The sequence below is a fragment of the Streptomyces sp. NPDC032126 genome (genome assembly GCF_055580085.1).
The window spans coordinates 226,357-280,056 of record NZ_JBVIMA010000011.1; the positions used below are offsets into that span (position 1 = coordinate 226,357).

Here is a 53,700-nt window from a genome sequence, read left to right on the forward strand (position 1 = left end):
GCCATCTCGAAGAGAACGGCGAGGTCGTCGATGCGGCCGCGCAGGGCGTCCGCCTTCCTGACCTCGGCCTGGAGGTGGGACAGCTTGCTGGTGATCTTCTGCGCCTCGTCCGGGTTGTCCCACAGGGACGGCGCGGCCGCCTGCTCCTCGAGCACGGCGATGTCTGCCCTCAGCTTGTCGAGGTCCAGAACGGCCTCGATCGACTCCATGGTCGAGGAGAGGGACTTGAGCTCTTCGGATACATCGACGACTGCCACGCCCTCCAGCGTAACGGCTCCGCCGGGCGACCAGCGCCGCCCGGGCAGGGGGCCGCTCCAGCGGCTGCTCAGGCGGTCGTGCTCGCGGGTCAGGGAGTCGCCGGCGCCGATGAGGACGAGGGCTGCCGGGGCGCGGCCCCCGCGTCGTCCCCGGACGTCGCCAGCCAGGCGCCCACGCCCACCGCCGCCGCCACGCCCACCCCGACCGCGCCCAGCGTGATCCTGCGGCGGCGTGCCGTCGTGCGGTTGCGGGCCGAGCCGGGGCGGGGGGTGCCGGGGGTGCGGGGGACGCGGGCGGTGCCCATCGCGCCGCCCGCCAGTTCGTCGGGCGTCGGCACCCGCATGGACGTGTGGGTGTCCCGGTTGGAGTCGGGCTTCGCGCCCGGCACGAGGGGCACGGCTCCCCGCCGTACCCGCTGTCCGCCCGACGCGACCGGCGCCGCCCGCTCCTCCTCGGTGTCCTCGTCCTGCTCCGCCTCCGGCTCGTCCACGTCCAGCGGCGGCATCCCGGCCAGCGTGGGCAGCAGCTCCCGCAGCCGCGCGGCCAGCTCGGACGCCCGCAGCCGCGACGCCGGTCCCTTGGCGAGGCACTGCACGATCAGCTGCCAGAGTTCGTCCGGGATGCCGGGGAGGGGGGCCACCGTCTCCGTGACGTGGCGGCGCAGCACCGCGCCCGGGTGGCCCCCGCCGAACGGTGTGAAGCCCGCCAGCAGCTCGTACAGGACCGTCGCGAGGGCGTAGATGTCGACCGCCGCCCGGGGCGGCAGGCCCTCCACGATCTCCGGCGCCAGATAGTCGGGCGTGCCGATGATCTTCGTGGCGCGGGTCCGCTTCGGGGTGTCGATGAGTTTCGCCACGCCGAAGTCGGTGAGCAGGGCGCGGTGCGAGCCGCCGGGGCCGAGCGGGCCCTGCATGTCGAGCAGCACGTTCTCCGGCTTCACGTCGCGGTGGACGATCCCGGCCGCGTGCGCGGCGGCGAGGCCCTCCGCGACGTCGGCGACGATGGCGACCGCCGCCTCGGGCGCGAGCCGCCGGTCCCGGTCCAGACGGGTGCGCAGATCGGTGCCGCGGACGAGGTCCATGACGAGGGCCAGATCGTTTCCGTCGACCACGAGGTCCCGTACGGAGACGATGTTCGGGTGCTCCAGGCCGAGCAGCGCGGTGCGCTCCTGCACGAAGCGGCCCACGAGCTCCTCGTCGGAGGCGAGGTCCTCGCGCAGCAGCTTGACGGCGACGGGCCCCTCGGGTCCCTCGCCCAGCCACACCGTGCCGGCGCTGCCCCGCCCGAGGATCTGGTGGGCGGTGTACCGGCTGCCGATCTTCCGTGCCAAGGCTGCTCCTACAGACGCGTGTTGCCGTTAAAAGTACGCGTCCGAAGAGCCAACTTTTGCCGCGGAGACGGAAATCACCCGCCAGATGTCGACAAATCTGCAAACTCGCCGGGGAGTCGGGGCCCGTCAGCTCGTGGTGGACCCGCCCAGATCCTTGAGGAACTTGCCGATCTGGTCCATCCAGTCGCCGAGTTGCTCCCAGTAGCCCTTGCCGGTGCCGATCCAGTCCTGAAGCGGCGTGAACTCCCAGACCATCCACCCGGCCACGATCAGGATGACGACCGAGAACAGGCAGCCCTTCAGACAGCCCAGGCCGGGGATCTTCATCGGGTTGGCGCTGCGCTGCCGCGGCTCCCTCGGCTGCCGGGGCTCCGGCGCGGGCCGCTGCTGCGGCTGGGGCGTGGGCGGCGGGGCGTACCGCTGGGGCTGCTGGTGCTGCGGCGCGTACTGCTGGGGCTGGGGCTGCCGCTGCGGCGCCTGCTGCGGGTAGCCGTACCCCTGCTGCGGCTGCTGGGGGCGCGGCTGCTGCGGCCGGGCCACCTGCCGCTGGGGGCGGCGGCGCAGCGGGTCCTCGTTCGGGTCGAGGTACTGGATCTGCGTCTGCTCGTTGCGGTCGCGGGCGGCGCGCAGCTGGGTCTGCCACGGGTGCGGCTGCTCGGGCTGCTGTCCCTGCTGGCCCTGCTGCCCGTACCCGCCCTGGCCCTGCGGTCCGCCGGTCTGGTGCGGCGGCACCGGCGGGAGGACGGCGGTCGGGTCGGCGGCGCCCGCCGGGCCCGACGCGCCGGGGGTGTGCGGCAGCACGCTGGTCGCGGCGTTCGGGTCGTACGCCCCCGCGCCCGCCGCCGAGCCGTGCGGCAGCACCTGCGTCGGGTCGGCGGCGCCGTCGGCGCCCGGCACGGCCGTGGGCGCCGGGTCGGGCGCGAGGACATGGCCCACGCCCTCGGCGGCGGCGATCTGCATGGAGTTCGCGTGGACGCCGATGCCCTCGGCGACGATCCGCAGCCCGCGCGCGAGGCTCACGGCGCTGGGCCGCTCGTCGGGGTTCTTGCGCAGGCAGCGCTCGATGACCGTCCACAGCGGGTCGGGCACCGTGGAGGGGCGGCGCGGCTCGGCGCTGAGGTGCTGGTGCAGCACCTCCAGGGCGGATCCGCCGCCGAACGGGGGACGGCCGGTGACCAGCTCGTACAACATGATGCCGGCGCCGTAGATGTCGACGGCGGAGGTCTGCGGGCGGCCCTCGGCCGACTCGGGCGCGACATACGCGGGCGTGCCGACGAACTCGCTGGTGCGGGTCAGGCCCGGGGAGTCCGCGAGGCGGGCGATGCCGAAGTCGGTCAGCATCGGGTGCATCTGGCCGCCGTTCTGCGCGAGCAGCACGTTGGCGGGCTTGAGGTCGCGGTGCACCACGCCGTCGGTGTGGCTCGCGGCGAGCGCGTCGGCGACCTGGGCGGTCAGCAGCGCGGCGGCGACCGGCGTGAGGGGGCCGTTCTCGCGCAGGTAGCGGTGCAGGTCGGGGCCGTCGACGAGGTCCATGACCAGGGCGAGCAGATCGCCCTCGACGACCAGGTCGCGGGTGCGGACGATGTTGGGGTGGGTGAGGCGGAGCAGCACGGACCGCTCGCGCAGGAAGCGCATCACGACATCGGGGTCGCTCGCCAGCTCCTCCTTGAGGACCTTGATCGCGACGGTCTCGCCGGGCTGGCCGGGCACGGCCGCCTCGGCTCCCGCGGTCTCGCGCTGACGGGCACGCCACACAGTCCCTGTGGCGCCGCGCCCCAGCGGCTCCTCAAGGAGGTACTTGCTCCCTACCGGCCGCACGTCATGCGCTCCCTGCTGCTTGCCTACGTTCCGCACCACTGTAGGGCCTGTGCCCCGAACCCCGGCCTGTCGTTGTTCTGTGCGTCTTACGTACGGCTTCCCGTACATGTTCGAAGGAAAGACGCTCGGGTCGGTCCCGGGGTTGCCGGAAGCGGACGTGACCGATCTCAAGCGGTCAGCTGTGACGCACTGGTCAGGCACTTTTACGGGCAGAGCCGACCAATCAAGATCACTTGTTCCCGGGGAGCGGGCGCGTTGTCGGTGTCAGGTGCGAGGATGCTGGCAGTACTGGCCGATGTGCTCAGGTGGGGTGGGGGGACGTCCGCGCCGCCGCGCAGAAGGGACCGCTGACGGCGATGCAGATCCGGCTGACCGTCGTAGACCCGCTGGGTCCGCCCACGGCGCAGGGGCGGGGCCGCGCCGCGAGACGCGACGTGCTGGTCACCGCGCCCGCCGGCACGGCCCTGGCCGCGGTTGCGTCGGCCCTGGCCACGGCGGTCGCCGGCGAGAACACCCCGAGCGGCGGCGCCGTGGTGCTGTACGCGGCCGGGGAGCGGCTGGACGCCCAGCGCAGCACCCTGGGCGAGCCCCCGCTGATCGACGGCGCCGTGCTGTCCCTGGGCGCCCCGGCCGACCCCGAGCCGCATCCGGAGGTCGACGACGCCCCGGCCCGCCTCGACGTGATCGCCGGCCCCGACGCCGGCGGCGTCCATCTGCTGCACGGCGGCCAGGTCCGCGTGGGCCGCTCCGCCGACGCCGACGTCCCCCTGGACGACCCGGACGTCTCCCGCCTCCACTGCGCGGTGACGCTCACCCCCGAGGGCCGGGTCACCGTCGCGGACCTCGGCTCGACCAACGGCACCGCCCTGGACGGCGTCCCCGTCCGCGCCCAGCCGGTCCCCTTCCCGCCGGGCGCCCTCCTGCGCATCGGCGAGTCGTCCCTGCGTCTGGCTCCGCCGGGCGGCCCGGGAGCCCGGGTACCGACGACCCCGGACGGCGAGGGCCACGTGCGGGTGCCGTGCGGCGGCGCCGGTGAGGGCGACGGCGGGACACGGGCGAAGTCGGGCGTCGGTGGTACGAGGCCGACGGGCGTCAGTGGTACGGCGGACGCCGGCGGAGTGGCGGGGGCCGCCTACGCGCGCGTGCCCGGCGCACGGGACGGCGACGGCGGCAGGCGGATCGGGGGCGCCCCCGATCACCCCACCGGACCGACCGGCCACCCCACCGGACCAACCGGTCACGCCTACGGCCCGGTGGACTGGGACGCCGCGGAGGCATCCCGAGGCGACCGCCCGCCCCACGGCCTCACGGGAGGCACCCCCGGCGACCACCGCCTGGCCGAGGCACCTCACGTCCCCGGCCAGGCCAGGCCCCCGCACATCGAGAGCCGTTCCGCCGACCCGCGCCCACCGGCCTCCCGGCCCACCTCGACGGCCCCCGCCCCCTCCGACGCCACCCACGGCGGCCGCTCCCCCCTCCACGCGTACCCGGCGCCCGCCGACACCGACGGCTCGCACCCGCCGTACGACACCCCCGCGCACGAACCCGCGCAGCGCCACGACGCGCCCCTCGGCTCCCCCGGCACCCCCTCCCGCCGCAAGAACACCCCCCTGCACGGCACCGAGGCCCCCCGCAAGCGCGGCGGGCTGTCCGCGTGGGCGCGGCGGCTCGCCGGTGGGCGGGGCGGGGCACGGGACGAGGACGAGCAGCACGGCGCGTACGACAGCGACGCGCACCCCGCGTCCCCCGGCTTCGCCGCCTCCGCCCTGCCCGAGACCTGGCCCGACCCCGCCGCCCTGCTGCTCACCGCCCTCGGCCCGGGCCCCCGGCTGTGGGAGCGCGCCCCCGGGCACCCGGAGGCCCTCACCGTGCGGCTGGGGACCGCCGACCGGCCCGCGCCGGACGGGTCGGGGCTGCTGCCCGCCGTGCCGGTGACCGCCGATCTGCGGGAGGTCGGCTCGCTCGGCCTCGCCGGACCCCGGGAGCGGCTGGCCGGGGCGGCGCGGGCGGTGCTGGCGCAGCTCACCGCGCTGCACTCCCCGGACGACCTGGAGGTCGTCCTGCTCAGCACGGACCGCACCCGCTCCCCCGAGGAGCGCGCCGCGGAGTGGTCCTGGCTCGGCTGGCTGCCCCATGTGCGTCCCCACCACGGCCAGGACTGCCGTCTCCTCCTCGCCTACGACCGCGAGCAGGCGGCCGCCCGCCTCGACGAGCTGCTGCGCCGACTGGAGGACCTGCGGCCGCCGGCCGCCCCGCCCGCGCACCGCCCGTCCTGGGCGCTGCCCGACGACCCGTTCCCGGGACCCTTCTCCGTCCTCGTCGTCGACGGCGACCCCGGCGGCGCCGATCTGCGGGAGGCCGTCGCCCGGCTCGCCGACGAGGGCCCGCTCGCCGGCGTCCATGTCGTCGTGCTCGCCGAGACCCGCGCCGCCTCCCCGTCCTCGCCGGTGACCGACACCTACGAGGACGCCTGCGCCGCCGTGCCCGCCTTCCGGGCGTGCGGGACCGTCGGGCTGCTCAGCGGGGACGTGGCGACGGCCCTCAGGGTGCTGCGCGTCGCCCGCACCGGCTCGGGTTCGCGGTCCACGGGCCCGGTCGGCCCGGGCACGGTCGGCGCGGTGGACGCGGTCTCCCCGGCGTGGGCCGAGCGGTTCGCGCGGGCCCTCGCGCCCCTGCGCCCCGACGGCACCGGACCCGGCCCGCACGCGCGCGTGTCGGCCCCGCTGCCCCCGTCGGCCCGGCTGCTGGACGAGCTGGGCCTGGCCCGCGCCACCCCCGCGTCGCTGATGGCCCGCTGGGCCGACGCGGCCGACGACCCGAGGGCGCTCGGCGGCCGGGCCTCGGCCGTGCTGGGCGCGGGCCCGCGCGGCCCGGTCGCCGTCGACCTCGTCGCCGACGGACCGCATCTGCTGATCGAGGGCCCGGCCGGCAGCGGTCGTACGGAGCTGCTGCGGGCGATCGTCGCCTCGCTGGCCGCCGCCGAGCGGCCCGACCGGCTGGGCATCGTCCTGCTGGACGGCATGGACGGCGTGAGCGGCATGAGCGGTACCGACACCCACGGCGGCCGGGGCGGCGCCGGGCAGGGCGACGGACTGCGGGTGTGTACGGACGTACCGCATGTGACGACGCATCTGACCGCCAACGACCCCGTCCGGATGCGGGAGTTCGCGCAGTCGCTGAGCGCCGAGCTGAAGCGGCGGGCCGAGCTGGTGGGCGTGTCCGACTTCGCGGAGTGGCACCGGCACCGGGCCGTGTCGGACCGCATGGTCACCCAGCGCGGCGCACCCGGCGCCGGCGCTCGTCCGGATGCCGGTGCCGGTGCGGGGGCGGCTTCGGGGGCCGCCGATCTCGACACTCCGCCCAGCTCCACCCTGCGGCTGCGCCCCGGCGCGGCGGCCCGCCGTCGGACGGAGGCGGCGCCGCCGCTGCCCCGGCTCGTGGTCGTCGTCGACGATCTGGACGCGCTCCTGTCGCCCGCGCTCGGTTCGCCGGGGCGGCCCGCCGCCGGTTCGGTGACCCGTGCGCTGGAGGCGGTGGCCCGGGACGGCGAGCGCCTCGGCGTGCACCTGGTGGCGGCGGCCCGCCCGGACGGCCGTACGGCGGAGTCCGAACCGGCGCGCCGGGCGGGCCTGCGGATCGCGCTGGAACCGGCCGACACCGCCGGGGCCGACCGCCCGGCGCCCGGCAGAGGCAGGCTGACCTGCGCAGACGGCCGTACGACGGCGTTCCAGGGCGGCCGGGTCACGGGTCGGATCCCCCGCACGGCGACCCTGCGGCCCACGGTGGTCCCGTTGGAGTGGCAGCGCATGGGCGACCCGCCGACCCGCCGCCCGGTCCGCGAGCTGGGCAACGGCCCGACGGACCTGGCCCTGCTGGCCAGCGCCCTGCAACGGGCGGCCCGCGAGGTCGCCGCGGCGGAGGTGCCCTCGCTCATCTGAGAGAAGAACCCTCAGGCGGGGTACACGGTGTGGTGTTGTCGCCGGGCACACACGGAGTCACGACGCGGTCACGATCCGCCGCTTGACACCGTGCGAGCTCTTGCCGACCCCCCGGACCCGGCGTAGACCAGTGCCCACGGGACAGCGCTCGAACGTTCGACGAGATCGAAGAACGGGGCAGTGATGCGCAGCAGCAACCCCATCCGGACACGCGGGACCGCGAAGACAGCCGCCGTGATCGCCGCGGGAGCCCTGGCGCTCTCGCTGACCGCGTGCGGGGGCGACAACGACAAGGACAAGGGCGGCGGCAGCACCGGCGCCACCAGCAAGGAACCCGGCACCTCCCTCACCCTGCCCAAGCTGGACGGTACGACCCTGGAGGTCGCGGCCGTCTGGACGGGCACCGAACAGGCGAACTTCAAGAAGGTCCTCGCCGAGTTCGAGAAACGCACCGGCGCGAAGATCACCTTCGTGCCCGCGCAGGACCCGATCATCAACTTCCTCGGCTCGAAGGTCGCGGGCGGCGCGCCGCCGGACGTGGCGATGCTGCCGCAGCCCGGCGCCATCAAGCAGGCCGTCGACAAGGGCTGGGCCAAGCCGCTGGGCGCCGAGGCCCAGGCGGAGCTCGCCAAGAACTACGCCCAGGGCTGGCAGGACATCGGCAAGGTGGGCGGCAAGCAGTACGGCGTCTACTACAAGGCCGCCAACAAGTCGCTGATCTGGTACAACACCAAGGTCTTCGAGAACGCGGGCGCGAGTGAGCCGAAGACGTGGAAGGACCTGCTGAACACCGCGCAGACGGTCTACGACTCCGGCGTCACCCCGTTCTCGATCGGCGGGGCCGACGGCTGGACCCTGACCGACTGGTTCGAGAACGTCTATCTGTCCCAGGCGGGCCCGGAGAAGTACGACCAGCTCGCCCAGCACAAGATCAAGTGGACGGATCCTTCCGTGAAGGAGGCCCTGACCACGCTCGCGCAGATCTGGGGCAAGAAGGACTGGGTCGCGGGCGGCGCGAACGGCGCGCTGCAGACGGAGTTCCCGGCCTCGGTGACGCAGACCTTCACGGGCGGCGAGCAGCCGAAGGCCGCGATGGTCTACGAGGGCGACTTCGTGCAGGTCAACATCGCCGACACCAAGGCGAAGGTGGGCACGGACGCCAAGGTGTTCCCGTTCCCGACGGTCGGCTCGACCGCTCCGGTGGTCTCCGGCGGTGACGCGGCGGTGATCCTGAAGGACTCCAAGGGCGCGCAGGCACTGGCGACCTGGCTGGCCTCCCCGGAGGCGGCGACGATCCAGGCGAAGCTCGGCGGGTATCTCTCGCCGAACAAGAACGTGGACACCTCGTCGTACCCGAACGACGTGCAGCGCAGGATCGCCCAGGCGCTGATCGCGTCCGGTGACGACTTCCGCTTCGACATGTCCGACCAGGCCCCGCAGGCGTTCGGCGGCACCCCCGGCAAGGGCGAGTGGAAGGACCTCCAGGACTTCCTGAAGAACCCGGCGAACGTCGCGGGGACCCAGGCGAAGCTGGAGGCCGACGCGGCCGCGGCGTACGGGAGCTGATCCGGCGATGGCGTCGGCAGCGGCGGCGGGGGCCGGCCAGGCCCCCGCCCCTCGTTCCCGCAGGAGCGTGACCGGCACCCGCCGCACGGTGGCAGCGCTGTTCCTGCTGCCCGCCCTGGTGCTGCTGGGCGCGCTCGTGGTCTACCCGATCGGGTACTCGGTCATCAGGAGCTTCTACGACCAGTCCGGCGACGGTTTCACCGGCGTCGACAACTACAGGGCGCTGTTCACGGACGACGGCATCCGCGCCGCCCTGAAGAACAACATCATCTGGGTGGTGTTCGCGCCGACGGTCACCACCGCCCTCGGCCTGATCTTCGCGGTGCTGACCGAGCGGGTGCGCTGGGGCACGGCGTTCAAACTGGTCGTCTTCATGCCGATGGCGATCTCGATGCTCGCGGCCGGGATCATCTTCCGGCTGGTGTACGACCAGGACCCCGACAAGGGGGTCGCGAACGCGGTGTGGGTGGGGGTGCACGACACGTTCACCGAGTCCTCGGCGTTCCCGAAGGCCCACCCCGGGCGTCAGTCGCCGCTGGTCGCGCAGGGCGGCGGCTTCATCACCAAGGCGCCCGTGCACGCCGGGACGCCGGTCGCCCTGCCGCTGGTGGGGGTGGCCCCGGACCAGCTGCCCGACAGTGCCAAGAAGGCCGTGGCGGCGCAGGCCGACCCGGGCAAGGTCACCGGCACGACCTGGCAGGACTTCACGCGCGGCCACGGCGTCGGCACCCTCGGCAAGCCGGACCCGTCCGAGGTGGGCTATCCGGGGATGCGGATCGAGGCGGTCAAGGACGGCAAGGTGGTCGCGTCGACGAAGGCCGCCGACGACGGCACCTTCACACTGCCGCAAACCGCCGACGGGGCCCTGCTGCGGCTGCCGGCGAGCAACTTCAAGGAGGCGTACAACGGCCTGAACTGGCTCGGCCCGTCCCTGGTCACCCCGGCGATCATCGGCTCGTACATCTGGATGTGGGCGGGTTTCGCGATGGTGCTGATCGCGGCGGGGCTCGCGGGCGTGCCGAGGGAGCTGCTGGAGGCGGCGCGCGTCGACGGGGCCAATGAGTGGCAGGTGTTCCGGCGGGTCACCGTGCCCCTCCTGGCGCCGGTCCTCGCGGTCGTCGTCGTCACCCTGATGATCAATGTGCTGAAGATCTTCGACCTGGTCTTCATCATCGCCCCGGGCTCCTCGCAGGACGACGCGAACGTGCTCGCCCTGGAGCTGTACCGCAAGGGCTTCTCCGAGGACCAGCCGGGTATCGCCAGCGCGATCGCGGTGTTCCTGCTGCTGCTGGTGATCCCGGTGATGTGGTTCAACATCCGGCGGCTGCGGCGGGAGGTGCGGCGATGACGGCCAAGGCGCTCGGCGGGAAGATCGTCGAGAAGGTCAACGGCGGCCTGGTCCGGGTCTTCCTGATCGTCGTCGCCCTGTTCTGGCTGGTGCCGACGTTCGGCCTGCTGGTCTCCTCGCTGCGCGCGCCCGAGGACATGAGCGCGAGCGGCTGGTGGAAGGTGTTCAGCGAGCCCTCCCAACTCACCTTCGACAGCTATCAGAAGCTGCTGGAGAACAGCGACATCACCGACTCGCTGGTCAACACGGTCCTGATCACCGTGCCGGCCACGCTCCTCGTGGTCGCGATCGGTGCCCTCGCCGGCTACGCGTTCGCGTGGATGGACTTCCCGGGCCGCGACTGGTGGTTCCTGGCCGTGGTGGGGCTGCTGGTGGTGCCGGTGCAGGTGGCGCTGATCCCGATCGCCGAACTCTTCGGCCACATCGGGCTGTTCGGCTCGGTGCTGGGCGTGGTGCTGTTCCACACGGGCTTCGGGCTGCCCTTCGCCGTGTTCCTGCTGCGGAACTTCTTCGCGGAGATCCCCCGCGAACTGCTGGAGGCGGCGCGCCTCGACGGCGCCGGCGAACTGCGGCTGTTCCTGCGCGTGGTGCTGCCGCTGGCCGCTCCGGCGATCGCGAGCCTGGCCATCTTCCAGTTCCTGTGGGTGTGGAACGACATGCTGGTCGCCCTGGTGTTCACCAACGCCGACAGCCAGCCGATCACGGTCGCCCTGCAGACGCAGGTCCGGCAGTTCGGCAACAACATCGATGTGCTGGCGCCGGGCGCGTTCATCTCGATGGTCATCCCGCTGGCCGTGTTCTTCGCGTTCCAGCGGCAGTTCGTGTCCGGCGTGATGGCGGGCGCGGTCAAGTAGGTTCCCGGCGAGGGGTGTGGGGCGGCAACCGGCGCGCCCCTCGCCGTTCACTTCGGCTTCCCCCGTATGCCGTATTACGCGTAACCGCGTCACTCCATTGGCCGTTGCCGCGCACGGGCCGACAGGTCCGACCGCTCGCGCCGACCCATGGATGTCACCTTGCCCAGGTTCAGTGTCATCGTCCCCGCGTACAAGGTTCAGGCGTATCTGCACGAGTGCCTCGATTCGGTGCTGTCGCAGTCGTATCCCGATCTCGAACTGATCGCCGTCGACGACCGTTCCCCGGACGCCTGTGGCGCGATCATCGACGAGTTCGCGGCCCGTGACCCGCGCGTCCGGCCCGTGCACCTGCCGCGGAACGTGGGCCTCGGCCCCGCCCGCAACGCCGGTCTCGCCGAGGCGGGCGGCGACTACGTCCTGTTCCTCGACGGCGACGACACCCTCACCCCGGACACCCTGCTCGCCCTGAGCGAGCGGCTGACGCGGACGGGCGAACCGGACGTCCTGGTCTACGACTTCGCGTACACGTCCTGGTCGGGCGAGGCGGTGCGCAACGCGTTCTCCGCGCACCTCACCGAGCGGGGGCCGGCGCCCTTCCGGCTGGAGGACCGCCCGGGTCTGCTGCGGGTGCTGATGGTCGCCTGGAACAAGGCGTACCGGCGGGAGTTCGTCGAGGCGAACGGCTTCGCGTTCCCGCCGGGCTACTACGAGGACACGCCCTGGACGTACCCCGTGCTGATGGCGGCGGAGTCGATCGCGACCCTGGACCGGGTGTGCGTGCACTACCGGCAGCGCCGACGGGGCAACATCCTGTCCACGACCAGCCGGCGGCACTTCGACATCTTCGACCAGTACGACCGGGTCTTCGCGTTCGTCGAGGGGCGGCCCGAACTCGCCCGGTGGAAGCCGGTGTTGTTCCGCCGCATGGTCGACCACCTGTCCACCGTGTTCACCAAGCGGGACCGGCTGCCGAGGGACGCGCGCGCCGACTTCCTGCGCCGGGCCCGCGCCCACTACCGCCGCTACCGCGTCCCCGGCGCCGCCGTCCCGCTGCGCTCCCGGCTGCGGCACTCCCTGGTCCACTTCGGCCTGCACCGCACGTTCCGGGCCCTGCGGCTGGCCCTCGATGTGGGCGGGCGCGTCCGCAAGCTGGGCGCCCTGGCCGTCCGGGCGCTGCGGGCGGGCCTCCTCCAGCTGCACTACCGCGTCCAGCTGCGGCTGCCCGTGCGCGAGGACCGGGCCGTGTTCGCCGCCTACTGGGGCCGGGGCCACGGCTGCAACCCGGGCGCCCTGGAGGCCGCGTTCCGCGCGTACGCCCCGCAGGTGCGCACCGCGTGGATCGCCCGCAAGGAGCACCACCACACGATCCCGCCGGGAACGCGCCGGCTCACCCCGGGCACGGCCGCCTACTGGACGGCCCTGGCCCGCTCCAAGTACCTCGTCAACAACGTCAACTTCGACCGCCGGCTGGTCAAGCGCCCCGGCCAGGTCTTCGTGCAGACCCAGCACGGCACCCCGCTCAAGCGGATGGGCCTGGACCTCCAGGACCGCCCGGCGGCCGCCCGCGGCATGGACTTCCGCAGGCTCCTGAAGGGCGTCGACAAGTGGGACTACGTCCTGTCCGCGAACCGGCACACCACGCTCACCTGGGAGCGGGTCTACCCGGGCCGCTACGAGACCCTCGCCTACGGCTATCCCCGCAACGACGTGTTCCAGCGGGCCACCGCGCACGACGTGGCCCGCGTCCGGGCCGCGCTCGGCATCCCCCCGGACGCGGTCGCGATCCTCTACGCGCCCACCCACCGCGACTACCGCCGCACCCAGCGCGCCCCCCTCGACCTGGAGCGGATCCTCGGCCGCCTGGGCCCCCGCTTCGTGATCCTGGCCCGCGCCCACTACTGGCAGCGGGGCGGCCCGCGACCGGGCCCCCGGGTCATCGACGTCACCGACCACCCGAGCGTGGAGTCGCTGTGCCTCGCCTCCGACGCGCTGGTCACCGACTACTCGTCCCTCATGTTCGACTACGCCAACCTCGACCGCCCGATCGTCGTGCACACCGACGACTGGGAGGCCTATGAGGCGGCCCGCGGCACCTACTTCGACCTGCGGGACTTCCCGCCGGGCGCGGTCGCGCGCAGCGAGGACGAACTGGTCGACATCTTCACCAGCGGGCACTGGCGCGGCTCCCGCTCGGCCCAGCTGCGGGCCGCGTTCCGGGAGCGCTTCTGCCCCTACGACGACGGCCGGGCCGCCGAGCGGGTCGTGCGCCGGGTCGTGCTGGGCGAGCCGGAGAGCGCCCTGCCGCCCGTCGTCCCGCTGCCCGAGCGCCGCCCGGCGCCCGCCGCGACCTCCGGCATCGCCACCCCGTCCACCGGCCGGTCCCCCGGGCCCGCACCGCACGCCACGGTCCCGCACCCGTCCGCCCGGATCACCGTCACCGACCGCCGCTGAACGCCGTTGTCCCTCACGGGAGTGCGTCCTCCTTGTCAGCGCCCAGAGAAAGAGCAGCATGCCCCGCTTCAGCATCATCGTCCCGTCCCATGGGGTCGCCGGCCGGCTCTCCCTGGCGCTGGACTCCGTCCTCGCCCAGTCCTTCGGCGACTTCGAGCTGATCCCGGTCTGCGACGCGCCCGACACCCCGGCGGCGGCCCTGGCGGCCGGATACGCCGAGCGGGACTCCCGGGTGGCGCCGGTGCACTCGCCGCCGTCGGCCGGGCTGAGCGGGGCCCGCACCACCGGCCTGCGCGCCGCGACCGGCGCCTACCTGCTGTTCCTCGACGGCGACGACACCCTCGCCCCCGGCGCCCTCGCCGCCCTGGCCGCCCGGCTGGACGAGACGGGCGACGTCGACGTCCTGTACGCCGAGCACGAGCGCACCCCCTGGTGGGAGGGCGAGCCCACCAACCCGGCCGCCCCGCTGCTCGCCCAGGTGCCGCAGCGTCCCTTCGCCCCCGCCGAGGCGCCCTGGCTGACCGGGGTGCGGTTGCCCGTGTGGAGCGCGGTCCACCGGCGGGCCTTCCTCGCCGAGCACCGGATCACCTTCCCCGACGGCCACTTCACCGATCTCGGCTTCGGCGGCCTGGTGACGCTGCACGCCGAGCGGATCGCGGTGCTGCGCGCGGTCGTCGTACGGCATCTGCTGCGCCGGCAGGGCAGCCGGCTGAATCTGCCGGGCGCGCACCACGTCGAACTCCTCGACTGCGCCGAGCTGGTGCTGACCCGCGCCGCCGAGGCCGGGCTGCCCGTCGAGCGGTCGGGCCCGCTGTTCGAGCAGCTCTTCGCCGCCGTCCTGAAGACGGCCGCCCACCCCGACCGGCTCCCCGCCCGGCTGCGCCGCTCCTTCTTCCGGCGCGCTGCCGCGCTGTACCGGCGGCACCGGCCGGCCGGCTTCCGCCTGCCGGGCGGGAGCGTCGGGGTGCAGCACCGGCTGCTGGCGGCGGGGGCGTACAGCGCGTTCCGGGCGCTGCGGGGCGCCAACCGGCGGCTGTCCGCCGTCCCCGTACCGCGCCCCCGAGGGCTGCGGACCCGGCTGTACTACCGGCGCCAGTTGCGCCGCCGTATCGACCCGAACCTGGCGGTGTACTGCGCCTATTGGGGCCGGGGGTACGCGTGCAACCCGGCCGCGATCCACGCCAAGGCCGCCGAACTCGCCCCGCACATCAGGTCGGTGTTCCTCGTCGAGGCCGGTCAGGCGCACACCGTGCCGCAGGGCGTCGACCACGCCGTCCTCGGCAGCCGCCGCGCCTGGCAGCTGCTGGCCCGCGCCAAGTACCTGGTCAACAACGCCAACTTCGCGGAGGGCGTGGTCAAGCGGCCGGGCAGTGTGCACCTCCAGACGCAGCACGGGACGCCACTGAAGAAGATGGGCGTCGACCAGTCGACGTACCCGGTGGTGGCCGCCGGCACCGGCAGCTTCACCAAGCTGCTGGGCCGGGTGGGCCGCTGGGACTACAACCTGTCGTCCAACACCCACTCCACCCAGACGTGGGAGCGCGCCTTCCCCGGCTCCTACGAGCAGCTGGAGTACGGCTATCCGCGCAACGACGTGTTCTACACGGCGACCGCCGAGGACGTGGCCCGGATCCGGCGGGAACTGGGCGTCCCCGACGGGAAGACGGCCGTCCTGTACGCGCCCACCCACCGCGACCACCGCGACGGCTTCGAGACCGGCCTGGACCTGGAGGCCTTCTGCGAGGAGGCCGGCGAGGACATCGTCGTCCTGCTGCGCGCCCACTACTTCTACGACCGGGGCGCCCGCAGCGCCTGCGGCCGGATCATCGACGTCACCGCCCACCGCTCCACCGAGGACGTCTGCCTGGCCGCCGACGTGCTGGTCACCGACTACTCGTCGATCATGTTCGACTACGCCAACCTGGACCGCCCGATCGTGGTGTACGCCGACGACTGGGACGTCTACCAGGAGACACGGGGCGTCTACTTCGACCTGATGGCGGCCCCGCCCGGCCCCGTGGCCCGTACGCCCGAGGAGCTGGCGCGCGTCTTCCGCGACAGTGTCCACCGGGGCGGCGAGTCCCGGGCGCGGCGGGCGGCGTTCCGGGCCCGCTTCTGCCAGTTCGACGACGGCCGGGCCGCCGAGCGCGTGGTGCGCCGGGTGCTGCTCGGCGAGCCCCCGCGGGAGATCCCGGCCGTACGGCCGCTCGCGCAGCGCGTCCCGGCCCCGGCCGCCTCCCCCCTCGTAAGGAAGTGACCCGAGCAGTGCCCCGCTTCAGCATCATCGTTCCCTGCTTCAAGGTGCAGGGCTTTCTGCGCGAGTGTCTCGACTCGGTCCTGGGGCAGTCGTACCAGGACATCGAGGTGATCGCCGTCGACGACCGCTCGCCCGACGGCTGCGGCGCGATCCTCGACGAGTACGCGGCCCGCGATCCGCGCGTCAGGGCCCTGCATCTGCCGGAGAACGCCGGTCTCGGGCGCGCCCGCAACGCCGGGATGCCGCATGCCACCGGCGACTACCTGTTCTTCCTCGACAGCGACGACACCCTCACCCCGGGCGCCCTGCGCGCGATCGCCGACCGGCTGGAGGAGACCGAGGACCCCGATGTGCTGGTCTTCGACTACGCGCGCACGTACTGGTGGGGCGGGACCCGGCGCAACGCCCTCGCGGGGGTGCTCGCCGAACGCGACGACACCTTCACCGTCACCGAACACCCGCGGATCCTCGACCTGTTGATGGTCGTGTGGAACAAGGTGTACCGGCGGGACTACGTCGAGAAGAACGACTTCGCGTTCCCGCCCGGCTACTACGAGGACACGCCCTGGACCTTCCCGGTCCTGCTCAGCGCCGAGCGGATCGCCACGCTGGACCGGATCTGCCTGGACTACCGGCAGCGCCGCCAGGGCAACATCCTGTCCACCACCAGCCGCAAGCACTTCGACATCCACGACCAGTACGAGCGGGTCTTCGCGTTCGTCGACTCCCGCCCCGACCTCGCGCCCTGGCGGCCGTATCTGCACCGCAAGATGGGCGAGCACTGCCTGGACATCCTCTCCAAGCCGGACCGGCTGCCGCCCGCCGACAAGGGCGAGTTCTTCCGGCGCACCGCCGAGATGTTCCGCGCGCACCGGCCCGCCGGGGAGCCCGTCCCCGCCGAACTGCGGGTCCTGGAGGGCCGGTACACGGCCTACAGGGTGAGGCGGCAGGCCGAGCGGGCCGTGCGCGAGCTGGCCCGGCGGCGGGCGGCCCTGCGCGCGGCGGCGGGTGCGCGGCTGCGCCGGGGCGCCGCCGCCGTCCACGCCCGCCGCCCCCTGGACCCGCGTCTCGTGCTGTACTCGGCGTTCTCGCACCGGGGCGTGCTCGGCGATCCGGCGGCGATCTACCACAAGGCCCGCGAGATCGCCCCGCAGCTGCGCGGCGTGTGGGTGGTGCGCGACGAGGAGACGGCCGCCGCGCTGCCCGAGGGTGTCGAGCATGTCCTCCTCGACTCCCCCGCCCACCGCCGGCTGGCCGCGCGGGCCACGTACTTCGTCAACAACGTCAACTGGCCCGGCACGCCGGCCAAACGGCCCGGCACGGTCCACATCCACACCCATCAGGGCACCCCGCTGAAGTACATGGGCGCCGACCTGCTCACCAAGCCCGGCGCCCGCCACGGTGTCGACGTGCCGCAGATGCTGCGCCGCGCCGACCGCTGGGACCACAGCCTGGTCGCCAACCCGCACTCGGAGCTGGTGTGGGAGCGGGCCTACCCGTGCCACTTCGCCTCCGCGCGCACCGGCAGCCCCCGCAACGACGTCCTGGTCACCGCGGGCGCCGAGGAGACGCGGGCGGCCCGCGAACGGCTCGGTGTCCCCGCCGACCACACGGTCGTGCTGTACGCGCCGACCCGACGCGAGTACCGGCGCGGCGGGCACGTCGACCGGGTCGATCTGGCCCGGTTCGCCGCCGACCTGGGCGAGCGACACACCCTCGTCGTACGCCTCCACCCGTCGCTGGCGTCCGGCCCGGCGCGCGGCATGGGCCTGTCGGAGCTGCACCGGCGCGGGGTCCTGATCGACGCGACGGACGTACCGCACGTCGAGGACGTCATGCTGGCCTCCGACGTCCTGGTCACCGACTACTCGGCCCTGATGTTCGACTACGCCTGCCTCGACCGGCCGATCGTCGTGCACGCCGACGACTGGGCGGCGTACCGGGCGAGCCGGGGCACCTACTTCGACATCACCGCCGAACCGCCCGGGCATGTCTCGCGCAGCTACCGCGAGCTGGCCTGGCTGCTGGCCTCCGGGAGCTGGCGCGACGAGGAGGCGGCCCGGCTGCGCGCCGACTTCCGGCGCCGGTTCTGCGTGTACGACGACGGCCGGGCCGCCGAGCGGGTGGTACGGATGCTGCTGCTGGGGGAGAGCATGCCGGGGCCGGAGCTGGGGTCGGGTTCGGAGCCGGGGTGGGAGCAGGCGCGGCTGCCCGGGCAGGCGGCCGGTATCGAGCGGCCGGTGGTCACCCGGTGAAGCCGGCCGGCGGTCACCCCCCGGTGAACCGGGCGGCGGGCTCTTGACGCATCCGGCGGTGGTCACTCGATGAGGTGACGGACGGCTGGGCCGTCGACGCGGGCGGGAACATATGGCCGGTGCCCCTTCCGTCCCTTCGCGCGCGTACGGCGTTCGGCGCGACCGCGCCGCGCGGCGGCCGACGGTGGCGCCCGAGCCCGTACCAGGTGGCCGGGTTCCTGTTCGTCCTGTTCGTCCTGTTCGTCCTGGTCTTCCTGGTGATGACGACGACGGGCAGCCTGGGCCATCCGTCGACGTTCGCGATCGGGCTCACCTGCTGGGCGTGGACGCTGACGGGCGCGCGGGCGCGGGACGAACGGCGGGTGCGGTTCGTGGGCCCGAGCGGGCTGCGCGGCCGGTCGGGGTACGCGGCGCTGGGCGCGCTGTACGGGGTGATCGCGCTGGTGCATCCGAGCACGTCGGTGGCGGCGCTGCTGGGCGCGGTCGCGTTCGTGGCCGGTGGGCAGCGGGGCTGGAGCCGGGCCGTGGCGGCGCGCTGGGCGCTGGCCGGGGCGGTGGCGCTCGCGGTGGCGGTGAGCGGGCCGTCGTACGACGGGGCCGCGCGCTCCCTGGGGCGGGGCGAGGTGGTGATCGCCGAAGGGTACGACGCCGTCCGGGCGATCGCCGGGTACGGCGTGAATCCGGCGGCGCCCGCCTTGCCGGACGCGGCTCTCTCCGAACGGGAGCGGCGGCGCGGGCCGGCGTGACGTGCGGGCCTGTCCCGCGTGTCGCGATCGCCCGCCGCCACCGCGTCCGCCGGCTGCTGCTGACGCGGTGGCATCCCGTTGGCCTGGAGCCGGCGAACAGGGGAAGTGCCGGCGCGGGTCGGGTGAGGGTGGCCCGTGGCGGAGGGGCTTACTCGATGACGAGGTCGACGTCGATGTTGCCGCGGGTGGCGTTGGAGTAGGGGCAGACCTGGTGGGCGGTCTCGACCAGCTTGCGGCCGGTGACCTCGTCCACGGTGTCGGGGAGCTCGACGCGCAGCGTCACCTTCAGGCCGAAGCCCTCGCCCTGCTTGCCGATGCCGACCTCGGCGGTGACGGCGGCCTCGCTGACATCGACCTTGGCCTGGCGGCCGACGACACCGAGGGCGCTGCCGAAACAGGCCGCGTACCCGGCGGCGAAGAGCTGCTCGGGGTTGGTGCCCTGACCGTTGCCGCCGAGCTCCACCGGCATGGCGAGCGCGAGGTCGATCTTGCCGTCGGAGGAGACGGCGCGGCCCTCGCGGCCGTGGGTGGCGGTGGCGACTGCGGTGTAGAGCGCGTCCATGGATGAACCATCCCTCTCGGTAAGTCATGTTCGGGTGAGCACAAGTAGAGCACACGATTCAGTTGTGCACAACTAAATGGCTTGCAAGGGCTATCCTGGGGGGTATGACCTCGCCTGTCCCCGCCGAAGAAGTGAACTGGCTGCGCCTGGACCGCCAGATCTGCTTCTCCCTGCACGCCGCCTCGCGCGCCTTCAACGGGCTCTACCGGGTCGTCCTCAAGGACCTCGGGCTGACCTACCCGCAGTACCTGGTGATGCTGGTGCTGTGGGAGGAGGGCGAGCTGCCCGTGAAGAAACTCGGCGAGCATCTGCGGCTGGACTCCGGGACGCTGTCCCCGCTGCTCAAGCGGCTGGAGGCGGCCGGCCTGGTCGTGCGCGAGCGCAGCGCACGCGACGAGCGGTCGGTGGTGATCCGGCCGACCGAGGAGGGCGCGGCACTGCGCGAGCGGGCGCTGGAGGTGCCCCGCCGGATCGCCGCGGGGACGACCTACGACCCGGACGAGATCCGCGAGCTGCGCGAACGCCTCGATAGCCTCACCGCGGCGCTGGACGCGGCGACCGCCCTGGAGGAGAGCCGGGAACGGGCCCGGGAACAGGAGCCGGACGGCGACCGGGGCCGGGACAGCCGCGGTTAGGCGAACGCGCGTACGCACAGTAATGAGACGGGTGCGCTGGGTTGTCCACAGGCCCTGCGCGGGGCTTCGACGGCTGCTTCACTGAGAGGACACGGGGAGGACCAGGGCCGGCGAAGGTGCGGGCCTACGGACGAGGGGACGGCCGCGGATGACCTGGCTGATCACGGGCGGCGCCGGATACATCGGAGCGCATGTCGTACGGGCGATGACCGAGGCGGGCGAGCGCGCCGTGGTCTACGACGACCTGTCGACGGGGATCGCCGGGCGGGTGCCGAGAGGCGTGCCGCTGGTGGTGGGCTCGACGCTGGACGGCGGACGACTGGCGGAGATGATCGCCGCGCACGAGGTGACGGGGGTCGTGCATCTGGCGGCGAAGAAGCAGGTCGGCGAGTCCGTGGACCGGCCCCTGCACTACTACCGGGAGAACGTGGAGGGGCTGCGCGTCCTGCTGGAGGCGGTCACCGGGGCGGGGGTCCCGTCCTTCGTGTTCTCGTCCTCGGCGGCCGTGTACGGCATGCCGGACGTGGACCTGGTGACGGAGGAGACGCCCTGCCTGCCGATGTCGCCCTACGGCGAGACCAAGCTGGCCGGAGAGTGGCTGGTGCGGGCCACGGGCCGGGCGACGAGCCTGTCCACGGCGTCCCTGCGCTACTTCAACGTGGCCGGCGCGGCCCGTCCCGAACTGGCCGACGTGGGCGTCTTCAACCTGATCCCCATGGTCTTCGAGAGACTCACGGAAAACGCCCCGCCGCGCATCTTCGGCGACGACTACCCGACACCCGACGGCACCTGCGTGCGTGACTACATCCATGTGGTCGACCTGGCCGAGGCGCACGTGGCCGCGGCCCGCGCGCTGCGCGCGACCCCCGGCCGCGACCTCACCCTCAACATCGGCCGCGGCGAAGGCGTCTCGGTCCGCGAGATGATCGACCGCGTCAACGCGGTCACGGGCTACGACCGCCCCCCGACCACCACCCCCCGCCGCCCCGGCGACCCACCCCGCGTGGTCGCCTCCGCCGACCGCGCCGCGACAGAACTCTCCTGGAAGGCCAAACACGACATCCAGGACATGATCACCTCAGCCTGGGAGGGCTGGGTCCACCACCACCCGGAGGCGGCGCGGGTGTAGGAGCCCGCTTTCCGGAACTAGTCTTCCGGGATGACCTCCCGATCCGATCACCCCCACCCCGCCTCCCGCGCCGACCGCACCGTGGGAGCTGTGTTGGGGTCGGCGGTGGGTGACGCTCTGGGCGCGCCCTTCGAGTTCGGTCCGGAGGGGGCCTTCTCTGCGCGCTTTCCCGCGGCCCTTCCCGGCGGCGAGATGTGCGGCGGTGGCGGCTGGGACCCGGGGGAGGCGACCGACGACACGCAGATGGCCGTCCTGGTCGCTGAGTCCCTGCTGGAACGCGGCGGATTGGACCTGCCGGACATCTTCCACCGCTTCCAGCGCTGGGCGGCCGCCGACCCGAAGGACATCGGCCTCCAGACCGAGGCGGTCCTCGGCAGCGGCGACCCGTGGGACACCGCGGCGGCCCTGCACTTCCAGACGAGTCAACGGGCAGCGGGCAACGGCGCGTTGATGCGGGCTGCGACCTCGGCCGTGTACTTCGCGAGCCGGGGACGCGAGGCGACCATGGACGCCGGCCGGCGCCTCGCCGCGCTCACCCACGGCGACCGTGCGGCCTGGGAGGGCACCGCGGCGTTCCACGAGCTGGTCCGGATCGCGTTGGCCGGAGACGACCCGCTGAGGGCCGTACCGGACACGCTGGCCGCCCTCCACCCCGATCACCGAGCCCGCTACGCCACGGTCCTCTCCCCCACGTGGCATCCGGACGAGGCGACCGAGTTCAACGGGGCGGTCTGGCCCTGCCTGGGCTCCGCCGTCTGGGCCCTGCGAACGACCTCCTCCTACGAGGACGCCGTCCGCGCCGCGGTCGACCTCGGCGGCGACACGGACACGGTCGCGGCGGTGACGGGCGGCCTGGCGGGCGCGGTGTACGGCGCCGGGGCGATTCCGGAGCGGTGGACGCGGCCTCTGCACGTACCGCTGCCCGGGTTCGGCGACCGTGTGCTGCGCGGCCCGGAACTCACGGCGCTGGCCGGTCGGCTCGGCCTCACAGCGCCTTGAGCGCCTCCGTCGTCGCGTGGGCCAGGCCCGGTAGGTAGCCCTTGGGGAGTTTGGGGCTGCGGATCACCACCGAGCGCCAGTACAGGGGGCCGGAGATCAGGTCGAGGGCCAGTTCCTCGTCGAGGCCCTCGCGGACCTCGCCGCGCCGTACCGCCGCCGCGATGATCTTCGCGGCGACGCCCTCCTGGCCCTCCCGCAGCGCCTTCTGCATGGCCTCCGCGATGTCCGGGTTACGGGCGGCCTCAGCCTGGAGGTCGGGGATGATCTGCGAGGCGACCGGGTGCCGCAGCGCACGGGACGTCACCTCGTACAGCACCCGCAGGTCGCCCTCCAGGCTGCCCGTCTCCGGCGCCGGCAGGCCCTGCACGGCGATCACCGAGACGATGTCCAGGACCAGGTGCAGCTTGGAGCGCCAGCGGCGGTAGACCGCGGTCTTGCCGACGCCCGCCCGCCGGGCGATGCCCTCGATCGACATGCGCGCATAGCCGACGGAGGCGAGCTCCTCGAAGACGGCGGCCCGGATGGCTTCCGTCACGTCCTCCCGGAGCACGGCCGCTCCGGCGGGGGCCCGGCGGCGCGGACGCGTCTCGGATCCGTCGGCATTGGTCGTCATACGAACCAGCATAGGGCGTTACGACGATACGGTTGCGTTCCGACGTCGGTTGGGCCTACTCTCGCGTTGCGACGATACGGTCCCGTCCCGACGCAAAGAAAACGTCAAGCAGAGACGCGAGAAGGCGCCGGACCACGGGTGGCACACCGGACGCGCACCCCCACCCCCGAGCGAAAGCAGCGGATGTGAGCCAGGTACTCGACACACCGCCCCGGACAGCGGCCGACTCCCACGAGGCCCTCTCGGCCCTCGCAGCCCGGCACGGCCTCTCGGTCAGCGGCGCCCGTCCCTCGCTGCCCGACTACATCCGTCAGCTGTGGGCCCGCCGCCACTTCATCAGCGCCTTCGCCACCGCCAAGCTCACCGCCCAGTACAGCCAGGCGAAGCTCGGCCAGATCTGGCAGGTGATGACCCCGCTGCTGAACGCGGCGGTGTACTACTTCATCTTCGGTGTCCTGCTCGGCACCAAGCGCGGCGTCGCCGACTTCATCCCCTTCCTGGTCACGGGCGTCTTCGTGTGGACCTTCACACAGAGCTCGATCATGGCGGGCACCCGCGCCATCTCCGGCAACATCGGCCTGGTCCGCGCCCTGCACTTCCCGCGCGCCGCCCTCCCGATCTCCTTCTGCCTCCAGCAGCTCCAGCAGCTGCTGTTCTCGATGGCCGCGCTGGTGGTCATCCTGCTCGCCGTCGGCGTGCCCCCGGCCGTCTCCTGGGTGCTGTGCGTCCCGGTCCTGGTCCTGCAGTTCGTGTTCAACGCCGGCGTCTCGATGGTCCTGGCCCGGATCGGCGCCAAGACTCCCGACATCGCCCAGCTGATGCCGTTCATCCTGCGCACCTGGATGTACGTCTCCGGTGTGATGTGGAGCATCGACAACCTGCTGAAGAACCACCACAACTGGCCGGCCTGGCTCGACGACCTGCTGCGCGCCAACCCCGCCGCTGTGTACATCGACCTGATGCGCTTCGCGCTCATCGACAGCTTCCACGCCAGCCAGCTGCCCCCGCACGTCTGGGCCTGGGCGCTCGGCTGGGCGGTCGTCGCCGGCGTCGGCGGCTTCATCTACTTCTGGAAGGCTGAGGAGACGTACGGCCGTGGCTGACAGCACCGAACTCACCGGCGAGAAGATCCCCACCGTCATCGCCGACGGCGTCGACATCATCTACCGCGTCCACGGCACCGGCGCGGGCAAGGGCAGCGCCACCGCCGCCCTCAACCGCATCGTGCGCCGCAAGAAGGCCGAGCAGGCCTCCGGCACCCGCTTGGTGCACGCCGTGAAGAACGTGTCGTTCGTCGCCTACAAGGGCGAGGCCATCGGCCTGATCGGCACCAACGGCTCCGGCAAGTCCACCCTGCTCAAGGCCGTCGCCGGCCTGCTCCCCGTGGAGCGCGGCAAGATCTACACCGACGGCCAGCCCTCCCTCCTCGGCGTCAACGCCGCCCTCATGGGCGACCTGACCGGCGAGCGCAACGTCTACCTCGGCGGCCTCGCCATGGGCATGTCCCGCGAGCAGATCAAGGAGCGCTACCAGGAGATCGTCGACTTCTCCGGCATCAACGAGAAGGGCGACTTCATCTCCCTGCCGATGCGCACCTACTCCTCCGGCATGGGCTCCCGGCTGCGCTTCTCCATCGCCGCCGCCAAGGACCACGACGTGCTGCTCATCGACGAGGCCCTCGCCACCGGCGACGCGAAGTTCCAGGCCCGCTCGGCCGAGCGCATCCGCGAGATGCGGGCCCACGCGGGCACGGTCTTCCTCGTCAGCCACAGCCTCGGCGCGATCCGCGACACCTGCGAGCGCGTCCTGTGGCTGGAGCGCGGCGAGCTGCGCATGGACGGGCCGACCGAAGAGGTGCTGACGGCCTACGGGGACTTCACCAGCGGCAAGAAGCCGGCCCCGAAGCCGCTGGCCGCCGCCTGATCCACCCGGCGCGCAACCCGAGAAGGGGCGCCCCGAGCCACACCGGCTCGGGGCGCCCCTTCGTCGTAGGGCGCCCTACAGCCTCGTACTCGTAGGAGCCACGAAACTGTAGGGCCTCGCCTCGTAGGCGCTACGAGTGCGTGCGCAGCAGGGTGCGCATCGTGCGCATCGCCACCGACAGGTTGGCCAGGTCGAACGTCTCCGAGCCCTGGATCTCGTCCAGGGTCGAACGCGCGCGGCCCAGGATCGCCGAGTTCTTCTCCTCCCACGCCTTGAACCGCTGCTCCGGCGTCGACGTGCCGTTGCCGACGGCGAGCACGTCCGCGGTCAGGGCCGCGTGGGCCGCGTAGAGGTCCTCGCGGATCGAGGCGCGGGCCATGGACTGCCAGCGGTCCGCGCGCGGCAGCTCGATGATGCGGTCCATGAGCTGGGTGATGTGCAGCCGGTCGGCCAGGTCGTAGTAGACCTCGGCGACGTCCAGCGGGTCCTTGCCCATGCGGTCGGCCACCGACACGATGTCCAGCGTCGGGAACGCCGAGGAGAACCCGGCGACGCGCGTGGCGACCTCGTCCGGGACCCCGGCGCCGCTCAGCTCGTCGTAGATCTGCTGGTACCACTCCTGGTCCGCGCCGCGCAGCAGCTTCGGCAGCTGCGCCCACACGTGCTCGACGCGCTCGGCGAAGAACTCGACGGTCTCGGCGAGCTGCAGCGGCTGCGGCCGGTTGTTCAGCAGCCAGCGCGTGCCGCGCTCCACCAGACGCCGCGAGTGCAGCCGGATCCGCGTCTGCACCTCGGCCTCGACCCGGTTGTCGAGGGCCTCCACCGCGTCCCACACCGGGGCCGAGCGGAAGATCGCCCGGGCCGCGGTCTGCGCCCGCACGATCTCCTCCAGCGACGCTCCGGTCTCCTCGCGCAGCCGGTGCAGATACGTCGTACCGCCCGTGTTGACCGTGTCGTTGACGAGCACCGTCGTGGTGATCTCGCGCCGCAGCGGGTGGTTCTCGATCTGCTCGGCGAACTTCTCGCGCAGCGCGGTCGGGAAGTACGCGAAGAGCAGCCCGCGCAGATACGGGTCGTCGGGCAGCGAGGTGTGCAGCAGCTCATCCGACACCGTGATCTTCGTGTACGCCAGCAGGACCGCCGTCTCCGGGCCCGTCAGACCGTGCCCGGCGCCGAGCCGCTCACGGATCTGCCGGTCGCTGGGCAGGAACTCCAGCGCCCGGTCCAGATGCCCCTCGCGCACCAGGTGCCGCATGAAGCGCTGCTGGGCGTGGAGCATGTCCTTGGACTGGAACAGGGCGTTGGCGATCGCCGTGTTCTGCGCGTAGTTGTTGCGCAGGACGAGACGGCCGACCTCGTCGGTCATCTCGGCGAGCAGCCGGTTGCGCTGCTTGACGGTCATCTCGCCGTCCGAGACCAGCCCGTTGAGCAGGATCTTGATGTTCACCTCGTGGTCGGAGGTGTCCACGCCCGCGCTGTTGTCGATGGCGTCGGTGTTGACCTTGCCGCCGGTCTGCGCGAACTCGATCCGGCCCAGCTGGGTCAGGCCCAGGTTGCCGCCCTCGCCGACCACCTTCGCCCGCAGGTCCGCGCCGTTCACGCGGATCGCGTCGTTCGCCTTGTCGCCGACGTCCGCGTGCGACTCGCTCGACGCCTTCACGTACGTGCCGATGCCGCCGTTCCACAGCAGGTCCACCGGCGCGGTGAGGATGGCCTTCATCAGGTCGGCCGGCGTCATCTTGGAGATCTTGTCCTCGATGCCGAGGGCCGCCCGGATGTGACCGTTGAGCGGAATGGCCTTCGCCGTACGGGGGAACACGCCGCCGCCCGTCGACAGCAGCGTCGTGTCGTAATCCGCCCAGCTGGACCGCGGCAGCTCGAACAGGCGGCGCCGCTCGGCGTACGACGTGGCCGCGTCCGGGACGGGGTCGATGAAGATGTGCCGGTGGTCGAAGGCGGCGACCAGGCGGATGTGCTCGGACAGCAGCATGCCGTTGCCGAACACGTCACCGGACATGTCACCGATGCCGACGACCGTGAAGTCCTCGCTCTGCGTGTCCACGCCCAGCTCGCGGAAGTGCCGCTTCACGGACTCCCACGCGCCGCGCGCGGTGATGCCCATGCCCTTGTGGTCGTAGCCGGCCGATCCGCCGGAGGCGAAGGCGTCGCCGAGCCAGAAGTCGTACGCCTCGGCGACCTCGTTGGCGATGTCGGAGAACGTCGCCGTGCCCTTGTCGGCGGCGACGACCAGATACGTGTCGTCCTCGTCGTGGCGGACCACGTCGGCCGGCGGCACGACCTCGCCCGCGACCATGTTGTCGGTGATGTCCAGCAGCGCCGAGATGAACGTCTTGTAGCTGGCGATGCCCTCGGCGAGCCACGCGTCGCGGTCCACCGCCGGGTCGGGCAGCTGCTTGGCGACGAAGCCGCCCTTGGCACCGACCGGCACGATGACGGTGTTCTTCACCATCTGCGCCTTCACCAGGCCGAGGATCTCCGTACGGAAGTCCTCACGGCGGTCGGACCAGCGCAGACCACCGCGCGCGACCTTGCCGAAGCGCAGGTGCACGCCCTCGACGCGCGGCGAGTACACCCAGATCTCGAACGCCGGGCGCGGGGCCGGCAGATCGGGGATCGCCTGCGGGTCGAACTTCATGGAGACGTACGCGTGCGGCGAGCCGCTCTTGTTCGTCTGGAAGAAGTTCGTGCGCAGGGTCGCCTTGATGACCGTCAGGAACGAGCGCAGGATGCGGTCCTCGTCGAGCGAGGCGACCTGGTCCAGCGCGGCGTCGAGCTCCTCCAGGAGCGCGTCGACGATCTCCATCCCGGCGCGCTGCCGGTCCGGCGACATCCGCGCCTCGAACAGGGAGACGAGGAGGCGGGTGGTGTGGACATTGTTACGGAGGGTGTCCTCCATGTAGTCCTGGCTGAACGTGGAACCGGCCTGGCGCAGGTACTTGGCGTACGCGCGCAGCACCATCGCCTGCCGCCAGCTCAGCCCGGCGCCCAGCACCAGCGCGTTGAAGCCGTCGTTCTCCGCCTGACCGGTCCAGGTCGCGGAGAACGCCTCCTGGAAGCGCTCGCGCGCGTCGTCGGCGAGGTAGTCCCCGCTGCCGTTGCCGCCCTTGGGGACGCGCAGGCCGAAGTCGTAGATCCACGCGACACTGCGGTCGGCGCAGCGCAGCTCGTACGGCCGCTCGTCGATCACCTCGACGCCGAGCCGGTTGAGGACCGGCAGCACCGCGGACAGGGAGATCGCCTCGCCCTTGCGGTAGATCTTGAAGCGGCGCTCGTCGGGCGCGGCCCCCACCGGCTCGTACAGGCTGAGCGAGAAGTTCTGCTCCTCGGTCAGCCGCTCCAGGTGGACGAGGTCGGAGACCGCGGCACGCGGGGTGTGGTCGGCCTTGTAGCCCTCGGGGAAGGCGTTGTTGTAGCGGCGCAGCAGCTCGGCCGTGCGTTCCTCGCCCAGCTCCGCGTTGAGCGCCTCGGCGAAGGCGTCGGCCCAGGACCGGGCGGCCTCCACCAGACGGGCCTCGATGCGCTCCTTGTCGCTGTCGCTGAGCTGCGGCAGCTCGGTGCCCTGCGGGACGCGCACGACGAAGTGCAGCCGGGACAGGATCGACTCGGTGTTCCAGGCGGTGAAGTCGACGCTGATGCCGCCGAGCTCCTCCTTCAGGATGTCGATGATCCGCAGCCGGACGCCGGTGGTGTAGCGGTCGCGGGGCAGGTAGACGAGGGCCGAGTAGTAGCGGCCGTACTCGTCCTGGCGCAGGTAGAGCCGCAACCGGCGCCGCTCCTGGAGGTACAGCACCGAGGTGGTGATCGCCTGCAGCTCGTCGGCCGGCGTCTGGAACAGCTCGTCGCGCGGGTACGTCTCCATGATCTGGAGCAGGTCGCGCCCGTCGTGGCTGTGCGGTGAGAAACCGGCGCCCTTGAGGACGGCGTCGACCTTGCGGCGCACCACCGGCACCCGCATCACCGACTCGGTGTACGCGGCGGAGGAGAACAGTCCGAGGAAGCGCCGCTCACCGACGACATTGCCGTCGGCGTCGAACTTCTTCACTCCCACGTAGTCGAGGTACGACGGCCGGTGCACGGTGGCCCGGCTGTTGGCCTTGGTCAGCACGAGCAGCTTGTGCTCGCGGGCCTTGGCGCGGGCGTCGGCGGGCAGCCGCTCGAAGGAGGGGCTGACGGGGTGGCTCTCGTCGCTCGCGTGGTGGGGGTCGGCGCGCAGTATGCCGAGACCGGTGCCGGGCACGGCGGCGAGGGAGTCGTCGTCGCGCAGCTCGTACTCGCGGTAGCCAAGGAAGGTGAAGTGGTCGGCGGCGAGCCAGCGCAGCAGCTCACGGGCCTCTTCGATGTCGGGTCCCGGCAGATCGCCGGGCACGGGCTCCTCGCTCAGGCCGTCCGCGATGCGCAGCGCGGCCTCCCGCATCTTCTCCCAGTCCTCGACGGCCTCCCGGACGTCGGACAGGACGCGCAGCAGATCGGCGGTGATCTGCTTCAGGTCGGCGCGGTCGGTCTCCCGATCGATCTCGACGTGGATCCAGGACTCGACGTGCGCGTCGTGGGCGAGGTCGGCGGCGGCGGGCGCGGCGCTGAGGACCTCGATCAGCTTGCCGGTGACATCGCGCCGGACGACGACCTGCGGGTGGATGACGACATGGATCCCGCGGCCCTGCCGCGTCAGCTCGTTGGTGACGGAGTCCACGAGGAAGGGCATGTCGTCGGTGACGACCTCGACCACGGAGTGGCTGCAGGTCCAGCCGTTCTCCTCGACGGTCGGGGTGTGCACGCGGACGTTGGCGGTGCCCTGGGGGCGGTTCTCCGCGAGCCGGTAGTGGGACAGCGCGGCGCCGAAGACGTCGACCGGGTCGCGGTCGCCGAGGTCTTCCGGGGCGGTGTGCAGGTAGTAGCGCTGGAGGAACGAGAGCACGGAGTCGTGGTCCGGGGTGCCGGGGGTGCCCGCGCCGTCCGGGGTGTCCGGAGTGCCCGCGGAGCCCTCGCCCGTGGTCCCGGTCGGTAGGTGCCCCCCGACCGGGCTGTTCTCAGCGACCCGGGCGGCCCGTTCGAGCAGCTCGGCCTTGGCTTCGTCCAGCTTGGTCTGCATTGTCCTCTGGCTCCTGTCGCGCGCCGTTGCGTGACGTAGAAGGAAAAACGGTCTCTTTCCCTCCGGCGGGACGCCGCGACGCGGGGTGTCCGGTCTGTGACGACGCTATGCCGGGAGGTGAGACGAGCGGGGAGATCTGAGCCACTTTTGAGCCACCGGCGGAATGTGACGGCGCTCTGTGCGCATCACGTGTCCCGCTCGAGTACGGAGGCGCCCAGAGGGCCGTCGCCCCACCCCGCCCGCGAAGACCAGCGACCGCCGCCCGGTCACGGAGATGGTCCGTGCACGCCGGGCGCAAGGCAGGGGCAGGAAGGCCCCCGCGAGCTATCGCGCTGATCACGCCACTAAGGCTATCGCTCCCTACGGGTGCCCCGTCATGAGCCGTATGTGTACAAAACAGGGGCCGGAACTTTGACGTTCTGCACAGGGGCGGAGGGGGCGGGGGGTGCTTCGGGGCGAGGGCGGGGGGTGCTTGGGGTCTAGGGCGGGGGTTGCTTGAGGTCGAGAGTGGGGTGTGCGTCGGGGCGAGGGCGGGGGCAGGTTTGCGGCCGGGGCGGGGAAAAGTCGACGTGCATCACAACGCGACGCACCCTGAAAGCGACCGCCCCCTTGGCAAGCCCGCCCCCGAGAGGCACCTTGCCCATGACACCGCCACCGCACGCCACCGACACGGCCACCGAGGAGCCCGCACCATGACAGCGAAAATCCTCATCGTCACCGGCGACGCAGCAGAGTCCCTGGAGGTCCTCTACCCCTACCAACGCCTGCGCGAAGAGGGCTACGAGGTCCACATCGCCGCCCCCACCCGCAAAAAGCTCCAGTTCGTGGTCCACGACTTCGAGCCCGGCTTCGACACCTACACCGAGAAACCCGGCTACACCTTCCCCGCCGACCTCGCCTTCTCCGAGGTCGACCCCGGCCAGTACGTCGCCGTCGTCATCCCCGGCGGCCGCGCTCCCGAGTACCTGCGCAACGACCCGGAACTCCGCAAGATCCTCAAGTCGTTCTTCGACTCCGACAAGCCCGTGGCCCAGATCTGCCACGGCCCCCTCCTCACCGCCGCCGTGGACGCCCTCAGCGGCCGCCGCGTCACGGCGTACCCCGCGCTGGAGATCGACATGCAGACGGCCGGCGCGACCTTCCAGGACACCGAGGCGGTGGTCGACGGCACCCTCGTCTCCTCGCGCGCCTGGCCCGACCACCCGGCCTGGATGCGCGAGTTCCTGACCGTACTCCGCGCGAAGGCCCCGGTGACCTGAACGTCCTGCGCACCTGAGGCGCCCCTCACTTACCGGGGGCGCCTCACCGTCGGGGCGCGCCTCCCCCTCACGCCGCCAGTTCCTCCGCCACCTCGACCGCCTCCGCGAGGCTGTCCACCACCGGTACGCCCACCGCCTCAAGGCTGGCCCGGCTGTGCGACCCCCCGGTGTACAGCACGGCCCGCGCGCCGGCGTGCCGCGCGGCCACCGCGTCATCGGCGGCGTCCCCGATCACCACCGTCCGCGCCGGATCCACCTCGCCCAGCGCCCCGAGGTGACGCACCATGTGCTCGGCCTTGCTGCCCCCCGACGGCCCGGTCCGCCCGTCGACCCGTATGAAGTGCGGCTCGATCCCGAACCCCCGCACCAGCGGCACGAGCTCCTCGTGCCCGTACATGCTCAGCAGCGACTGGCTGTGCCCCGCGGACAGCCACCCGACGAGCAGTTCCTCCACCCCGTCGGTCAGCCCGCACCGCACCCGCTCCCGCGCGTAGTACCGCTGGAAGACCCCGTCCATGACCTCCCACTCGGCAACCGTGGGCATCCGCCCCATCAACCGCTCGTAGAACTTCGGCACCGGCACGCAGTACAGCGCCCGGTACTTCTCCAGCGTGATCGGCTCCAGCCCGAGCTCGGCGAACGCGGCGTTCGTCGCCCCGATGATCGCCTCGTTGTCGTGGAACAACGTCCCGTTCCAGTCCCACACGATGTGGGCCCCTGCGTGCATCCCCATGCCGACCAACGTACCCGCACCCACTGACACGCAGAGCTGCGCCCGCTCAGCCCGGGCGGTTAGCCCGAGGCCCCGACCAGATTCGGGATCTCCTGCGTGGCGAACCACAGCAGCTCATGGTCCTCCGCCCCGTCCACCACGAACTGCGCGTCGTCGTCCCCACCGTCCGCCGCCCCCAGCGCCTCCGCCGCGGCCGCGACATCCGCCTCCGCGTCCCCCGCGTCGACATGCACGGATGCCGCCTTCGCCAGCGCCACCGCCTCCGTGACCCGCACCTCTCCCAGCGCGGCCGGGTCCAGGCCCCGGTCGGGGTCGACGACCGCCGAGCCGTCCGGTACGTCGACGGCGACCACGACCCGACGCCGCGGCGCACCCGCGTCCGCCGCGAGCAGCCGCAGCGAGGCCAGCGCGGCCCGACTCAGGGCGGCGTACTCCAGCTCCTCGATGTCGTCGGAGAGATACCACTCGCGCAAAGCGGGCGTGACGGCGTAGGCGACGAGCGGCCCGGACCCCAGCTTTCCCGTCTTGTGCGCCTCGGCGAGCCCGGGGAGGGTCAGGGGGACGTAGACGCGCATGGGGGCCGCTTTCCTGGTCGTCTTGTAGGGCCTTCAGGATACGTGCGGGCGTCCCCTTTCGAGTCCCCGCCGGCCCCTCTGAACACGTCAACCCGGCTCCCGGCATTCACCCGCCGAGCCCCCGGCAACACGGCCCTCCACGCCCTCGCATCACCCGGATAAGCGAACTTCCCGGCCCCCGCCGCGCGGGGCAACGCCTCCTTGCCACCCACGCCGCCGACCCCGTACAAGATCCCCAACCGCCAAGTTACTGCCCGGTATCGACCGGGTGCGGAGAGTGCACACAGAACGGGGATCACCATGCACAAGGTCATGACGAGGACCCAGCGCCGCTCGGCCACCCGCCCACCGGCCCGCCGCGACCCGGCCCGCCCCGGCGCGGCCCCTTCCCGCACGCCCGCCACCGGTGCCACCCCGCCCCGCGTCCCCGGCGGCGGCACCCCGCGCACGACCCACCCCGGCGACGGCCCACCCGGCTCCCCCACCCGCCCCACCCCCGCACGGCCCACCGACAACCGCCCGTCCCCCGCCCCCGGCGACCTCCGCCCCACCCGCGTCGCCCCGACCCCCACCGCAGCACCCCGAACCGTCCCCGCCCAGGGCCCGCGCCGCCCCGTCCCCCAGCCCCGCCCCACCGACCTCTTCGCCGACCGCCTCCTCGCCGTCCTGACCGGTCGGCGCCCCGTCCACTCCATGCTCGGCCACACCCTGGGCCACGCCTACGACGATCTCGCCCACCTCGCCGCCTACGGCCCCCTGCGCGCCGCCCACGGCGTCCGGCCCGTCGTCCGCGACATCGGCTACTTCGAGCCCCGCCCGGGCGCCATCGAGGCGTTCGCCCGCATCGGGGCCGGCGACCGCCTGCGCGCGATGGCCTTCCGCCTGGAACTGGGCCGCGACCACCGGTGGCGCTGCACCGCCGTCGAGGTGGGCGGCCCACGCCCCCGCACGGCCGACGAACAGGACTGAGCCACCAGGCACCGAGCGGACAGCAAGCCGAAGGGCCAGCCACCCCCGAAGAGATGACCGGCCCTTCACACAGCGGCAGCCCACAACGGCCGCCGCTCACCGCCTACTTCTTGCGACGACGCCCGCCCCGAGCCTGCTTGCGGCGCTCCGCGCGCGTGAGCCCGTCCGCCTCCGAGCGGACCGGCTCGTCGTCATCGTCGAACTCGCCCTCGATCGTGCCGCCCTCGCCGTCCACCGTCGGCGCGGAGAAGTGCAGGTTCCGCCGCTGCGGGGCGTCCAGCCCCTTCGCCCGGATCTCCGGACGCGCGCCCGCCTGCGCCGGCACGACATCCTGCTTCTCCAGGTCGGCCACCGGCTTGGCGTCCTCGACCGGGACCTCCTCGACCTGCTGCTCGACCTGGACCTCCAGGTTGAACAGATAGCCGACGGACTCCTCCTTGATGCCGTCCATCATCGCGGAGAACATGTCGAAGCCCTCGCGCTGGTACTCCACCAGCGGGTCCTTCTGCGCCATCGCGCGCAGGCCGATGCCCTCCTGGAGGTAGTCCATCTCGTAGAGGTGCTCGCGCCACTTGCGGTCCAGGACGGACAGCACGACCCGCCGCTCCAGCTCACGCATGATCTCGGAGCCGAGCTGCGCCTCCCGCGCCGCGTACTGCTCGCGGATGTCGTCCTTGATGGACTCGGCGATGAACTCGGCGGTCAGACCGGCCCGGTCGCCCGCCGCCTCCTCCAGCTCCTCCACGGTGACCTTCACCGGGTAGAGCTGCTTGAAGGCGCCCCACAGCCGGTCGAGGTCCCAGTCCTCCGGGAAGCCCTCGGCCGTCTCCGCCTGCACATAGGCGTCGATCGTGTCGTCCATGAAGTGCTGCACCTGCTCGTGCAGGTCCTCGCCCTCCAGGACGCGGCGCCGCTCGCCGTAGATGACCTCGCGCTGGCGGTTGAGGACCTCGTCGTACTTCAGGACGTTCTTACGGGTCTCGAAGTTCTGCTGCTCGACCTGCGACTGGGCGGACGCGATCGCGCGCGTGACCATCTTGTTCTCGATCGGCACGTCGTCCGGCACATTGGCCATGGACATCACGCGCTCCACCATCTGCGCCTTGAACAGCCGCATCAGGTCGTCACCCAGGGACAGATAGAAGCGGGACTCGCCCGGGTCGCCCTGACGGCCGGAACGACCACGCAGCTGGTTGTCGATACGCCGCGACTCGTGCCGCTCGGTGCCCAGGACGTAGAGGCCGCCGATCGCCTCGACCTCCTCCTTCTCCGCCTTGACGGCCTGCTCGGCCTTCTCCAGCGCGGCGGGCAGCGCGGCCGCCCACTCCTCGATGTGCTCCTCCGGGTCGAGGCCGCGCTGCCGCAGCTCCGCCTCGGCGAGGTCCTCGGGGTTGCCGCCGAGCTTGATGTCCGTACCACGGCCGGCCATGTTCGTGGCGACCGTCACGGCGCCCTTGCGGCCGGCCTGGGCGACGATCTGCGCCTCGCGCTCGTGGTGCTTGGCGTTCAGCACCTCGTGCTGGATGCCGCGCTTGCTGAGCTGCTGGGAGAGATACTCCGACTTCTCGACCGACGTCGTGCCGACGAGGATCGGCTGGCCCTTCTCGTGCTTCTCGGCGATGTCGTCGACGACCGCCTCGAACTTGGCGACCTCGGTGCGGTAGATCAGGTCCGACTGGTCCTTGCGGATCATCGGCTTGTTCGTCGGGATCGGGACCACGCCGAGCTTGTAGATCTGGTGGAACTCGGCGGCCTCGGTCATCGCCGTACCGGTCATGCCGGAGAGCTTGTTGTAGAGGCGGAAGAAGTTCTGCAGGGTGATCGTGGCGAGCGTCTGGTTCTCGTCCTTGATGTCCACCCCTTCCTTCGCCTCGATCGCCTGGTGCATGCCCTCGTTGTAGCGGCGGCCGGCGAGGATACGGCCCGTGTGCTCGTCGACGATCATGACCTCGCCGTCGATGACGACGTAGTCCTTGTCCTTCTTGAAGAGCTCCTTCGCCTTGATGGCGTTGTTCAGGTAGCCCACCAGCGGCGTGTTCACCGACTCGTAGAGGTTGTCGATGCCCAGCCAGTCCTCGACCTTGGCGACACCGGCCTCATGGATGGCGACCGTGCGCTTCTTCTCGTCGACGTCGTAGTCGCCCGTCTCCTCCAGGCCCTTGAGCGGGTTGCCCGCCTCGCCCTTCTTCAGGCGCGTGACCAGCTTGGCGAAGTCGCCGTACCACTTCGTGGCCTGGTCGGCCGGGCCGGAGATGATCAGCGGCGTACGCGCCTCGTCGACGAGGATCGAGTCGACCTCGTCGACGATGGCGAAGTTGTGGCCGCGCTGGACGAGCTCGTCCTTCGACCACGCCATGTTGTCGCGCAGATAGTCGAAACCGAACTCGTTGTTCGTGCCGTACGTGATGTCGCACGCGTACTGCTCGCGACGCTGGGCCGGCGTCATGTTCGCCAGGATGCAGCCGACGCTCAGACCCAGGAACCGGTGGACGCGGCCCATCATCTCCGAGTCGCGCTCGGCCAGATAGTCGTTGACCGTGATCAGGTGCACGCCGTCACCCGACAGCGCGTTCAGATACGCGGGCAGCGTGCCGACGAGCGTCTTGCCCTCACCGGTCTTCATCTCGGCCACATAACCGAGGTGCAGGGCGGCACCGCCCATCATCTGCACGTCGTAGTGCCGCTGGCCGAGGACGCGCTTGGCGGCCTCACGCACCGTGGCGAAGGCCTCCGGGAGCAGGTCGTCCAGGCTTTCACCATCGGCATACCGCTGCTTGTACTCATCGGTGAGGGCCCGCAGCTCGGCGTCGGAGAGGTCGACGAAGTCCTCTTCGATGGAGTTGACCTGGTCCGCGATGCGGTGCAGCTTGCGCAGGATCTTGCCTTCGCCTGCACGCATGATCTTCGAGAGGACGGACACGGGGGTTGGTCTCCTTGCCGGTCGGGCCTGGGACGGTCGGTTTTCCTTCTGACTTAACTGAGCAACGGCCATCGTATGCGAGGACCACGCCACGCCGGGAGGCCTGCCGTGACGACGACCGCACACAGGGGCACACCTGCTTCAAAATCTTCTTCAAAGGGGACAACGGCCAAGGCTCACGGATGGTGCCGCATCCACCCAACGAATTGCGCGAATTGTGATCACGCGCTCACACACCGCAAAAACATGGCGGCCGCCGTACAGCCCGACCACAATCGGCCGATGGACCCCGTCACCCTGACCTCGGACCGCCTCGTCCTCAGACCGATCGGCCCCCAGGACACCCACGCCGTGTACACGGCCGCGCAGGACCCCGACATCCAGCGCTGGACGACCATCCCCTCCCCCTACCACCTCGAACACGCCCGCAGCTTCACCGAACAACTCGCCCCCGACGGCTGGAGCACCGGCTCCATGTTCACCTTCGGCCTCTTCCTCACCGACACCACCCTCACCGGCGTCCTCAGCCTCACCCCGCGCTCCCTCGGCACCGCCGAGATCGGCTTCTGGACCGCCAAGGAACACCGCGGCCGCGGCTACATGACCGAGGCCACCCTCACCGCCGCCCGCTGGGCCTTCACCCACCTCGCGATGGACCGCGTCGAATGGCGCGCGGAAGTCGGCAACACCGCCTCCCGCGCCGTCGCCGAACACGCCGGCTTCACCATCGAGGGCACCCTGCGCTCCGCCATCAGCAACAAGGGCGTACGCAAGGACTGCTGGCTGGCCTCCCTGCTCCCCTCCGACCTGGACCTGCCCTCCACCGACCCCTACCTCCCGCATCGCCCCAGCTCAGAGCCGACTGTCAGACCCAGCGCCTATCGTGCGAACCCATGACGACCCCGCGCCCCACCACCGAGCTCTCCGCAGACGAGGCCCGCCGCATCGCCCTGCGCGCCCAGGGCTTCCTCGGCACGCCGAACCGCAAGGCCGGCGTCCGCGGCGTCCTCCGCCACCTCGGCGCGATCCAGCTCGACACCATCTCCGTCCTCGCCCGCTCCCACGAACTCATCCCCTACGCCCGCCTCGGCGCCGTGGGCCGCACCACCGTCGAAAACGCCTACTGGCACACCGCAGCCCCCGGCGCGCCCCAGGCACAACCCCACGCCTTCGAGTACTGGTCGCACGCCGCGTGCATCCTCCCCATCGAGGAATGGCCCCACTTCGCCTTCCGCCGCCGCGCCTACCGCAACCGCCCCCACTGGGGCCACACCCTCCCCGACGGCGTCTACGACCAGGTCATCAAGCAACTCACCACCGAAGGCCCCCTCACCGCCACCGAACTCGGCGGCGCCAAGAAGACCAGCGAATGGTGGGACTGGTCGGGCACCAAGGTCGCCGTGGAACGCGCCCTCATGTACGGCGAAGTGGTCTGCGTCCAGCGCCGCGGCTGGAAACGCGTCTACGACCTCGCCGAACGCGCCGTGCCCGACACCCTGCTCCACGACGACCTCGACGACACCGAATGCCTGCGCCGCCTGGTCCGCCTGGCCGGCCAGTCCCTCGGCGTCGGCACGCGCGCGGACATCGCCGACTACCACCGCCTCAAGGGCGACCAGGTCGACGCGGTGATCGCCGACTCCGGCCTGGTCCCCGTCACCGTCGAAGGCTGGACCAAACCCGCCTGGGCCGACCCGGCGGCCCTCGCCACACCCGCGCGCGGCCGCCACCGTACGACCCTGCTGTCCCCCTTCGACTCCCTCATCTGGGAACGCGCCCGCACCGAACGCCTCTTCGGCTTCACCCACCGCCTGGAGGCCTACGTCCCCAAACCCAAGCGCGTCTACGGCTACTTCGCCATGCCGGTCCTCTCCGGCGGCCGCCTCGTGGGCCGCGTCGACCCGGCCCGCGACGGCAGAACCCTCATCGCCCGACAGGTCACCTTCGACGACCCCAAGGCGGCCCCCGCGATCGCCCAGGCCCTCGTGGAAGCGGCGAGCTGGGTCGACTGCACCGACGTACGCGTCGAACGCGTCGACACCCCCGACCACCGCGAGCCCCTCACCCGCGAACTCGCCCGCCTTCTCGCCTAGGGCCTCTCTTTCGGATCTTGCCGGGGTCGCGGGGTCTGCTGGGCCGGGAGGCGCCGTCGCTCGGAGCCGACCAGATCCGAAAGAAAGGCCCTAGCGGATCTCGAGAATCTTCTCCCGCATCGCATACACCACGGCCTCCATCCTGGAGTGCAGCTGCAGCTTCTCCAGGATGTTGCGCACATGGTTCTTCACGGTGTTCTCGGAGATGAACAACTCCTTGGCGATGTCCCGGTTGTTCATCCCCGTCGCGACGAGCTTCAGCACTTCCAGCTCACGATCCGTCAACCGCGGCGCGGGAACGAGCCGGCGCTCGTCCGTGCGCTGGATCATCGATTTGAACTCAGTGAGCAGTTTCGACGCCATGGAAGGACTGATCTGCGACTGACCGTCGGCCACCGCCCGAATCGCGGTGGCCACCTCGTCGGTCGAGATCTCCTTCAACAGATAACCCGTCGCCCCCGCCTTGATCGCGTCATAGAGGTCGGCCTCCTCATCGCTGATCGTCAACATGATGATCTTCGCGCTGGGCGCCACTTCCTTGATCGACGTGCACGCCTCGATCCCGCCCCGCTTCGGCATCCGCACATCCATCAGGACGATGTCGGGCAGCAGATCGGCCGCCTTGTCCACCGCCTCGGCACCATCGCCCGCCTCACCGACGACCTGGATGTCCTCCTCGGCCGCCAGCACGATCTCCAGCCCCCGACGGAACAGAGCGTGATCGTCCACCACCAGGACCCTGATCGGCTCCTCGCGCGCGGCATCCCGGCCGGTGTCCGTGCCCGCGTCCGGGCCCATGCCGGTGATACCGCTGTCGGCACCCCCGCCATGCATCGGTCCGAAGCTGTCCGCCATCGTTCCTCCCCCTGAAGGCTGCGGCCGTGGTTCTGTGCCATCGCCAACCCAAGGCAACGGCCCACCCGTTGGACCGCCCTCGCCATGATTCCATGCCCCGACGACAACGCGGTGACAGAGAGGTGCGCCAAGGGGTCGCACGCGGGTGCCCCTGGGGGCGCACACGCGCGCTCCAGGGGCACCTCTCAGCCGTCACCGGGGCGATTCAGCCACCCAGCGTGCCACCGGGGGCGTTCGCCTGGGTGACCATCGTGTCCGTCGTGAGGTGGATGACGCCGTAGTCGTACGCGTGCCGCCGGTAGACGACACTGGGCTCCTTGGTCTCGGAGTCGACGAACAGATAGAAGTCGTGTCCGACCAGCTCCATCTCGTAGAGGGCCTGGTCGAGGCTCATCGGTGCGGCCACATGGGTCTTCTCGCGGACCACCAGGGGCCCTTCGCCCTGCACTTCCAGCGAGCCGATCTTCTTGGTGGGCACGCTGTCCTCATCACCGGGCTCGACCACATGGCCGTTCCCGTTGAGCGTCGCCACGCCCGGGACGTGGTCGGGGACCTCCGCTGCCGTGAGCCGGCGAGTGCCGCGTCGCGTGTACCGCTTGTCGTGCTGCTTGCGCAGCTGGGCGTCCAGCTTCTCCGCCGCCAGATCGAGTGCCGCGTACGGGTCGCTGGCCGCTGCCTCCGCCCGGATCACCGGACCACGGGAGCGGAGCGTGATCTCCACCCGGTCGCACCGGTCGGCCTGTCGGGGGTTGGGCTCCTTGGACACCTCGACGTCGAGGCTGATCACCTTGCCGTCGAGCTTCTGGATCTTCTCCAGCTTCAGCTTCTCGGCCACGTGCTTGCGGAACCGCTCGGGCACCTCGGTCTTGCGGCCCTTGACGACGATGTCCACGCAGAACTCCGTTCCCGGATCGCTCCGCCTCAGTCGCGGAGCGTCTCCCTCTTGCACCAGGCTCCGGTCAGTCCCGGAACCTCGGACTCGGTGACGTCCACCTCCTCCTCCCCCGTGGGCGCGATCTCGACCCCGGTGCTGCGGGTGATTGCCGAAAACCGCAGCACGGCATTCGGATATGAGAGGTGTGGCCTGCGGCTTTCCCTCACAACCGAACATATCTCGCCCGGACGGATGTCGTCACCCTCTACTGCGGCGTACCTCCGTTCAGGTGAATTGCTCCACTCATTACCTGCAACGACGCAAGTTCAGGCTCAGTTCCGGTTTATTGCGAAGGAATCCGGCGCCGCGGCGACCACCGCCGCGCAGACCACCCCGAGGCCCCCGCTCCCGGCCCCACCGAACCCGCCGTGACCAGCGCGAACACGATCCGCGAGCCCATCCACGTCACCGTCACGAAGCCGTTCACCACCCGTCGCGCCGCACGCCCCCGAGCCCCCGTCCAGGACTCCGCCCGGCCCTCGCATCGTGCCTACGCCGTGCCCACCCGACGACGCCTTTATGCGTCCCCCCGCGGAAATCCCCTCCGTATCCGCCATACCCTCCCGCACCGCCCGCGCCGCCTCCACGAGTGACGCACCCGTCGTCATCAGGTCGTCCACCAGCACCACCCGCCCGTACGACAGCACCCGCGCCCCCGAACGGGTCACGGCCAGCGCACCCGCGAGGTTGGCCGCGCGCTGCCGGGAGTCGAGCCCCGACTGGTCCGCCACGACCCGCCGCTGCCGCAACACCGCCGCCACCCGCGCCGACGTCCCCACCCGCCGCAGCTCGGCGGCGGCCGCGAGAGCGATCCGCCGCGCGGGGTCGTGGCCGCGGGCTCGGGTGGTTCGGGGGGAGGAGGGGAGGGGGACGAGAAGTACGTCGCTTGGCCGTACGCCATTCGGGGGGCCCTCCCCCTCCCCTCCCACCCCCACCTCCCCCAACCCCACCCGCACCGCCCCCGCCACCGCCACCCCCAGCGCCCGTCCCAGCCCCAGCGCCCCCCGCTCCTTGTGCGCCAGCAGCACCGCTCGCGTCTCGTCCGCGTAGGGCGCCGCCGCGTACACGGCGGGCAGTCCGGGCGGCTCGGGCGTGGGCCGTACCCGGCGCGCCGCCGTCCCGTCGAGGGTGGCGCGGCAGTCGGGGCAGAGCTCGGTGCGGGGGCGGCCGCAGCCTCCGCACTCGGCCGGAAGCACGAGGTCGGTGAGGTCCTGCCACCAGCCTCGTACGACGTTCACGGGGATCACTCTGCCAAGGGGGGACGGGGGACCACCACCCCTGTGGAAAACTGCCGAGCCCCCCTGTGGAAAACCATCAGGGGGCTCGCGTCCGGTGGCCGGATCGGCAGGTCAGCCGGGGTAGAAGACCGCGGAGGCGGTCTCCTTCAGGGTGCGCCAGCCGCTGCCGCCGGACAGCCACAGCAGGCCGTTCTCCGAGGTGGCGAACAGCGGGGCCTCGCTGTCGGGGGCGGCGGTGATGCTCTGCACCTGGGTCAGACCGGGCAGGGTGCTGCCCTCGGGGATGGAGCCGTCGCACTGCACGTACTGGCCCTGTTCGACGCCCCCGGACTCGCGTCCGACGACGACCAGCCGGCTGTCCCCGGCCCACGACATCGCGGTGACCTGCTCCAAGTCCGGTGTCGCGGACCGCAGTTCGAGCACCGACACGGTGCTCTGCGGTTCACCGGTCTTGTCGTCGGGTTTGTCGCCGGTCTTGCCGTCGGTCCGGTCGTCGCGTTCGATCCGCCCGATGAGCAGCGACTGCTTGCCGTCCTTCTCCACGACGAGCGCGATCCGCACCCCGTCGGCGGCGACGCGGACGGCGTTGATGCGTCCGTCGAGTCCGGGGGTGCGGACGACGAGCGGGGTGCCCGCGCCCTTGCGCAGGAGGTAGAGCCGCTCGTCGGCGGGGTTGCGGTCGGCGATCCACAGGTCGCCCTGGGAGTCCCAGCTGGGGGTGGTCAGCCGGTCGGTCTCGGTCTTGCCGTTGCTGCGCAGGACGGGTTCGCCGAGGGAGTTGCCGGTGACCATGGAGCCGACGTAGAGGGACTTGCCGTCGATGGTGACGCCGGCGGCGGCGTGTTCGTCGCGGGTGACGGCCACGGAGCGCAGTGCCTTGCTGCCGTCGCCGAAGGCGCCGGGTACGGGGGCGGCGTTGTCGACGCCGCCGGGGCTGCCGGCCATGCGGGCGAGCCGGTGGTCGCCGTCGATGAAGTACAGGCTGTCGGCGCGGGTGTCGGAGGCGCGGGCGGCGACGATCTCGGCGCGGTCCTCGGTGAGGGAGCACAGGCGGTTGCCGCCGGAGCGCAGTTCGACCTCGTCGACGGTGGGCGCGAAGCTCTGCAGGGTGAACAGCAGCTGGGCGGCCATCTCGTCGCACTTGCCGTGCCCGATGCGGGCGGCCTTGTCGTTCAGGGGGACGGTGAGCCGGTTCTGGTCGTCGGGGGCGAGGGGGGTGGTGCCCTTCTGCAGCGCGGTGCCGGGGGGGAAGCTGGAGCGCACGACGGGCCGCAGCCAGCTGGTGGGGCCGTCCAGCAGGGACCGCACGACCTGGGTCATGGGGTCCACGCGCTCGCGTACGTAGACGGGGTCGGCGACGGCGGACGGCTGGCGGGAGGTGCCGACGGTGGTGTCCGACGCGAAGAAGTACTTGTTGACGGACATGTAGTTGCGCTGGAAGTCCGACCTGCCCATGACGACGCCCTGGGGCAGCGCGTCGATGCGCCACTGTCCGGACTTCTTGTCGCGTGTGAGGTGCATGCTCTGGCTGTAGGCGCCGGAGGACGGCGCGTACGCCTGCTGGGCGTCGACGACGGCCACGCGCGCGCCGGTGAGCGTGAAGGAGAAGTCGGTGCCGTCGGCCCGGTTGCCGGTGCGGTCCGCCTCGGCCTCGGGGCCGTCGGCGAGGACGGTGGTGGACAGCTCGGGCCGCCAATTCCGCGCGGCGGTGGTCGTGAGGTACTGGCGGGCGGTGGAGAAGTTGGGGTCGTCGCTGGTGAGGGCTTCGAGGAAGCCCTGGACGATCTCCGGGGCCGGGGCGTCCTCGCGGGGCGGCATCGCGAACACCCGTACCTGGCTGTCCTGGCGCGGGGTGGACTCCACGCCGCGCAGGTCGCCGCTGTCGGGCATCGAGGCGCATCCGGCCAGCAGTACGGCGCCACCGGCGGCCCATGCCACCGTGCGCGCCGGTCTGCGCCGTGCTCCCGCCCCCCGGTCAGCGCCCACGAAATGCCTCCCCTTGGTCGTCCGAGGTCTGTGCTCCGGCGCCCTGGCGGCCGTCTCGGCCGTCTCGGCCGTCCGGTCCATCGCAGCCGTCGCGGCTGTCGCCGCCGTCACGGCCGTCACGGCTCTCGGGGCCGTTCGGCTCGTGCCGCTCGGCGGTCCCGCCGTTCGCGGCGGGTGGTGTGCCGTCGGGTCGTCGCGTGCCCGAGGCGGGCCGGGGCACCACGCGCGCACCGTTGCCGGGGAGCGCCGTGGGGTCGGCTGTGGGGGCCACGGTGGCCATCCTCGGTGCGAGGGGTGCCCGGGCAGGTGAGAGGGCCTCTGTGGCCGTCTGGACGGGCACGGTGGCGCTCTTCTGGCCCGCGCCGCGGGGCAGGCCGGCGTCGTTGAGTCCGCGGTTGCGGCGCGAGTCCTTGGGCTCCAGGGGTATCGGGGAGCCGCGCAGGGGTTCGTCGGCGGTGCGGGGCAGGGTCAGCCGGAACTGTGAGCCGCCGCCGGGTTCGCCCCAGGCCTGGAGCCAGCCGCCGTGCAGGCGGGCGTCCTCCAGGGCGATGGACAGTCCGAGGCCGGTACCGCCGGTGGTACGCGCGCGTGCGGGGTCGGCGCGCCAGAAGCGGCTGAACACGCGCGTGGCCTCGCCGGGCTTGAGGCCGACGCCGTAGTCGCGTACGGCGACGGCGACGGCGCCACCGGCGGAGGCGAGTTTCACGACGACGTCCTTGCCCTCGCCGTGTTCGACGGCGTTGACGACGAGGTTGCGCAGGACGCGCTCCACGCGGCGTGCGTCGGCCTCGGCGACGATGGGCTGCTGGTCGCCGAGGACGCGTATGGCGGTGCCCTTGCGTTCGGCGAGCGGTGCGGCTCCGTCGACGACGCGCCGTACGACCTCTCTGAGGTCGATGGGCTCTGCCTCCAGCGCGGCGGCGCCGGCGTCGAAGCGGCTGATCTCCAGCAGGTCGGCGAGGAGCGACTCGAACCGGTCGAGCTGGTCGGCGAGGAGTTCGGCGGACCGCGCGGTGACGGGGTCGAAGTCCTCGCGCGCGTCGTGGATGACGTCGGCGGCCATCCGCACGGTGGTCAGCGGGGTGCGCAGTTCGTGCGAGACGTCGGAGACGAAGCGGCGCTGCATCCGTGACAGGTCCTCCAGCTGCTGGATCTTCAGCTGAAGGTTCTGCGCCATCTTGTTGAAGGCTTCGCCGAGGCGGGCGATGTCGTCCTCGCCGGTGACCTTCATCCGTTCCTGCAGCCGTCCCGCGGAGAGCCTTTCGGCGATTCCGGCGGCCATGCGCACGGGGGTGACGACCTGGCGTACGACGAGCCAGGCGATGGCTCCGAGGAGTACGACGACGAAGAGCCCGGCGGTCGCCAGGGTGCCCTTGACGAGGCTGAGGGACTTCTCCTCCTGGGTGAGCGGGAAGAGGTAGTACAGCTCGTACGGGTCACCGTTGGGGTCGTTGACCTGCTTGCCGATGACGAGGGCGGGCTGGGACTCCTTGCCGTCGCTGTAGAGGATGCGGGTGTAGCTCTGGGCGGCGCCGGTGGTGGTGTTGACGCGTGCGCGCAGGTCGTCGGGCACGCTCTTGTTGGGGTCGACGAATCCGGAGGCGCGCGGTCCGCGCCAGGCGCCGCTGTCGTCGCCGGTGGGCAGTGTGACGACGTCGAAGGCGCCCTGGCCGCCGCTGGACAGCGACGACACCAGCTCACTCATCCATTCGATGACGTTCTGGGAGGTGTGTTCGTCAGCCGGGGTGCCGTCGTCGGCGGCCGCGCTGGCCGCTTCGTCGGCTTTCTGCTTGGCCACGGCGAAGCCGCCGGTGGCCTGGCTCTGGGACGCCTTCACCTTGGCGTCGAGCAGCCCGTTGCGCACCTGTCCGATGACGACGAAGCCCAGCAGCAGGACGACGCCGAGCGACATCAGCAGGGTGGTGGCGACGACCTTGAGCTGGATGTTGCGCCGCCACAGCCGCATCAGCGGCAGCAGCGGTCGCCGCACCCAGCGCAGCAGCAGCCTCAGGACGGGGCTGCCCTGCACCCCGCCCTGCAGCAGACCGCCCTCGAAGAGGCGGCTCCAGCGCGATCCCGGCGTCTTCCGGCCGACAGGCCGCTCCGGTCGGGCCCCGGACCGGCCGGGGGCCGCAGCGGCACTGTCCCCGGACATGTCAGCTGGGTCCGGCCTTGTAACCGACACCACGGACGGTCACCACGATCTCCGGCCGCTCCGGGTCCTTCTCGACCTTGGAGCGCAGCCGCTGCACGTGCACGTTGACCAGGCGCGTGTCGGCGGCGTGCCGGTAGCCCCACACCTGCTCCAGGAGCACCTCGCGGGTGAACACCTGCCACGGCTTGCGGGCGAGCGCGACCAGCAGGTCGAACTCCAGCGGCGTCAGCGCGATCGACTGCCCGTCCCGCTTCACGGAGTGCCCGGCCACGTCGATGACCAGATCGCCGATGGCGAGCTGCTCGGGCGCCGGCTCCTCCGACCTCCGCAGCCGCGCCCGGATGCGGGCGACGAGCTCCTTCGGCTTGAACGGCTTGACGATGTAGTCGTCCGCGCCGGATTCCAGCCCGACGACGACGTCGACGGTGTCGCTCTTGGCCGTGAGCATCACGATCGGCACGCCGGACTCCGCCCGGATGAGGCGGCACACCTCGATGCCGTCCCGGCCGGGCAGCATCAGGTCGAGCAGCACCAGGTCGGGTTTGGTCTCACGGAAAGCGGCCAGCGCCTTGTCGCCGTCGGCTACGAAAGACGGCTCAAAACCTTCACCACGCAGCACGATGCCGAGCATCTCGGCCAGTGCCGTGTCGTCGTCGACGACAAGGACTCGTCCCTTCATAAACGACATCATCCCATTCTCATAACAGTGACAGTGGCGCTGGTGAGCAGGGTCACTGGCCAGTGACGATAGTCGTACATGGTCGCTACTGTCTGCCCTCGCCGACAGCCACCGCCATCCCGGCGCACGCCGGACACCGCCACGGGCCGCCCGGACGGCCCGCGCCCGTGATCCGCCGCCCCTCTGCCGGGGCGGCTCAGCGTGCCGCGTCCGCTTCCGCCGCCGCGCGCGAGCGCGCGCACAGTTCGGCCAGCGCGTCCGCGGTGACCGGCGACGCGACGCCCTCCTCGGTGACGATCGCCGTCACCAGCTCGGGCGGTGTCACATCGAACGCCGGGTTGTACGCCTGCGTACCCAGCGGCGCCACCGGTATCCCGCCGCCCGCTCCCGTCACCGGCAGCTGCGGTCCCGCGATCTCGGTCACCTCGTGGCCGGCCCGCTGTTCGACCTCGATCGACGCCCCGTCCGGCGTCGACGGATCCACCGTCGTCACCGGCGCCACCACGATGAACGGCACATGGTGGTACCGCGCGAGCACGGCGAGCGGATAGCTGCCCACCTTGTTCGCCACCGACCCGTCGGCCGCGATGCGGTCCGCCCCGATCAGCACCGCGTCCACCTCGCCGGCCGCGAACAGCGAACCCGCCGCGTTGTCCGTGAGCAGCGTGTACGCCATCCCGCTGCGCGCCGCCTCGTACGCCGTCAGGCGGGCGCCCTGCAGCAGGGGACGCGTCTCGTCCACCCACAGCCGCCGCAGCCGCCCCGCCCGGTGCGCGTGGAGCGCGACCGCGAACGCCGTGCCCTCCCCACCGGACACCAGCGAACCGGTGTTGCAGTGCGTGAGGACGCGGTGGCCGCCGCCGGGCAGCAGCTCGTCCAACAGCGCCAGCCCGTGCTGGGCCATCCGGGTGCTGGCCTCGGCGTCCTCCCGGTGCAGTTGCCGCGCCGCGGCCAGCGCCGCCGCGGCCGCCTGCCGCTGGTCGCCGCCCCGCGTGAGCGCGGCCTCGTACGCCGACCGGGCCCTGTGCACGCCGACGGACAGGTTCACCGCGGTCGGCCGGGCGGCCGCCAGGGCGCTCGCGGCCTCGTCCACCTCGAACCCGCGCGCGGCGGCGAGCGCGACCCCGTACGCCCCGGCGATCCCCAGCAGCGGCGCCCCGCGCACGGCGAGCGAACGGATCGCCTCCACCAGCGCGGACGCGTCCGTGCACACCAGCTCGACCTCCTCGGCCGGCAGCCTCGTCTGGTCGAGCAGCACCACCACCGGCCCTTCGGGCGGCTCCTCCCAGCGGATCGCCGGTATCCCCGTGGTCGGTGTGTCCTCGCCGGATCGCGCGTAGTGATCAGCCATGCGGTCAGTCTGCCCCGTGTGCGGCGGACAATTGAAGGTGTGCAGCCCATACGGCGGCCGGTCCTGTGCCGACCGGCCCATGGCACGATGACTGCCAACCTGCCGCCGCGACCGCGGACGGGCACCGTGAAGGAGCGACGATGAACGACACTCCGGGCTGGGCCTCGCCCGGATCCGCCCCGTCCGACGGCCAGGAGCCGGCCGCTTCCGGCCCCGCCGAGCCCGCAGACCGCCCCGACGCCACGCAGCCGGCGGACCTGCCGGGGCCCGACCCACAGGACCCGGGCCCGAAGTGGTCCAAGGAGCAGCCCCCTCCCGGCCAGTGGTCCGCTCCCGCAGGCCCCCAGAACCCGCCCCAGCCACCCGCGCCCACCGGCCCCCACAACCCCGGCCAGACCCCACCGCCCCCGCCCCCCGGCCCCGGCCAGTCCCCCACGGGCCCCGGCCCGGGCTACAACGCCTGGGGCAACCCCGCAGGCCCCACCGGCCCAGGCGGATACGGCGGCACCCCCGGCGGATACGGCGGCCCCGCAGGCCACGGCGGATACGGCCACCCGGGCTACGGCCACCCCGGCTACGCCCCGTGGGGCACCGGCTGGGGCGGCCCCCCGCCCGCGGCCAAGCCCGGTGTGATCCCGCTGCGCCCGCTCGGCGTCGGTGAGATCCTCGACGGCGCCGTCTCCACCATGCGCGCCCACTGGCGCACCGTCCTCGGTATCTCCCTGACCGTCGCGGTCGTCATCGAGGTCATCGTCGTTCTCCTCCAGGGCCTCGTCCTCAACAACACCACGAGCTCGGAAGCCCTCGGCGACCCCAGCGCCACCGTGGAGGAACAGACCCGCGCCCTGGGCGACGCCCTGATCGGCTCCGGTGTCATCTTCCTGGTCACCCTGATCGGCACCGTCATCGCCACGGCCCTGCTCACCGCCGTCACCAGCCGCGCGGTCCTCGGCAAGCCGGTCACCACCGCGCAGGCCTGGCGCGACGCCCGCCCCCAGCTCCCCCGCCTGTTCGGCCTGATCTTCCTGCTGGTGTCCATCGCGGTCGGCGTCGGCCTCGTCGGCGCGCTCCCCGGCATCCTCGTAGCGGCCTCGGGCTCCGGTGACGCGGGCGCGGGCCTCGCCGTCCTCGGTGTGCTCGGCGCACTGGTCGTCGTCGCGTGGCTGCTGATCCGCTTCTCCCTTGCCTCCCCCGCGCTGATGCTGGAGAAGCAGACCGTCAAGAAGGCGATGACCCGCTCGGCGAAGCTGGTCCGCGGCTCCTGGTGGCGCGTCCTGGGCATCCAGCTGCTCGCCGTGATCATCGCGAACGTCATCGCCATGATCGTCCTCGTGCCCTTCGCCATCGCCGGCGCCGCCGCGGGCGACGGCGGCATCAGCGGCTTCCTCCACTCGGACGGCGACCTGGGCTGGACGTACCTCATCATCAGCGGCGTCGGCTCGGTGATCGGCTCCACGATCACCTTCCCGATCACGGCCGGCGTCACCGTGCTGCTCTACATCGACCAGCGCATCCGCCGCGAGGCCCTCGACCTCGACCTGGCCCGCGCCGCCGGTGTCCAGGACCACGCCACCGCCCCCGGCCCGACCCCCGGGAGCTGATGCGGTGAGCCTGACGGGGGGAGTACTCGCCACACCGGTACTCACAGCCGCACCGGCACTGCAGGGCCCGGCCGCCACAGCCGCACGGGCCCTGCCCCGCACCACCCCGGACACAGCGCCGACCCTGCTGTCCGCCCCGCTCGACACCGCACCACCACCCCTGCTCGCCCACCCCACCCACCTCGCCGTACGCACCCTGCTGCGCGCCGCCGACGCCTTCCCCCTGGCCGGCATGCGGGACGGCGAGGAACCCCCGCTGACGACCCCACGCGACCCCGCCCGCGAGGCGGCCCGGCGCGAACTGTCCAAGCGCCTGTACCACGAGGACGACCCGGGCCTGTTCGAACGCGCCCTCAACTGGTTCTGGAACTGGCTCGGCGACCTGTTCGGCGCCGCCTCGACCGCGACCCCCGGCGGCGCACTCGGCCTGGCCGTGATCGTCCTGGCCGTCGTCGCCGTCCTGGCCGCCCTGTGGTGGCGCCTCGGCACCCCCCACCGCCAACCCGGCACCGCAGCCGCCCTGTTCGACGAGCGCCGCCGCAGTGCCGCCGAACACCGCGCGGCCGCCGGCGCCCACGCCGCCCAGGGCCACTGGAACCAGGCCGTCCAGGAACGCATGCGTGCCATCGTCCGCTCCCTGGAGGAGCGTGCCCTTCTCGACGTACGCCCCGGCCGCACCGCCGACGAGGCGGCGGCGGACGCCGGCCGCACCCTGCCCTCCCACACCGACCGACTGCGCGCCGCCGCCCGCGACTTCGACGACGTCACATACGGAGGCCGGAGGGCGAGCGAGCAGACGTACCGGCGCATCGCCGAACTCGACCGCGACGTGGACCGCACCAAGCCCCACCATGCCCACAGCACCACTCGCACGACGGCCCACCAGCCCCCCGGGGGTGCCGCCGAATGACCACCACGGCCCCGCCCCCGTCGTCCACCTCGACCACCCCCACCGCCCGCCAGGTCTGGACCCGCGCGCGAGGCGTCGCACTCGCCCTCGTCCTCCTCCTGGCCGCGGCCGTCGCCCTGGCCGTCCTCCGCTCCGACGCCCGCCACGGCGCCCTCGACCCGCGCTCCGCATCCCCCTACGGCAGCCGCGCCATCGCCGAACTCCTCGCCGACCGCGGCGTGTCCACACGTGTGGTCACCACCCTGGACGAGGCCCGCGCCGCGGCCGCCCCGGACACCACCCTCCTGGTCGCCGTCCCCGACCTGCTGACGCGGCATCAGCAGACCGGCCTGCGCTCCGCCACCAGCGGCGCCGGCGGCCGCACCGTCCTCATCGCGCCCGGCAGCCCCTCCGTCGAGAACCTCGCCCCCGGGGTCACCGCGGACCCCGCCACCAGCCGCGGCTCCACGCTCTCCCCCGACTGCGACCTCCCCGAGGCCCGCCGCGCCGGCCCCGCCGACACCGGCGGCATCCGCTACACCACCACCCGCCCCGGAACCGACGAGTGCTACCCCAGCGAGCGCCTCGCCACCCTGCTGCGCATCCCGGACATCTCCGGCGGTGACACGATCGTCCTCGGCGCGCCCGACATCCTCCACAACGACCGGCTCGACGAGCAGGGCAACGCCTCGCTCGCCCTCCAACTCCTCGGCTCCCGCCCTCATCTGGTCTGGTACCTCCCCTCCCTCTCCGACACCTCCGCGGCCGGCACCGACGACGAGGAGAGCTTCTTCGACCTGCTCCCGTCCGGCTGGCTCTGGGGCACCCTTCAGCTCTTCGTCGCGGCAGCCCTCGCCGCCCTCTGGCGGGCACGTCGACTCGGCCCGCTCGTACCCGAGAAACTCCCCGTGGCGATCCGCGCCTCCGAAACCGTCGAAGGCCGAGCCCGCCTCTACCGCAAGGCGAACGCCCGCGACCGCGCGGCCGCCGCTCTTCGCTCCACCACCCGCACCCGACTCGCCCCTCTCGTAGGCATCCCCATCGCCCAGGCACACGCGCCCGAAGCCCTCGTCCCCGCCCTGTCCGCCCACCTCCACCGCGACGGACAGCCCCTGCACTCCCTCCTCTTCGGCCCGCCGCCCGGCGACGACGCAGCCCTGACCTCCCTCGCCGACCAACTCGACGCCCTCGAAAGAGAGGTACGCCGTCCATGATGGACCCGACCACTGACAACGCCGGGAACACCGGGGATCCGGGCGCCGCCCGAGCCTCCCTGGAGGCCCTGCGCGCCGAGATCGCGAAGGCCGTGGTCGGCCAGGACCCCGCCGTCACCGGCCTCGTCGTCGCCCTCCTGTGCCGCGGACACGTTCTCCTCGAAGGAGTCCCCGGAGTCGCCAAGACACTCCTCGTCCGCGCCCTCGCGGCCACCCTCGAACTCGACACCAAACGCGTCCAGTTCACCCCCGACCTCATGCCGAGCGACGTCACCGGCTCCCTCGTCTACGACGCCCGCACCGCCGAGTTCTCCTTCCAGCCCGGCCCGGTCTTCACCAACCTCCTCCTCGCCGACGAGATCAACCGCACCCCGCCCAAGACCCAGTCCTCCCTCCTCGAAGCGATGGAGGAACGCCAGGTCACGGTCGACGGCACCCCCCGCCCCCTCCCCGAACCGTTCCTGGTCGCCGCGACCCAGAACCCCGTCGAATACGAGGGCACCTACCCCCTCCCCGAAGCCCAACTCGACCGGTTCCTCCTCAAACTGACGATCCCTCTCCCCTCCCGCCAGGACGAGATCGACGTCCTCACCCGCCACGCCGAGGGCTTCAACCCACGCGACCTGCACGCCGCCGGCCTGCGCCCCGTGGCGACCGCCGCCGACCTGGACGCCGCCCGCGCCGCCGTGGCCAAGACGGCCATCTCCCCCGCCATCACGGCGTACGTCGTCGACCTCTGCCGCGCCACCCGGGAATCCCCCTCCCTCACCCTCGGCGTCTCCCCGCGCGGCGCCACCGCCCTGCTGGCCACCTCGCGCGCGTGGGCCTGGCTCACCGGCCGCGACTACGTCATCCCCGACGACGTCAAGGCCCTCGCCCTCCCCACCCTCCGCCATCGCGTCCAACTCCGCCCGGAGGCCGAAATGGAAGGCGTCACCGCCGACTCCGTCATCAACGCGATCCTCACCCACGTCCCCGTCCCCCGCTGATGGCACTCACCGGACGCGCCGCCCTCCTCGCGGCCCTCGGCTCCCTCCCCGTCGGCATCTGGGCACCCAGCTGGACGGGCATCCTCGCCGTCAACGCCCCCCTCGCGGTGGCCTGCGCCTGCGACTTCGCCCTCGCCGCCCCCGTACGACGCCTCCGCCTCACCCGCTCCGGCGACACCTCCGTACGCCTCGGCGAGACCGCGGACGTCACCCTGACCGTCACCAACCCCTCCGGCCGCCCCCTGCGCGCCCAGCTCCGCGACGCCTGGCCGCCCAGCAGCTGGCAGCCGGGCACCGAGATCGAAGCGTCCCGCCACCGCCTGACGGTCCCCGCCGGTGAACGTCGCCGCACCACCACCCGCCTACGCCCCACCCGCCGCGGCGACCGCCAGGCCGACCGCGTCACCATCCGCTCCTACGGCCCCCTCGGCCTCCTCTCCCGCCAAGGCACCCACAAGATCCCCTGGACGGTCCGCGTCCTGCCCCCGTTCACCAGCCGCAGGCACCTCCCGTCGAAACTCGCGCGCCTCCGCGAACTCGACGGCCGCACCAGTCTCCTCACCCGCGGCGAAGGCACCGAATTCGACAGCCTGCGCGAGTACGTTCCCGGCGACGACACCCGATCCATCGACTGGCGCGCCACGGCCCGCCACTCCACCGTCGCGGTCCGCACCTGGCGCCCCGAACGCGACCGCCACATCCTGCTCGTCCTCGACACCGGCCGCACCTCCGCGGGCCGCGTCGGCGACGCCCCCCGCCTGGACGCCGCCCTCGACGCGGCCCTTCTCCTCGCGGCCCTGGCCACCCGCGCCGGCGACCGCGTCGACCTCCTCGCCTACGACCGCCGCGTCCGCGCCCTCGTCCAGGGCCGCACCGCCCGCGACGTCCTGCCCTCCCTCGTCAACGCGATGGCCGGCCTGGAACCGGAACTCGTCGAAACAGACGCCCGCGGCCTCACCGCCGCAGCCCTCCGCACGGCCCCCCGCCGCTCCCTGATCGTCCTGCTGACCACCCTTGACGCGGCCCCCGTCGAAGAGGGCCTCCTCCCCGTACTGCCACAGCTCACCCAGCGCCATACGGTCCTGGTGGCGTCCGTGGCAGACCCGCACATCGCCCGGATGGCGATACTCCGAGGCAATGCCGAGGCGGTCTACGAGGCGGCGGCAGCGGCTCAGTCCCAGACGGAACGCCACCGCACCGCCGAACAACTCCGCCGTCACGGAGTCACGGTCGTCGACGCGACCCCCGATGAATTGGCGCCGGCCCTGGCCGACGCGTATCTCGCATTGAAGGCGGCTGGACGCCTGTAAGGAGGAACGGGGCCGTAAACGCAGAAAACCCCGCACCATAACGGTGCGGGGTTTCCCACAATGATTGTTCGGCGGTGTCCTACTCTCCCACAGGGTCCCCCCTGCAGTACCATCGGCGCTGTGAGGCTTAGCTTCCGGGTTCGGAATGTAACCGGGCG

The 53,700-nt window shown here is 72.2% G+C and carries 38 protein-coding genes and 1 rRNA gene (1 of these 39 only partly in view); 22 read left to right on the top strand and 17 right to left on the bottom strand.

Annotated elements, in window-relative coordinates:
- The 3 genes from prfB to ACZ5NW_RS33685 form a co-directional block, all read right to left on the bottom strand.
- Positions 1 to 257, bottom strand: partial view of a peptide chain release factor 2 gene (prfB, locus tag ACZ5NW_RS33675; RefSeq protein WP_468747801.1) — the 5' portion only. It extends 847 nt beyond the left edge of the window; 257 of the gene's 1,104 nt are visible here — the first part of the coding sequence; the start codon lies at positions 255 to 257; its stop codon lies beyond the left edge, outside the window.
- A gap of 89 nt (positions 258 to 346) precedes the next feature.
- Positions 347 to 1,588: a serine/threonine-protein kinase gene (locus ACZ5NW_RS33680; protein ID WP_468747802.1), complete on the bottom strand. Its 1,242-nt coding sequence runs from the start codon at positions 1,586 to 1,588 to the stop codon at positions 347 to 349.
- A gap of 126 nt (positions 1,589 to 1,714) precedes the next feature.
- Positions 1,715 to 3,406: a serine/threonine-protein kinase gene (locus ACZ5NW_RS33685; RefSeq protein ID WP_468747803.1), complete on the bottom strand. Its 1,692-nt coding sequence runs from the start codon at positions 3,404 to 3,406 to the stop codon at positions 1,715 to 1,717.
- Positions 3,407 to 3,762: 356 nt separating this feature from the next.
- Here ACZ5NW_RS33685 and ACZ5NW_RS33690 point away from each other — a divergent pair, with 356 nt between their 5' ends.
- From ACZ5NW_RS33690 to ACZ5NW_RS33725, 8 genes are all read left to right on the top strand, one after another.
- Entirely contained in the window at positions 3,763 to 7,344 is a 3,582-nt protein-coding gene (locus ACZ5NW_RS33690; protein WP_468747845.1) for an FHA domain-containing protein, read from the top strand.
- 183 nt (positions 7,345 to 7,527) lie between these two features.
- Positions 7,528 to 8,910, top strand: a complete 1,383-nt coding sequence (locus tag ACZ5NW_RS33695; protein WP_468747804.1) for an ABC transporter substrate-binding protein — start codon at positions 7,528 to 7,530, stop codon at positions 8,908 to 8,910.
- 7 nt (positions 8,911 to 8,917) lie between these two features.
- Positions 8,918 to 10,258 (top strand): carbohydrate ABC transporter permease, encoded by a 1,341-nt coding sequence (locus tag ACZ5NW_RS33700; protein ID WP_468747805.1) that lies wholly within the window; start codon positions 8,918 to 8,920, stop codon positions 10,256 to 10,258.
- Positions 10,255 to 11,112, top strand: a complete 858-nt coding sequence (locus ACZ5NW_RS33705) for a carbohydrate ABC transporter permease (protein ID WP_468747806.1) — start codon at positions 10,255 to 10,257, stop codon at positions 11,110 to 11,112. Before ACZ5NW_RS33700 ends, ACZ5NW_RS33705 begins: the two co-directional genes overlap by 4 nt.
- 159 nt (positions 11,113 to 11,271) lie before the next feature.
- On the top strand, positions 11,272 to 13,563 hold the full coding sequence (locus ACZ5NW_RS33710; protein WP_468747807.1) for a bifunctional glycosyltransferase/CDP-glycerol:glycerophosphate glycerophosphotransferase: 2,292 nt from the start codon (positions 11,272 to 11,274) through the stop codon (positions 13,561 to 13,563).
- A gap of 58 nt (positions 13,564 to 13,621) precedes the next feature.
- Positions 13,622 to 15,820 carry a bifunctional glycosyltransferase/CDP-glycerol:glycerophosphate glycerophosphotransferase gene (locus ACZ5NW_RS33715; protein WP_468747808.1) on the top strand — a complete coding sequence of 733 codons (2,199 nt, stop codon included), beginning with the start codon at positions 13,622 to 13,624 and terminating at the stop codon, positions 15,818 to 15,820.
- Between the two features lie 8 nt (positions 15,821 to 15,828).
- The gene (locus ACZ5NW_RS33720) at positions 15,829 to 18,075 is read left to right on the top strand and encodes a bifunctional glycosyltransferase/CDP-glycerol:glycerophosphate glycerophosphotransferase (RefSeq protein WP_468747809.1); all 2,247 of its coding nucleotides are present in this window, start codon (positions 15,829 to 15,831) and stop codon (positions 18,073 to 18,075) included.
- A gap of 119 nt (positions 18,076 to 18,194) precedes the next feature.
- Positions 18,195 to 18,821, top strand: coding sequence for a hypothetical protein (locus ACZ5NW_RS33725; protein ID WP_468747810.1), 627 nt, complete (start codon positions 18,195 to 18,197; stop codon positions 18,819 to 18,821).
- 148 nt (positions 18,822 to 18,969) lie between these two features.
- Here the strand turns inward: ACZ5NW_RS33725 and ACZ5NW_RS33730 are convergent, their stop codons facing one another.
- On the bottom strand, positions 18,970 to 19,383 hold the full coding sequence (locus tag ACZ5NW_RS33730) for an organic hydroperoxide resistance protein (protein WP_468747811.1): 414 nt from the start codon (positions 19,381 to 19,383) through the stop codon (positions 18,970 to 18,972).
- Positions 19,384 to 19,487: 104 nt separating this feature from the next.
- On the opposite strand from ACZ5NW_RS33730, the gene ACZ5NW_RS33735 reads away from it, so the two are divergent.
- From ACZ5NW_RS33735 to ACZ5NW_RS33745, 3 genes are all read left to right on the top strand, one after another.
- Positions 19,488 to 20,018: a MarR family winged helix-turn-helix transcriptional regulator gene (locus tag ACZ5NW_RS33735; RefSeq protein WP_468747812.1), complete on the top strand. Its 531-nt coding sequence runs from the start codon at positions 19,488 to 19,490 to the stop codon at positions 20,016 to 20,018.
- Between the two features lie 148 nt (positions 20,019 to 20,166).
- Positions 20,167 to 21,147, top strand: a complete 981-nt coding sequence (gene galE, locus ACZ5NW_RS33740; RefSeq protein ID WP_468747813.1) for a UDP-glucose 4-epimerase GalE — start codon at positions 20,167 to 20,169, stop codon at positions 21,145 to 21,147.
- A 30-nt stretch (positions 21,148 to 21,177) separates the two neighbouring features.
- Positions 21,178 to 22,146, top strand: coding sequence for an ADP-ribosylglycohydrolase family protein (locus ACZ5NW_RS33745; RefSeq protein WP_468747814.1), 969 nt, complete (start codon positions 21,178 to 21,180; stop codon positions 22,144 to 22,146).
- On the opposite strand, the gene ACZ5NW_RS33750 is transcribed toward ACZ5NW_RS33745, so the two are convergent.
- Positions 22,133 to 22,771 carry a TetR/AcrR family transcriptional regulator gene (locus ACZ5NW_RS33750; RefSeq protein ID WP_468747815.1) on the bottom strand — a complete coding sequence of 213 codons (639 nt, stop codon included), beginning with the start codon at positions 22,769 to 22,771 and terminating at the stop codon, positions 22,133 to 22,135. The genes ACZ5NW_RS33745 and ACZ5NW_RS33750 overlap by 14 nt on opposite strands.
- Positions 22,772 to 22,944: 173 nt before the next feature.
- Here ACZ5NW_RS33750 and ACZ5NW_RS33755 point away from each other — a divergent pair, with 173 nt between their 5' ends.
- Both ACZ5NW_RS33755 and ACZ5NW_RS33760 read left to right on the top strand, forming a co-directional pair.
- On the top strand, positions 22,945 to 23,862 hold the full coding sequence (locus ACZ5NW_RS33755) for an ABC transporter permease (RefSeq protein WP_468747816.1): 918 nt from the start codon (positions 22,945 to 22,947) through the stop codon (positions 23,860 to 23,862).
- The gene (locus tag ACZ5NW_RS33760; RefSeq protein ID WP_468747817.1) at positions 23,855 to 24,682 is read left to right on the top strand and encodes an ABC transporter ATP-binding protein; all 828 of its coding nucleotides are present in this window, start codon (positions 23,855 to 23,857) and stop codon (positions 24,680 to 24,682) included. Before ACZ5NW_RS33755 ends, ACZ5NW_RS33760 begins: the two co-directional genes overlap by 8 nt.
- A 130-nt stretch (positions 24,683 to 24,812) precedes the next feature.
- Here ACZ5NW_RS33760 and ACZ5NW_RS33765 read toward each other — a convergent pair whose 3' ends face one another.
- Positions 24,813 to 29,792 (bottom strand): NAD-glutamate dehydrogenase, encoded by a 4,980-nt coding sequence (locus ACZ5NW_RS33765; RefSeq protein ID WP_468747818.1) that lies wholly within the window; start codon positions 29,790 to 29,792, stop codon positions 24,813 to 24,815.
- A gap of 692 nt (positions 29,793 to 30,484) precedes the next feature.
- On the opposite strand from ACZ5NW_RS33765, the gene ACZ5NW_RS33770 reads away from it, so the two are divergent.
- Positions 30,485 to 31,051: a DJ-1/PfpI family protein gene (locus ACZ5NW_RS33770; RefSeq protein WP_468747819.1), complete on the top strand. Its 567-nt coding sequence runs from the start codon at positions 30,485 to 30,487 to the stop codon at positions 31,049 to 31,051.
- A 67-nt stretch (positions 31,052 to 31,118) separates the two neighbouring features.
- On the opposite strand, the gene ACZ5NW_RS33775 is transcribed toward ACZ5NW_RS33770, so the two are convergent.
- Both ACZ5NW_RS33775 and ACZ5NW_RS33780 read right to left on the bottom strand, forming a co-directional pair.
- Positions 31,119 to 31,784, bottom strand: coding sequence for an HAD family hydrolase (locus tag ACZ5NW_RS33775; protein ID WP_468747820.1), 666 nt, complete (start codon positions 31,782 to 31,784; stop codon positions 31,119 to 31,121).
- 59 nt (positions 31,785 to 31,843) lie between these two features.
- Positions 31,844 to 32,359, bottom strand: coding sequence for a DUF6912 family protein (locus tag ACZ5NW_RS33780; protein ID WP_468747821.1), 516 nt, complete (start codon positions 32,357 to 32,359; stop codon positions 31,844 to 31,846).
- A gap of 300 nt (positions 32,360 to 32,659) precedes the next feature.
- Here ACZ5NW_RS33780 and ACZ5NW_RS33785 point away from each other — a divergent pair, with 300 nt between their 5' ends.
- Positions 32,660 to 33,328, top strand: a complete 669-nt coding sequence (locus tag ACZ5NW_RS33785) for an Rv3235 family protein (RefSeq protein WP_468747822.1) — start codon at positions 32,660 to 32,662, stop codon at positions 33,326 to 33,328.
- A gap of 103 nt (positions 33,329 to 33,431) precedes the next feature.
- On the opposite strand, the gene secA is transcribed toward ACZ5NW_RS33785, so the two are convergent.
- Positions 33,432 to 36,248 carry a preprotein translocase subunit SecA gene (gene secA, locus ACZ5NW_RS33790; protein WP_468747823.1) on the bottom strand — a complete coding sequence of 939 codons (2,817 nt, stop codon included), beginning with the start codon at positions 36,246 to 36,248 and terminating at the stop codon, positions 33,432 to 33,434.
- A 282-nt stretch (positions 36,249 to 36,530) separates the two neighbouring features.
- Here secA and ACZ5NW_RS33795 point away from each other — a divergent pair, with 282 nt between their 5' ends.
- Together ACZ5NW_RS33795 and ACZ5NW_RS33800 are read left to right on the top strand one after the other, a co-directional pair.
- Positions 36,531 to 37,145: a GNAT family N-acetyltransferase gene (locus ACZ5NW_RS33795; protein ID WP_468747824.1), complete on the top strand. Its 615-nt coding sequence runs from the start codon at positions 36,531 to 36,533 to the stop codon at positions 37,143 to 37,145.
- A complete protein-coding gene (locus tag ACZ5NW_RS33800) occupies positions 37,142 to 38,341 on the top strand; it encodes a winged helix-turn-helix domain-containing protein (protein ID WP_468747825.1) in 1,200 nt (399 codons plus the stop codon). The genes ACZ5NW_RS33795 and ACZ5NW_RS33800 overlap by 4 nt, the downstream gene beginning before the upstream one ends.
- Before the next feature lie 90 nt (positions 38,342 to 38,431).
- On the opposite strand, the gene ACZ5NW_RS33805 is transcribed toward ACZ5NW_RS33800, so the two are convergent.
- The 7 genes from ACZ5NW_RS33805 to mtnA all read right to left on the bottom strand — a co-directional run bounded on the left by ACZ5NW_RS33805 (position 38,432) and on the right by mtnA (position 47,539).
- The gene (locus tag ACZ5NW_RS33805; protein WP_468747826.1) at positions 38,432 to 39,196 is read right to left on the bottom strand and encodes a response regulator; all 765 of its coding nucleotides are present in this window, start codon (positions 39,194 to 39,196) and stop codon (positions 38,432 to 38,434) included.
- Between the two features lie 205 nt (positions 39,197 to 39,401).
- Entirely contained in the window at positions 39,402 to 40,088 is a 687-nt protein-coding gene (gene hpf / locus ACZ5NW_RS33810; RefSeq protein WP_468747827.1) for a ribosome hibernation-promoting factor, HPF/YfiA family, read from the bottom strand.
- 314 nt (positions 40,089 to 40,402) lie between these two features.
- Positions 40,403 to 41,368: a ComF family protein gene (locus ACZ5NW_RS33815; RefSeq protein ID WP_468747828.1), complete on the bottom strand. Its 966-nt coding sequence runs from the start codon at positions 41,366 to 41,368 to the stop codon at positions 40,403 to 40,405.
- 111 nt (positions 41,369 to 41,479) lie between these two features.
- Positions 41,480 to 43,354, bottom strand: coding sequence for an LpqB family beta-propeller domain-containing protein (locus tag ACZ5NW_RS33820; RefSeq protein ID WP_468747829.1), 1,875 nt, complete (start codon positions 43,352 to 43,354; stop codon positions 41,480 to 41,482).
- Positions 43,344 to 45,509, bottom strand: coding sequence for an MtrAB system histidine kinase MtrB (gene mtrB, locus ACZ5NW_RS33825; protein ID WP_468747830.1), 2,166 nt, complete (start codon positions 45,507 to 45,509; stop codon positions 43,344 to 43,346). Before mtrB ends, ACZ5NW_RS33820 begins: the two co-directional genes overlap by 11 nt.
- Position 45,510: 1 nt before the next feature.
- Complete coding sequence (gene mtrA / locus ACZ5NW_RS33830; protein ID WP_015659998.1) at positions 45,511 to 46,200, bottom strand: two-component system response regulator MtrA; 690 nt, start codon at positions 46,198 to 46,200, stop codon at positions 45,511 to 45,513.
- 184 nt (positions 46,201 to 46,384) lie between these two features.
- Positions 46,385 to 47,539 (bottom strand): S-methyl-5-thioribose-1-phosphate isomerase, encoded by a 1,155-nt coding sequence (gene mtnA / locus ACZ5NW_RS33835; protein WP_468747831.1) that lies wholly within the window; start codon positions 47,537 to 47,539, stop codon positions 46,385 to 46,387.
- 140 nt (positions 47,540 to 47,679) lie between these two features.
- Between mtnA and ACZ5NW_RS33840 the strand changes: the two genes are divergently transcribed.
- From ACZ5NW_RS33840 to ACZ5NW_RS33860, 5 genes are all read left to right on the top strand, one after another.
- Positions 47,680 to 49,140 (top strand): glycerophosphoryl diester phosphodiesterase membrane domain-containing protein, encoded by a 1,461-nt coding sequence (locus tag ACZ5NW_RS33840; RefSeq protein WP_468747832.1) that lies wholly within the window; start codon positions 47,680 to 47,682, stop codon positions 49,138 to 49,140.
- A 232-nt stretch (positions 49,141 to 49,372) separates the two neighbouring features.
- Positions 49,373 to 50,050: a DUF4129 domain-containing protein gene (locus ACZ5NW_RS33845; RefSeq protein ID WP_468747846.1), complete on the top strand. Its 678-nt coding sequence runs from the start codon at positions 49,373 to 49,375 to the stop codon at positions 50,048 to 50,050.
- Complete coding sequence (locus ACZ5NW_RS33850; RefSeq protein ID WP_468747833.1) at positions 50,047 to 51,243, top strand: DUF4350 domain-containing protein; 1,197 nt, start codon at positions 50,047 to 50,049, stop codon at positions 51,241 to 51,243. Before ACZ5NW_RS33845 ends, ACZ5NW_RS33850 begins: the two co-directional genes overlap by 4 nt.
- Entirely contained in the window at positions 51,243 to 52,232 is a 990-nt protein-coding gene (locus tag ACZ5NW_RS33855) for an AAA family ATPase (RefSeq protein WP_468747834.1), read from the top strand. Before ACZ5NW_RS33850 ends, ACZ5NW_RS33855 begins: the two co-directional genes overlap by 1 nt.
- Positions 52,232 to 53,542 (top strand): DUF58 domain-containing protein, encoded by a 1,311-nt coding sequence (locus ACZ5NW_RS33860; RefSeq protein ID WP_468747835.1) that lies wholly within the window; start codon positions 52,232 to 52,234, stop codon positions 53,540 to 53,542. Before ACZ5NW_RS33855 ends, ACZ5NW_RS33860 begins: the two co-directional genes overlap by 1 nt.
- 66 nt (positions 53,543 to 53,608) lie before the next feature.
- On the opposite strand, the gene rrf is transcribed toward ACZ5NW_RS33860, so the two are convergent.
- Positions 53,609 to 53,700, bottom strand: a 5S ribosomal RNA gene (gene rrf, locus ACZ5NW_RS33865); the annotation flags it as partial.

Excerpts from the sequence above, each read along its gene's own strand:
- ACZ5NW_RS33855 (WP_468747834.1), top strand. The coding sequence starts at position 51,243 with ATGGACCCGACCACTGACAACGCCGGGAACACCGGGGATCCGGGCGCC.
- ACZ5NW_RS33800 (WP_468747825.1), top strand. The coding sequence starts at position 37,142 with ATGACGACCCCGCGCCCCACCACCGAGCTCTCCGCAGACGAGGCCCGC.
- ACZ5NW_RS33805 (WP_468747826.1), bottom strand. The coding sequence starts at position 39,196 with ATGGCGGACAGCTTCGGACCGATGCATGGCGGGGGTGCCGACAGCGGT.
- mtnA (WP_468747831.1), bottom strand. The coding sequence starts at position 47,539 with ATGGCTGATCACTACGCGCGATCCGGCGAGGACACACCGACCACGGGG.
- ACZ5NW_RS33735 (WP_468747812.1), top strand. The coding sequence starts at position 19,488 with ATGACCTCGCCTGTCCCCGCCGAAGAAGTGAACTGGCTGCGCCTGGAC.
- ACZ5NW_RS33770 (WP_468747819.1), top strand. The coding sequence starts at position 30,485 with ATGACAGCGAAAATCCTCATCGTCACCGGCGACGCAGCAGAGTCCCTG.
- ACZ5NW_RS33695 (WP_468747804.1), top strand. The coding sequence starts at position 7,528 with ATGCGCAGCAGCAACCCCATCCGGACACGCGGGACCGCGAAGACAGCC.
- ACZ5NW_RS33850 (WP_468747833.1), top strand. The coding sequence starts at position 50,047 with ATGACCACCACGGCCCCGCCCCCGTCGTCCACCTCGACCACCCCCACC.
- ACZ5NW_RS33715 (WP_468747808.1), top strand. The coding sequence starts at position 13,622 with ATGCCCCGCTTCAGCATCATCGTCCCGTCCCATGGGGTCGCCGGCCGG.
- ACZ5NW_RS33745 (WP_468747814.1), top strand. The coding sequence starts at position 21,178 with ATGACCTCCCGATCCGATCACCCCCACCCCGCCTCCCGCGCCGACCGC.
- ACZ5NW_RS33795 (WP_468747824.1), top strand. The coding sequence starts at position 36,531 with ATGGACCCCGTCACCCTGACCTCGGACCGCCTCGTCCTCAGACCGATC.
- ACZ5NW_RS33690 (WP_468747845.1), top strand. The coding sequence starts at position 3,763 with ATGCAGATCCGGCTGACCGTCGTAGACCCGCTGGGTCCGCCCACGGCG.
- mtrB (WP_468747830.1), bottom strand. The coding sequence starts at position 45,509 with ATGTCCGGGGACAGTGCCGCTGCGGCCCCCGGCCGGTCCGGGGCCCGA.
- ACZ5NW_RS33700 (WP_468747805.1), top strand. The coding sequence starts at position 8,918 with ATGGCGTCGGCAGCGGCGGCGGGGGCCGGCCAGGCCCCCGCCCCTCGT.
- ACZ5NW_RS33780 (WP_468747821.1), bottom strand. The coding sequence starts at position 32,359 with ATGCGCGTCTACGTCCCCCTGACCCTCCCCGGGCTCGCCGAGGCGCAC.
- ACZ5NW_RS33775 (WP_468747820.1), bottom strand. The coding sequence starts at position 31,784 with ATGGGGATGCACGCAGGGGCCCACATCGTGTGGGACTGGAACGGGACG.
- ACZ5NW_RS33750 (WP_468747815.1), bottom strand. The coding sequence starts at position 22,771 with ATGCTGGTTCGTATGACGACCAATGCCGACGGATCCGAGACGCGTCCG.
- galE (WP_468747813.1), top strand. The coding sequence starts at position 20,167 with ATGACCTGGCTGATCACGGGCGGCGCCGGATACATCGGAGCGCATGTC.
- mtrA (WP_015659998.1), bottom strand. The coding sequence starts at position 46,200 with ATGATGTCGTTTATGAAGGGACGAGTCCTTGTCGTCGACGACGACACG.
- ACZ5NW_RS33705 (WP_468747806.1), top strand. The coding sequence starts at position 10,255 with ATGACGGCCAAGGCGCTCGGCGGGAAGATCGTCGAGAAGGTCAACGGC.
- ACZ5NW_RS33765 (WP_468747818.1), bottom strand. The coding sequence starts at position 29,792 with ATGCAGACCAAGCTGGACGAAGCCAAGGCCGAGCTGCTCGAACGGGCC.
- ACZ5NW_RS33860 (WP_468747835.1), top strand. The coding sequence starts at position 52,232 with ATGGCACTCACCGGACGCGCCGCCCTCCTCGCGGCCCTCGGCTCCCTC.
- ACZ5NW_RS33845 (WP_468747846.1), top strand. The coding sequence starts at position 49,373 with ATGCGGGACGGCGAGGAACCCCCGCTGACGACCCCACGCGACCCCGCC.
- ACZ5NW_RS33840 (WP_468747832.1), top strand. The coding sequence starts at position 47,680 with ATGAACGACACTCCGGGCTGGGCCTCGCCCGGATCCGCCCCGTCCGAC.
- ACZ5NW_RS33730 (WP_468747811.1), bottom strand. The coding sequence starts at position 19,383 with ATGGACGCGCTCTACACCGCAGTCGCCACCGCCACCCACGGCCGCGAG.
- ACZ5NW_RS33785 (WP_468747822.1), top strand. The coding sequence starts at position 32,660 with ATGCACAAGGTCATGACGAGGACCCAGCGCCGCTCGGCCACCCGCCCA.